General features: G+C 38.8%; 63 protein-coding genes, 14 tRNA genes and 1 rRNA gene (1 of these 78 only partly in view). 16 read left to right on the top strand and 62 right to left on the bottom strand.

The window, feature by feature from the left end:
- A protein-coding gene (locus KHA97_RS00395) for a DNA topoisomerase III (protein ID WP_213122828.1) crosses the window boundary here: on the top strand, positions 1-1,912 show its 3' portion. 182 nt of this gene lie to the left of the window's left edge; 1,912 of the gene's 2,094 nt are visible here — the last part of the coding sequence; its start codon lies off the left edge, out of view; the stop codon is at positions 1,910-1,912.
- Between the two features lie 37 nt (positions 1,913-1,949).
- Here the strand turns inward: KHA97_RS00395 and KHA97_RS00390 are convergent, their stop codons facing one another.
- Positions 1,950-2,876, bottom strand: coding sequence for a dipeptidase (locus KHA97_RS00390; RefSeq protein ID WP_213122827.1), 927 nt, complete (start codon positions 2,874-2,876; stop codon positions 1,950-1,952).
- Between the two features lie 231 nt (positions 2,877-3,107).
- On the opposite strand from KHA97_RS00390, the gene KHA97_RS00385 reads away from it, so the two are divergent.
- Positions 3,108-3,386, top strand: a complete 279-nt coding sequence (locus KHA97_RS00385) for a hypothetical protein (protein WP_213122826.1) — start codon at positions 3,108-3,110, stop codon at positions 3,384-3,386.
- Between the two features lie 34 nt (positions 3,387-3,420).
- Here KHA97_RS00385 and KHA97_RS00380 read toward each other — a convergent pair whose 3' ends face one another.
- A complete protein-coding gene (locus KHA97_RS00380; protein ID WP_213122825.1) occupies positions 3,421-4,713 on the bottom strand; it encodes a prolyl oligopeptidase family serine peptidase in 1,293 nt (430 codons plus the stop codon).
- Positions 4,714-4,980: 267 nt separating this feature from the next.
- Between KHA97_RS00380 and KHA97_RS00375 the strand changes: the two genes are divergently transcribed.
- Positions 4,981-5,073 carry a YjcZ family sporulation protein gene (locus KHA97_RS00375; RefSeq protein ID WP_213122824.1) on the top strand — a complete coding sequence of 31 codons (93 nt, stop codon included), beginning with the start codon at positions 4,981-4,983 and terminating at the stop codon, positions 5,071-5,073.
- A 227-nt stretch (positions 5,074-5,300) separates the two neighbouring features.
- A complete protein-coding gene (locus KHA97_RS00370) occupies positions 5,301-5,585 on the top strand; it encodes a hypothetical protein (protein ID WP_213122823.1) in 285 nt (94 codons plus the stop codon).
- A gap of 35 nt (positions 5,586-5,620) precedes the next feature.
- Here KHA97_RS00370 and KHA97_RS00365 read toward each other — a convergent pair whose 3' ends face one another.
- Positions 5,621-7,033, bottom strand: a complete 1,413-nt coding sequence (locus KHA97_RS00365) for a SpoVR family protein (protein ID WP_213122822.1) — start codon at positions 7,031-7,033, stop codon at positions 5,621-5,623.
- 122 nt (positions 7,034-7,155) lie between these two features.
- Here KHA97_RS00365 and KHA97_RS00360 point away from each other — a divergent pair, with 122 nt between their 5' ends.
- A complete protein-coding gene (locus tag KHA97_RS00360) occupies positions 7,156-7,407 on the top strand; it encodes a YhdB family protein (protein ID WP_213122821.1) in 252 nt (83 codons plus the stop codon).
- A gap of 29 nt (positions 7,408-7,436) precedes the next feature.
- Here KHA97_RS00360 and KHA97_RS00355 read toward each other — a convergent pair whose 3' ends face one another.
- From KHA97_RS00355 to KHA97_RS00340, 4 genes are all read right to left on the bottom strand, one after another.
- Positions 7,437-7,973 (bottom strand): NADPH-dependent FMN reductase, encoded by a 537-nt coding sequence (locus tag KHA97_RS00355; protein ID WP_213122820.1) that lies wholly within the window; start codon positions 7,971-7,973, stop codon positions 7,437-7,439.
- A gap of 28 nt (positions 7,974-8,001) precedes the next feature.
- The gene (locus tag KHA97_RS00350) at positions 8,002-8,643 is read right to left on the bottom strand and encodes a response regulator (protein WP_213122819.1); all 642 of its coding nucleotides are present in this window, start codon (positions 8,641-8,643) and stop codon (positions 8,002-8,004) included.
- A 13-nt stretch (positions 8,644-8,656) separates the two neighbouring features.
- A complete protein-coding gene (locus tag KHA97_RS00345; RefSeq protein WP_213122818.1) occupies positions 8,657-9,781 on the bottom strand; it encodes a GAF domain-containing sensor histidine kinase in 1,125 nt (374 codons plus the stop codon).
- A 351-nt stretch (positions 9,782-10,132) separates the two neighbouring features.
- Entirely contained in the window at positions 10,133-10,531 is a 399-nt protein-coding gene (locus KHA97_RS00340; protein ID WP_213122817.1) for a DUF5365 family protein, read from the bottom strand.
- Positions 10,532-10,638: 107 nt separating this feature from the next.
- Here KHA97_RS00340 and KHA97_RS00335 point away from each other — a divergent pair, with 107 nt between their 5' ends.
- The 5 genes from KHA97_RS00335 to KHA97_RS00315 all read left to right on the top strand — a co-directional run bounded on the left by KHA97_RS00335 (position 10,639) and on the right by KHA97_RS00315 (position 15,459).
- The gene (locus tag KHA97_RS00335; protein ID WP_213122816.1) at positions 10,639-11,499 is read left to right on the top strand and encodes an RluA family pseudouridine synthase; all 861 of its coding nucleotides are present in this window, start codon (positions 10,639-10,641) and stop codon (positions 11,497-11,499) included.
- 97 nt (positions 11,500-11,596) lie between these two features.
- Positions 11,597-12,217, top strand: a complete 621-nt coding sequence (locus tag KHA97_RS00330; protein ID WP_213122815.1) for a DUF47 domain-containing protein — start codon at positions 11,597-11,599, stop codon at positions 12,215-12,217.
- A 20-nt stretch (positions 12,218-12,237) separates the two neighbouring features.
- Complete coding sequence (locus KHA97_RS00325; protein WP_213124253.1) at positions 12,238-13,236, top strand: inorganic phosphate transporter; 999 nt, start codon at positions 12,238-12,240, stop codon at positions 13,234-13,236.
- Positions 13,237-13,325: 89 nt separating this feature from the next.
- Complete coding sequence (locus tag KHA97_RS00320) at positions 13,326-13,718, top strand: thiol-disulfide oxidoreductase DCC family protein (RefSeq protein WP_213122814.1); 393 nt, start codon at positions 13,326-13,328, stop codon at positions 13,716-13,718.
- Positions 13,719-14,160: 442 nt separating this feature from the next.
- The gene (locus KHA97_RS00315) at positions 14,161-15,459 is read left to right on the top strand and encodes an NCS2 family permease (RefSeq protein WP_213122813.1); all 1,299 of its coding nucleotides are present in this window, start codon (positions 14,161-14,163) and stop codon (positions 15,457-15,459) included.
- A 625-nt stretch (positions 15,460-16,084) separates the two neighbouring features.
- On the opposite strand, the gene KHA97_RS00310 is transcribed toward KHA97_RS00315, so the two are convergent.
- The 5 genes from KHA97_RS00310 to KHA97_RS00290 all read right to left on the bottom strand — a co-directional run bounded on the left by KHA97_RS00310 (position 16,085) and on the right by KHA97_RS00290 (position 23,070).
- Positions 16,085-16,882, bottom strand: coding sequence for an ABC transporter ATP-binding protein (locus KHA97_RS00310; RefSeq protein ID WP_213122812.1), 798 nt, complete (start codon positions 16,880-16,882; stop codon positions 16,085-16,087).
- Positions 16,860-17,909 (bottom strand): ABC transporter permease, encoded by a 1,050-nt coding sequence (locus KHA97_RS00305; protein WP_213122811.1) that lies wholly within the window; start codon positions 17,907-17,909, stop codon positions 16,860-16,862. Before KHA97_RS00305 ends, KHA97_RS00310 begins: the two co-directional genes overlap by 23 nt.
- Positions 17,910-17,927: 18 nt before the next feature.
- Positions 17,928-18,965: an ABC transporter substrate-binding protein gene (locus KHA97_RS00300; RefSeq protein ID WP_213122810.1), complete on the bottom strand. Its 1,038-nt coding sequence runs from the start codon at positions 18,963-18,965 to the stop codon at positions 17,928-17,930.
- A gap of 427 nt (positions 18,966-19,392) precedes the next feature.
- Positions 19,393-20,556 carry a sporulation protein YhbH gene (gene yhbH, locus KHA97_RS00295; RefSeq protein ID WP_213122809.1) on the bottom strand — a complete coding sequence of 388 codons (1,164 nt, stop codon included), beginning with the start codon at positions 20,554-20,556 and terminating at the stop codon, positions 19,393-19,395.
- 618 nt (positions 20,557-21,174) lie between these two features.
- Entirely contained in the window at positions 21,175-23,070 is a 1,896-nt protein-coding gene (locus tag KHA97_RS00290; RefSeq protein ID WP_213122808.1) for a PrkA family serine protein kinase, read from the bottom strand.
- A gap of 703 nt (positions 23,071-23,773) precedes the next feature.
- Between KHA97_RS00290 and KHA97_RS00285 the strand changes: the two genes are divergently transcribed.
- Complete coding sequence (locus tag KHA97_RS00285; RefSeq protein WP_213122807.1) at positions 23,774-24,292, top strand: type 1 glutamine amidotransferase domain-containing protein; 519 nt, start codon at positions 23,774-23,776, stop codon at positions 24,290-24,292.
- Positions 24,293-24,429: 137 nt separating this feature from the next.
- On the opposite strand, the gene KHA97_RS00280 is transcribed toward KHA97_RS00285, so the two are convergent.
- The gene (locus tag KHA97_RS00280) at positions 24,430-25,962 is read right to left on the bottom strand and encodes a DHA2 family efflux MFS transporter permease subunit (protein ID WP_213122806.1); all 1,533 of its coding nucleotides are present in this window, start codon (positions 25,960-25,962) and stop codon (positions 24,430-24,432) included.
- A gap of 172 nt (positions 25,963-26,134) precedes the next feature.
- Here KHA97_RS00280 and KHA97_RS00275 point away from each other — a divergent pair, with 172 nt between their 5' ends.
- Positions 26,135-27,034, top strand: a complete 900-nt coding sequence (locus KHA97_RS00275) for a TetR/AcrR family transcriptional regulator (protein WP_213122805.1) — start codon at positions 26,135-26,137, stop codon at positions 27,032-27,034.
- Positions 27,035-27,065: 31 nt separating this feature from the next.
- Here KHA97_RS00275 and trmL read toward each other — a convergent pair whose 3' ends face one another.
- The 3 genes from trmL to queG all read right to left on the bottom strand — a co-directional run bounded on the left by trmL (position 27,066) and on the right by queG (position 29,669).
- Positions 27,066-27,539 (bottom strand): tRNA (uridine(34)/cytosine(34)/5-carboxymethylaminomethyluridine(34)-2'-O)-methyltransferase TrmL, encoded by a 474-nt coding sequence (trmL, locus tag KHA97_RS00270; protein WP_213122804.1) that lies wholly within the window; start codon positions 27,537-27,539, stop codon positions 27,066-27,068.
- A gap of 46 nt (positions 27,540-27,585) precedes the next feature.
- A complete protein-coding gene (locus KHA97_RS00265; protein WP_213122803.1) occupies positions 27,586-28,452 on the bottom strand; it encodes an amidase domain-containing protein in 867 nt (288 codons plus the stop codon).
- 68 nt (positions 28,453-28,520) lie between these two features.
- On the bottom strand, positions 28,521-29,669 hold the full coding sequence (queG, locus tag KHA97_RS00260) for a tRNA epoxyqueuosine(34) reductase QueG (RefSeq protein WP_213122802.1): 1,149 nt from the start codon (positions 29,667-29,669) through the stop codon (positions 28,521-28,523).
- 103 nt (positions 29,670-29,772) lie between these two features.
- Between queG and KHA97_RS00255 the strand changes: the two genes are divergently transcribed.
- Positions 29,773-30,441: a B3/B4 domain-containing protein gene (locus KHA97_RS00255; protein WP_213122801.1), complete on the top strand. Its 669-nt coding sequence runs from the start codon at positions 29,773-29,775 to the stop codon at positions 30,439-30,441.
- 216 nt (positions 30,442-30,657) lie between these two features.
- Here KHA97_RS00255 and KHA97_RS00250 read toward each other — a convergent pair.
- The 24 genes from KHA97_RS00250 to KHA97_RS00135 form a co-directional block, all read right to left on the bottom strand.
- Positions 30,658-30,731: transfer RNA gene (locus KHA97_RS00250), tRNA-Gly, on the bottom strand.
- 405 nt (positions 30,732-31,136) lie between these two features.
- On the bottom strand, positions 31,137-31,679 hold the full coding sequence (locus KHA97_RS00245; protein WP_213122800.1) for a hypothetical protein: 543 nt from the start codon (positions 31,677-31,679) through the stop codon (positions 31,137-31,139).
- A 42-nt stretch (positions 31,680-31,721) separates the two neighbouring features.
- Positions 31,722-32,552: a sugar phosphate isomerase/epimerase family protein gene (locus KHA97_RS00240; RefSeq protein WP_213122799.1), complete on the bottom strand. Its 831-nt coding sequence runs from the start codon at positions 32,550-32,552 to the stop codon at positions 31,722-31,724.
- A 21-nt stretch (positions 32,553-32,573) separates the two neighbouring features.
- Positions 32,574-33,641 (bottom strand): oxidoreductase, encoded by a 1,068-nt coding sequence (locus KHA97_RS00235; RefSeq protein ID WP_325167423.1) that lies wholly within the window; start codon positions 33,639-33,641, stop codon positions 32,574-32,576.
- Positions 33,642-33,715: 74 nt separating this feature from the next.
- Complete coding sequence (locus tag KHA97_RS00230; RefSeq protein WP_213122797.1) at positions 33,716-34,438, bottom strand: SDR family NAD(P)-dependent oxidoreductase; 723 nt, start codon at positions 34,436-34,438, stop codon at positions 33,716-33,718.
- A 487-nt stretch (positions 34,439-34,925) separates the two neighbouring features.
- Positions 34,926-37,001 (bottom strand): tape measure protein, encoded by a 2,076-nt coding sequence (locus KHA97_RS00225; RefSeq protein WP_213122796.1) that lies wholly within the window; start codon positions 36,999-37,001, stop codon positions 34,926-34,928.
- Positions 36,994-37,311, bottom strand: a complete 318-nt coding sequence (locus KHA97_RS00220) for a hypothetical protein (protein ID WP_213122795.1) — start codon at positions 37,309-37,311, stop codon at positions 36,994-36,996. The genes KHA97_RS00225 and KHA97_RS00220 overlap by 8 nt, the downstream gene beginning before the upstream one ends.
- A gap of 68 nt (positions 37,312-37,379) precedes the next feature.
- On the bottom strand, positions 37,380-37,775 hold the full coding sequence (locus KHA97_RS00215; RefSeq protein ID WP_213122794.1) for a phBC6A51 family helix-turn-helix protein: 396 nt from the start codon (positions 37,773-37,775) through the stop codon (positions 37,380-37,382).
- Between the two features lie 151 nt (positions 37,776-37,926).
- Positions 37,927-38,736 carry a hypothetical protein gene (locus KHA97_RS00210; RefSeq protein WP_213122793.1) on the bottom strand — a complete coding sequence of 270 codons (810 nt, stop codon included), beginning with the start codon at positions 38,734-38,736 and terminating at the stop codon, positions 37,927-37,929.
- A gap of 72 nt (positions 38,737-38,808) precedes the next feature.
- Positions 38,809-39,462 carry a hypothetical protein gene (locus tag KHA97_RS00205; protein ID WP_213122792.1) on the bottom strand — a complete coding sequence of 218 codons (654 nt, stop codon included), beginning with the start codon at positions 39,460-39,462 and terminating at the stop codon, positions 38,809-38,811.
- Positions 39,463-39,818: 356 nt separating this feature from the next.
- Positions 39,819-40,373, bottom strand: coding sequence for an HNH endonuclease (locus KHA97_RS24545; protein WP_213122791.1), 555 nt, complete (start codon positions 40,371-40,373; stop codon positions 39,819-39,821).
- Positions 40,374-40,490: 117 nt separating this feature from the next.
- Positions 40,491-40,637 carry a hypothetical protein gene (locus KHA97_RS00195; RefSeq protein WP_213122790.1) on the bottom strand — a complete coding sequence of 49 codons (147 nt, stop codon included), beginning with the start codon at positions 40,635-40,637 and terminating at the stop codon, positions 40,491-40,493.
- 95 nt (positions 40,638-40,732) lie between these two features.
- A complete protein-coding gene (locus KHA97_RS00190; protein ID WP_213122789.1) occupies positions 40,733-40,954 on the bottom strand; it encodes a helix-turn-helix transcriptional regulator in 222 nt (73 codons plus the stop codon).
- A gap of 124 nt (positions 40,955-41,078) precedes the next feature.
- The gene (locus KHA97_RS00185) at positions 41,079-41,906 is read right to left on the bottom strand and encodes a hypothetical protein (RefSeq protein ID WP_213122788.1); all 828 of its coding nucleotides are present in this window, start codon (positions 41,904-41,906) and stop codon (positions 41,079-41,081) included.
- A 116-nt stretch (positions 41,907-42,022) separates the two neighbouring features.
- Positions 42,023-43,444 (bottom strand): TOTE conflict system archaeo-eukaryotic primase domain-containing protein, encoded by a 1,422-nt coding sequence (locus KHA97_RS00180; RefSeq protein ID WP_213122787.1) that lies wholly within the window; start codon positions 43,442-43,444, stop codon positions 42,023-42,025.
- Between the two features lie 3 nt (positions 43,445-43,447).
- A complete protein-coding gene (locus tag KHA97_RS00175) occupies positions 43,448-43,615 on the bottom strand; it encodes a DUF5659 domain-containing protein (RefSeq protein ID WP_213122786.1) in 168 nt (55 codons plus the stop codon).
- A 48-nt stretch (positions 43,616-43,663) separates the two neighbouring features.
- Positions 43,664-43,858: a hypothetical protein gene (locus tag KHA97_RS00170; RefSeq protein WP_213122785.1), complete on the bottom strand. Its 195-nt coding sequence runs from the start codon at positions 43,856-43,858 to the stop codon at positions 43,664-43,666.
- 578 nt (positions 43,859-44,436) lie between these two features.
- Entirely contained in the window at positions 44,437-44,664 is a 228-nt protein-coding gene (locus KHA97_RS00165) for a helix-turn-helix domain-containing protein (RefSeq protein WP_213122784.1), read from the bottom strand.
- A 150-nt stretch (positions 44,665-44,814) separates the two neighbouring features.
- Positions 44,815-45,075 carry a hypothetical protein gene (locus KHA97_RS00160; protein ID WP_213122783.1) on the bottom strand — a complete coding sequence of 87 codons (261 nt, stop codon included), beginning with the start codon at positions 45,073-45,075 and terminating at the stop codon, positions 44,815-44,817.
- Between the two features lie 58 nt (positions 45,076-45,133).
- Positions 45,134-45,382, bottom strand: coding sequence for a hypothetical protein (locus tag KHA97_RS00155; protein WP_213122782.1), 249 nt, complete (start codon positions 45,380-45,382; stop codon positions 45,134-45,136).
- 613 nt (positions 45,383-45,995) lie between these two features.
- Positions 45,996-46,376 carry a hypothetical protein gene (locus KHA97_RS00150; protein ID WP_213122781.1) on the bottom strand — a complete coding sequence of 127 codons (381 nt, stop codon included), beginning with the start codon at positions 46,374-46,376 and terminating at the stop codon, positions 45,996-45,998.
- Positions 46,364-46,585, bottom strand: a complete 222-nt coding sequence (locus KHA97_RS00145) for a hypothetical protein (protein ID WP_213122780.1) — start codon at positions 46,583-46,585, stop codon at positions 46,364-46,366. Before KHA97_RS00145 ends, KHA97_RS00150 begins: the two co-directional genes overlap by 13 nt.
- Before the next feature lie 28 nt (positions 46,586-46,613).
- Positions 46,614-46,898 (bottom strand): hypothetical protein, encoded by a 285-nt coding sequence (locus KHA97_RS00140; RefSeq protein ID WP_213122779.1) that lies wholly within the window; start codon positions 46,896-46,898, stop codon positions 46,614-46,616.
- Positions 46,895-47,131 carry a hypothetical protein gene (locus KHA97_RS00135; protein WP_213122778.1) on the bottom strand — a complete coding sequence of 79 codons (237 nt, stop codon included), beginning with the start codon at positions 47,129-47,131 and terminating at the stop codon, positions 46,895-46,897. Before KHA97_RS00135 ends, KHA97_RS00140 begins: the two co-directional genes overlap by 4 nt.
- Positions 47,132-47,459: 328 nt before the next feature.
- Here KHA97_RS00135 and KHA97_RS00130 point away from each other — a divergent pair, with 328 nt between their 5' ends.
- The gene (locus KHA97_RS00130; protein WP_213122777.1) at positions 47,460-47,687 is read left to right on the top strand and encodes a helix-turn-helix domain-containing protein; all 228 of its coding nucleotides are present in this window, start codon (positions 47,460-47,462) and stop codon (positions 47,685-47,687) included.
- A gap of 84 nt (positions 47,688-47,771) precedes the next feature.
- Here the strand turns inward: KHA97_RS00130 and KHA97_RS00125 are convergent, their stop codons facing one another.
- The 3 genes from KHA97_RS00125 to KHA97_RS00115 form a co-directional block, all read right to left on the bottom strand.
- Positions 47,772-48,197: a hypothetical protein gene (locus tag KHA97_RS00125; RefSeq protein ID WP_233713260.1), complete on the bottom strand. Its 426-nt coding sequence runs from the start codon at positions 48,195-48,197 to the stop codon at positions 47,772-47,774.
- A gap of 196 nt (positions 48,198-48,393) precedes the next feature.
- On the bottom strand, positions 48,394-49,518 hold the full coding sequence (locus KHA97_RS00120; RefSeq protein ID WP_213122775.1) for an FtsK/SpoIIIE domain-containing protein: 1,125 nt from the start codon (positions 49,516-49,518) through the stop codon (positions 48,394-48,396).
- Complete coding sequence (locus KHA97_RS00115; RefSeq protein WP_213122774.1) at positions 49,515-49,703, bottom strand: hypothetical protein; 189 nt, start codon at positions 49,701-49,703, stop codon at positions 49,515-49,517. Before KHA97_RS00115 ends, KHA97_RS00120 begins: the two co-directional genes overlap by 4 nt.
- Before the next feature lie 269 nt (positions 49,704-49,972).
- On the opposite strand from KHA97_RS00115, the gene KHA97_RS00110 reads away from it, so the two are divergent.
- Entirely contained in the window at positions 49,973-50,233 is a 261-nt protein-coding gene (locus KHA97_RS00110; protein ID WP_325167390.1) for a helix-turn-helix transcriptional regulator, read from the top strand.
- Positions 50,205-50,465 (top strand): hypothetical protein, encoded by a 261-nt coding sequence (locus KHA97_RS00105; protein WP_213122772.1) that lies wholly within the window; start codon positions 50,205-50,207, stop codon positions 50,463-50,465. The genes KHA97_RS00110 and KHA97_RS00105 overlap by 29 nt, the downstream gene beginning before the upstream one ends.
- A gap of 346 nt (positions 50,466-50,811) precedes the next feature.
- On the opposite strand, the gene KHA97_RS00100 is transcribed toward KHA97_RS00105, so the two are convergent.
- The 19 genes from KHA97_RS00100 to rrf all read right to left on the bottom strand — a co-directional run bounded on the left by KHA97_RS00100 (position 50,812) and on the right by rrf (position 56,516).
- Positions 50,812-51,402: a recombinase family protein gene (locus KHA97_RS00100; protein ID WP_213122771.1), complete on the bottom strand. Its 591-nt coding sequence runs from the start codon at positions 51,400-51,402 to the stop codon at positions 50,812-50,814.
- 755 nt (positions 51,403-52,157) lie between these two features.
- Positions 52,158-52,583, bottom strand: a complete 426-nt coding sequence (locus tag KHA97_RS00095; protein ID WP_213122770.1) for a hypothetical protein — start codon at positions 52,581-52,583, stop codon at positions 52,158-52,160.
- Between the two features lie 31 nt (positions 52,584-52,614).
- The gene (locus KHA97_RS00090) at positions 52,615-53,049 is read right to left on the bottom strand and encodes a hypothetical protein (protein WP_213124361.1); all 435 of its coding nucleotides are present in this window, start codon (positions 53,047-53,049) and stop codon (positions 52,615-52,617) included.
- 25 nt (positions 53,050-53,074) lie between these two features.
- Positions 53,075-53,824: a helix-turn-helix domain-containing protein gene (locus KHA97_RS00085; RefSeq protein WP_213122769.1), complete on the bottom strand. Its 750-nt coding sequence runs from the start codon at positions 53,822-53,824 to the stop codon at positions 53,075-53,077.
- Positions 53,825-54,011: 187 nt separating this feature from the next.
- Complete coding sequence (locus KHA97_RS00080) at positions 54,012-54,992, bottom strand: tyrosine-type recombinase/integrase (protein ID WP_213122768.1); 981 nt, start codon at positions 54,990-54,992, stop codon at positions 54,012-54,014.
- Between the two features lie 154 nt (positions 54,993-55,146).
- A tRNA-Leu gene (locus KHA97_RS00075) sits at positions 55,147-55,229 on the bottom strand.
- A gap of 8 nt (positions 55,230-55,237) precedes the next feature.
- Positions 55,238-55,311 (bottom strand) — tRNA-Cys (locus tag KHA97_RS00070).
- Positions 55,312-55,319: 8 nt separating this feature from the next.
- Positions 55,320-55,394, bottom strand: a tRNA-Gly gene (locus KHA97_RS00065).
- A gap of 5 nt (positions 55,395-55,399) precedes the next feature.
- Positions 55,400-55,471, bottom strand: a tRNA-Gln gene (locus tag KHA97_RS00060).
- Between the two features lie 33 nt (positions 55,472-55,504).
- Positions 55,505-55,579: transfer RNA gene (locus KHA97_RS00055), tRNA-His, on the bottom strand.
- Positions 55,580-55,587: 8 nt separating this feature from the next.
- A tRNA-Trp gene (locus tag KHA97_RS00050) sits at positions 55,588-55,661 on the bottom strand.
- A gap of 9 nt (positions 55,662-55,670) precedes the next feature.
- Positions 55,671-55,755, bottom strand: a tRNA-Tyr gene (locus tag KHA97_RS00045).
- 22 nt (positions 55,756-55,777) lie between these two features.
- Positions 55,778-55,853 (bottom strand) — tRNA-Phe (locus tag KHA97_RS00040).
- A gap of 15 nt (positions 55,854-55,868) precedes the next feature.
- Positions 55,869-55,945, bottom strand: a tRNA-Asp gene (locus tag KHA97_RS00035).
- 100 nt (positions 55,946-56,045) lie between these two features.
- Positions 56,046-56,119 (bottom strand) — tRNA-Met (locus KHA97_RS00030).
- 10 nt (positions 56,120-56,129) lie between these two features.
- Positions 56,130-56,204: transfer RNA gene (locus tag KHA97_RS00025), tRNA-Glu, on the bottom strand.
- A 14-nt stretch (positions 56,205-56,218) separates the two neighbouring features.
- Positions 56,219-56,310 (bottom strand) — tRNA-Ser (locus tag KHA97_RS00020).
- Positions 56,311-56,314: 4 nt separating this feature from the next.
- A tRNA-Asn gene (locus KHA97_RS00015) sits at positions 56,315-56,389 on the bottom strand.
- A gap of 11 nt (positions 56,390-56,400) precedes the next feature.
- Positions 56,401-56,516, bottom strand: a 5S ribosomal RNA gene (gene rrf, locus KHA97_RS00010).
- Positions 56,517-56,753: the final 237 nt, after the last annotated feature.

Below are 56,753 nucleotides of genomic sequence, written 5' to 3'. Positions count from 1 at the left end.
TATGAATGACTTGCCAATCATTCCGAATAAAATGCAATTAAAAATTATAAGGCAGACATCGTCACAATTTAAAGGAATTGAACAACTTGCGAAACGGAACGATGTAAATGAGCTAATTATTGCTACAGATGCAGGGCGTGAAGGCGAACTCGTTGCAAGATGGATACTTGAAAAAATCCGTTGGAAAAAACCTGTTAAAAGACTTTGGATATCATCGCAAACAGATAAGGCTATAAAAGACGGTTTTAAGCAATTGAAACCTGCTAAACAATATGATGCTCTTTATGAATCGGCCGTTTGCAGAGCTGAAGCCGATTGGCTCATCGGTTTAAATGTCACAAGAGCCCTGACGACAAAATACGATGACCCTTTATCTGCTGGTCGGGTTCAAACCCCTACCCTTTCCATGATTTTTGATAGAGAAAAAGAAATTCAAGCGTTTGTTCCGCATGAATATTATACAATTCAAGCAAAAATTGGTCTCATGACAGCATCATGGCACCATAATAATGAAAAAAGATTATTTGATGAAAAGCAAGCACATGAAATTTTGGAAAAAGTTACTGATCAACCAGCAATTATTACATCAGTTGATAAAAAAGAAAAAAGCGAACAGCAGCCACTCCCTTATGATTTAACGGAACTGCAAAGAGATGCGAATAGAAGATTCAGCTTTTCAGCAAAAAAGACTTTAAATGTTCTTCAATCCTTATATGAACAGCATAAACTTGTAACATACCCAAGAACCGATTCTCGTTATTTAACTACAGATATGGAAAGTACGATGCGAGATCGTATTAGCGCACTTCAACATTCTTATAAAGAAGAATGCAAAGTGGCCCTTCAAAATAATGGTAAGGTAATGGCTAGAAAGGTGTTTAATAACGATAAAGTGACGGACCATCATGCAATTATCCCAACAGATGAACGGCCTGCACTAGCAAATTTATCAGTGGATGAGCGTAAATTATATGACATTATCGTTCGAAGGTTTTTGGCTTTATTTTATCCTGTATATCGATATGAAACGATCAAGGTATCCTTTAAAGTTGGAGATGAATCTTTTTCAGCATCCGAATCTAGCATTATTGAATTAGGATTTAAAACAGTTACCGGAAAAGGTGATGAAGAAACTTATATTGAACATCGTCTTGATAACATACGTGCTGGCCAAACATTCACGGTTAATAATATTCAAATGGACAAAAAATGGACTGAACCTCCATTGCGATATTCGGAAGCGGATTTACTGGCGAAGATGGAAAAATTCGGACTTGGAACACCTGCTACGAGAGCAGATATTATTGAAAAACTTCTCACGTCAGAAACGATCGATCGTGTGAACAACCGGCTGCATCCGACACCTAAAGGAAAACAATTGATTGAGCTTGTAAATAATGAGTTAAAGTCCACAGAACTTACTGCCAAATGGGAAGCAGAGTTAGAAGCGATTGCTAGAGGAAAAGGCAAATCAGAGTCCTTTTTACAAAATATTCGAAAACAGACTAATCTACTTGTTACGGAAATAAAGAATAGTGATAAAAAATATAAAGCCCATAATTTAACGGGTTCTAAATGTCCTGAATGCGGATCATTTATGAAAGAAACAAAAGGCCGTGATGGTCGAATGCTTGTTTGCTCGAACAAAGAATGCAATTTCCGGAAGCGAAAGGATCCTAAGATATCAAATAGAAGATGTCCTCAATGCCATAAGAAAATGGAAATTCATTCAGGGAAAGCCGGAACTTACTTTCAGTGCCGCAAATGCAATCTTGTTGAAAAAGCTGAACAAAAGAAAAAAGCCGTCAGCAAAAAAGAAGAACGGCAATTGCTTAAAAAATATTCAGGCGATGAAACGTTCGGCAACAGCTTGGCCGATGCTTTAAAGTCTGCCATGGAAGATAAGAAATAAGGAAAATAGCCAGATTCAAATGAGAATCTGGCTGATTCTATTTTGGTAAATGCTGCAGAAAATTCTGCCCTGCAAACCCCCTTACTTGTTCTGCGGAATAATATTTTAATAATTCATTTATTAAATTCTGATGTTTGGATGCATTTTCCAAATCCACGATATGTGTTTCTATCCCGTCAAAATCAGATCCAATTCCAATCCGCTTTACTCCTCCTAATGAACAAAAATGATCAATATGAAGAATTAAATCAGAAATATGTGCCGTCTCTTTTTCTGTTACAAATGGCGGATGATACACAACATGAATAAGTCCGTTATTCTGAAATAAGGCCACTGCTTGTTCATCAGATAAATTACGCGGATGATTACAAATTGCCTTGGAGTTGGAGTGGCTGGCAATTGGAAAATCAGCAAGCTCCATTACATCCCAAAATCCTTTTTCACTTAAATGGGAAACATCTGTTAACACTTTATGTTTATTATTAAATTTCACGATGTCCTTCCCTAGTGAAGTAAGGCCTGCACCTCTAGGTTCCCAAACTCCATCTGCAGCTAGATTGGCAAAGTTCCACGTCAAGCCAACAGAACGAACTCCCAAATGAAATAATATGCTTAATTTATGCAAATCATTTCCAATACAATCTACTCCTTCAAGTGAAAGCATTGCTCCAATCTCATGTGGTTTTAAAGAAGCAAAATCTTCCCAATTACGAATATGTACCATATCCGGATTATTTTCTAATACATGTGAATGAAAATAATCAATTTGATCAAGGGCTGCCTGAAACTGCTCCTCACTTTTAAGTTCAGGTGGTATAAAAATGGCAAAGCATTGGACCTTTACTTGCCCTTTCAGTAAGCGGTTTTTATTCGCATCTAGCTCAGGAGAATCATTAAATCTTAAGACGCCCTTACTCTCCCAAATTTTATATAGTACATCACAATGTAAATCAATAATATCCAATTCTTCCACCAGCTTTTCAAAAAAAATTGACTTCCAACAATATTCTACATCAACATTTTATTTCCTTCTTTTAAAACATTATGATTGTGTATCAAAATTCAAGATATGAATTACAATAACTTCTCTTTCAATTTGGTTGTGAATTACTAATTCAATATAGCCGTGAATCTCTCATAGAATACGATGAAAATTCACGTAATAATGGTATGATATATGGTGGAGGTTGTGAGGATGAAAATTTTATTAATGACTTATTCGGTTATTTTAAATGGTCTACTCGGTTTTGTTTGGATTATTTTTATTTCCAAATTATTGGAAGTATTCAATGCATCTGGTAAATCTTTTTGGATGGGATTTTTTATTACGATTGCCACTTTGCTTTTTCTTGATATTACAACAAGAGTGTTTGAATCGTTTGATAAAGATAAAAGACATCCTGTTAGAGTTGCAGGCTATGTTTCTTTCGGAATCGTTGTTCTTGTATCCATCGTAATTATAAAAACTTCATGAAAAGCTACCCTGGGATTTCCAGAGTAGCTTTTTATTAATGTCCTCTTACATTTGTAAATAGCCAGTTTCTTAATACGTCATTTTCGTATGTTGGTACCCAAGCGAAATGTCCGTTAATAGGAGTTGTTCCTCTAACATATTCTGAGTACAATGTATGGCTTCCATTTGCAATTGCAGTATTAAGCAGTTGTTGAGCAGCCGCATTTGCAGCATCCTTACTTAAATTACCTGCATATTCAGCTCTCACAACTTTTCCTCCAGCCCCTTCAATTGCATTGACCATGTTTCTTGAACCACTTACAGGAACGGTTGTATCATCTGCTGAATGTGCCACCCAGAGCGGAAGGTTCACTAAATTTCGGGCTAAATTCACATTACCTGTACCACAAACAGGAATGGCAGCTGCAAAAAGATCAGGATTGCTCTGTATAAGCGACCAAGTCCCCATACCACCCATTGAAATTCCAGTAATATAAATTCGATCAGGATCAATTGGATATTCATTTTTTAATGTTTCTATAAGATTAAGTAGAAGTTTTGAATTCGTCTGGCTTGTCCAGCTAGCACCAATAGCCGCCTGTGGTGCAGCCACATATGCAGAATTCATCGCCTGCTGATCTGGGTGAGCCCAGCTTATTGCCCCTCTATTTGCTAATAGCTGAACATCATTACTTACGCCTCTTTCACCTGCTCCATGGAGAAATAAGACTAATGGCTGCTTTTCTCCTGTATTTTCAGGTTCAAAAAGACGATAGTTTAAAAAGTTTCCATTCTCGTCTGTAATGACTTTTTCAGAAAAATCATCTACAACCAAATTAATTTCACCTGAATTTACAAGTACATTAGGCGTTGTCGGAACATTATTTCCAATCGCCGTCTTAATATCTTTCACTTGAGTGACAGTATATTCAAGGGAGAGCCTCGTATTAATTCCTGTCCGAATATCATAAAATAAGGTCCCAGCTATCGGATCATTTTTATCCAACTCAATGATAACGAAATTTCCATTTTTTCCTTGATCACTTAATTCTGGTGAAGTGTTTGCATATACTTTTGTTATATTTCTCATCGCAGCATTCTCTCCATGAAGTGCATTCACTTCAAATGTAGAGTTAGATAAAGAGTGAGTATTGATTTCTTTCTTGTAATTAATAGCGAGGGCAACTACCTTTTCACCTTCAGGCAAAACATCCGTAATTACATCTACTCTTTCAATTTGTCCAAAATTTGTTTTTGGCATAGAAGTTGCTTCACTTGAAGTAGTGATGATAAAGTTCATCATTAGTGCAAAAGCAAACAACAATAATGCCTTTTTAAGAATTCTCACTTTACTCATCCCTCATTTCATTTTAATGGAAATGCTAAATGTGAAAATATTAACTTGATGTACTTTTCATACTATACTAATTTTTCTGAAATTAAATCAGCCTATTTTCCTGTTTTTAAGGTATTTACTAGTAAAAAGTAACTATAATTTATAAGATACAATGAAAATCATTACACTATAGCCATTTTTTCTAAAACTACACGTTGTCCTATACAGATTGTATATACTTTCCATAACATAAGTTAGAACCTTTAAGGAGGTGCCATTATGAGCCACGAACATCACCATGGAATGAACTTTGCGTTAATTGTTGTTTTATTCATTCTGCTTATCATCGTTGGAACGGCATTTGTATACTAAGGTTCGAACCGGGGAAGGAGTGTCTTACGATGCTCCTTCTTTTTTTATTCATCTTTTACTAGAAATAGGGAAATGCTAAGAACTAAACGTACGCGCCTATTCAGCGACCACAAACTCAGGGCCTTGTCGAGGTGCTTGCGCCAAAGGAAATTACCTTTTATCCACAAAGTTTCAATCTATAAGTTCCTTGTAAGTTAATTAAAAAGTATAAGGTGTGGTAGAGAGATATGGAGCATTTTCCAATTATTCATACGAATTTTTGGGACGCAGTTATAGCAGTCCCATTAGTTGTTGTTGTTACGCAAATAATAAAGATCTTCCTTCGTGTACCTCGTTTTTTAGTACCTACGATAGCTACGATTCTCGGTCTTATTTTTTCTATCTTTATCGCTCATAAATATAATTTTTGGGCAGCTGTTTTCATGGGATTTTTCTATGGGAATGCTGCTGTTGGAGTATATGCTGGGTTGAAGACTTCGTTTATCGCTTATCGAAATTCAAAAAAAAAATAATGCATACCCGAGAAAGGGATGCATTATAAATTATTTTATATAAACTTTCTTTGCATATTTCTTCCGTCAAAACTAAATAACATCGGTCTACTTTCCACTACACTTTCAAGATGAACCGATCTTCCCCATAATTGATGAATGTATGGTAATACCTTCTCCAAGTATTTTAAATCAAGCTCGATTCCCTCATACCCATGTTTCAAATACAGTTCACCATTTTTCATATAATCCCCGTCATTCACCGAAATATATGGGAAACCTCCATTCACTCTCATGTTTACTAGCTGGTCTCTAACCTCAGTCCATTCTTTGTCGATGATTTTATAATCACGCCCTTGCTTTTGGAAAAGATACATATCTTCTCTTAAAACAAGATCCTTTGTCAGGTAATTTCGCAAAAAGGAAATATCAGATTCAATTTCTCGAACTTCAAATATTTTTTCCCTGCCTGAATTTGGTTCTACTCCATCCTTAATCATGTCTTCATCAGGATTATTCCATCTTTCTTCAATATCCTCAAATATTTTTAGGCCTAGATAATACGGATTTATATTTGTTCTGGATGGTTGAACGACCCCTGCATTTAATTTTGCAAATTCAATTGACTCATCGCTAGATAAATCCATCTCACGTAATATTCTCTGATGCCAATAGGATGCCCAGCCTTCATTCATTATTTTCGTTTCGAGTTGCGGCCAAAAATACAACATTTCTTCACGGATCATCGTCATAATATCTCTTTGCCAATCAGTAAGCTCTCTACTATATTCTTGAATAAAGAGCATGATGTCCTTTTCAGGTCTTGGAGGAAATGGTTTCTTCTTCTTTTTACGTTCCTTTTTATTCTCTTTTTTATCATCAAGTAACCACAAATCATCATATTCGGATACCGTAGCATCATCATCTTCCCATTCATCATCGTCGTCCAACGACCAATCTAATGTTGGTCTTAATAAGGAAGGGTCGATATGCTCCTCAATAGCAAGTACTGCATCTAAAAAACTTTCCACTTCTTGTTTTCCATGTTCTATTTCATATTGTCTGACACGTTCAGCTGTCGCTGCCATACTTTCCACCATATCTCTTTTCGTATTACGAAAACGCACATTATTTTTAAAAAAGTCGCAATGAGCAAGCACATGAGCTACAATCAGTTTGTTTTGAATAAGGGAATTTGAATCGAGAAGAAAGGCATAACAAGGATTGGAATTTATGACTAATTCATAAATTTTACTTAAACCAAAATCATAATGAAGCTTCATTTTGAAAAATTGTTTACCAAAGCTCCAGTGTGAAAAACGGGTCGGCATTCCATAAGCTCCGAACGTATAAATAATATCAGCAGGGCATATTTCATAACGCATTGGATAAAAATCTAAACCCATTCCCCTTGCAATTTCGGTAATTTCACTAATGGCATATTCCAACGCTTTCGAATCGGAATTCATTTTCAATACCCCCTTTTATCCACAATGTATGTAAAAAAATCAATCAAAATGTCAACATTTACACTGCAAACAACTTCCCTTCAAGCAAATAATAATGATAACTCCCAAAAGGAGGGTTTAAAATGGACACATTAGACTATGATCGCGCTTTGTATTACACTCATCGTTCCGAATGGGATAACCTGATTGTTTTAATGGTAAGAACGAAAGATCATATGCTTTCTAAGAGGATTGAACGATTTTTACATGCTTATCAATTCTCAAGTGATTATACGGTGATTGAGCGTAATTTATATTCTTTGCTTCGTTACCTTGATCATGCGAATAATGTCACTGGAATTCAGCAAAATGAAAATCCAGTTCTGTCAATATAAAAACTCGGCATCCTTTATAGGATGCCGAGTTACGCTTTTGTTTCAATATTTGATGTCATCTTTACAAACATTTGTAATTCTTGAACCATATCACCCACTAGTTTTGCCGATTCCTCCCAAAGAGTGCCGTCGTCATAGTTAAAACATTCCGGATCAAGCACAATTTGCTTCGGTATAACATTTGCATAAAAGCCCCGCATAACTGTTCGCATATTATTTAAACAGTTGATGCCGCCTTTTCCTCCACCTGCAGTAGCGACCAATGCCACAGGTTTATATTCAAGTTCATCGCTTGTCAGGAAATCCAACGTATTTTTCAGTGCTCCCGTCATTCCCCCATGATATTCAGGCGAGATCAAAATAATTCCTTGTGATAAACGGACTTTATCTTTAAAATTGACCACTGACTGCAGCCGCCACTGCTCTTCTTCTCCTGTCAACAAAGGTAGGTTTGCTTCACTAATATCAATATAATGAAAGTTATATTTCCGTGCAATATAACGTGTTAATAGTTCAGTTCTTCCGCCTTTTGGCATTCCTCCATTAACCACTAGAATACGATCCATTCTGTTCGCTCCTTCATTATTGGCTGCTTCACTGTTCAACGAATCCATTTTTAACGGCAAAGAGAGCAGCTTGAGTCCGATCTGCAACTTGCAATTTCATAAAAATATTGGATACATGAGTCTTCACAGTTTTCTCTGTTATTTTTAACTGTGCCCCAATTTCCTTATTGCTCTTGCCTTTAGCAATCTCTGCCAGCACCTCTTTTTCCCTTTGCGTCAATGCAGCTATTCGATCATTAGCGGGGTTTTTACGGTTCATTCGAGTCATCAGTAAATTCGTTGCTTTTGGATGCAATGTATTTTCCCCATTCGCAAGCTTCCTAATGGCCGATGCAAGTTCATCAGGCTCTATATCCTTCAGTTGGTATCCGGAAGCTCCTGCCTCTATTGCTGGAATGACATGATCTTGATCTGCAAAGCTTGTTAATATCATAATTTCTATACTAGGGCATATTTCTTTAATTTTTCCTGTTGCTTCTATTCCGTCCATAATAGGCATAACGAGATCCATTAGGACTACATCTGGCTGCAATTGGAGAGCAAGATCTACCGCTTCTTTTCCATTTTTAGCTTCACCAACGATATGGATATCTTTTTGAGTTTGCAGGAAAAAAACAAGCCCCCGCCTAACGACATGATGATCATCCGCTATCAACACATGAACCGTCATTTCATTTCTCCCCCTAATATGGCAATGCAACAATTATCGTCGTTCCTATTCCTAATTCACTTATTAATTCAAATTGACCATTTAGAGCCTCTACGCGCTCCCTCATGCTTTCAATCCCAAAAGAAGGGAGTGTTTTGTCTTTTTCATAAATAAATCCGCACCCAGAATCACTAATAGTAAGCTTAACGTTAGATTTTGTTGCCTTAATCGATACAAACACATCTGCTTGCCCTGAATGTCGTTTACAATTATTAAGTGCCTCTTGACTAATTCTCCATAAAGCTTCTTCTATAAGGGAAGGTAACGCAAGCAATCCGGATAATTTTGTATCAACATGCAGACCTAACATTTCTCCATATCCTTTAATGGCTTGAATAAGACCTTTTTCTAAGCCACTTGGCCTAAGCTGCCATATTAATGCTCTCATTTCAGTCAATGCTTCTTGAGCAAGCTCCTGTATTTGTTGAAATGTATGCTTTGTATCAATGTCTTCCGTCATTTCTCCCCCTCCTCTTGCAGTTAAAGTGAGGGAAAATAATAATTGATTGACTGAGTCGTGCAAGTCACGGGCAAGGCGATTTCTTTCTTCAATGAGGGCGATTTCTTGTGCTTTTTTTGTTAATCGCACCCTTTTTATTGCAGAACCAATTTGTAAAGCAATCGATTCCAGTAACGCAAGCTCATCACGGCTAAATTCTTTTTTTTCTGGTGCTGCTACATTTAATAACCCAAAAACTTCATCGCCTGAAGTAAGTGGGATTGTTGCATGAAAGGCAATTCCCTCTGTTTCTTCTTTATTAATTTTCGCAGCTTTTTCAAGTCGTCTACATTCTATAATATTTGAAGCCTTCGTCAAGCTGCCATTGCGAAAACCTTCTATACACCAACAACCGCCACGCTTCAAAGGATCACAATTATTTTTTGAAAGAGCAACAGGTAAATGTTCTGCAGATGCAAGGGTTTGCCGCCCATCAGGTCCGATTAAAAATATCCATCCGGTTGTAACACCAGTTACTTCTAAAAGCTTTTTAAGAACATCTGATAATAAAGGCGAAATTTCAGTTCCTTCATTTAGTAATTCAGCAATTTCTTTAAGTACACGTAAATTGGAATTTTTTACATTTATATCCCGTGGCATCCAAAATCCCTCCTGCTACTCTCTTTATAGTATACAAAAAAACCGATTTAGACTTTATTCTCATTATGGCGTAAATTCTTCTACAACTTTAGTATGAATAGAATATAAAATAGAATAAGCAATGATGTACTGACTAAAGCGCAAGCGCCTTTCCAGCGACGTACTGGCCCACAGGACGTCGCAGTTTCAGTCGATGTTCTTTTATGCGTAGGAAGAAACCGAAAGTTTGATGTTCGATGGCTGTTGCGCTTGACGGGAACCATCTTCTTAAAAGTTACCACAAAGTTCCAATCTAACATTTCCTAAATATCGAAAAAGGCTGTCTAGTGTAAACTTTAGACAGCCTTTCTTTTACATCAAAAGTTGATTTGTTGAATTTGAAAACATGCTGAAGATCGTATTTACTTTTTTACTTTTTTGGGAAGTAAAATTACGATGGGTAAAAGGAAAAAACAATCCTGTTTCTTTTAAGATTTCAACATTTTTATTGAATAACTTTGTATATTTTTTATTCATATTAGACTCTAAAATAATCATGATGACCTCCATACTACAAATAGCACGAAAGGCACCGTCTAATGTAAATAATGGTTCATCCTCTTGATTAGGTAATTGTAGTATTTTCAGGTCTATAAACTCGGATATCTCGTTATCATCAAAATATTGCGGAAAGACAACAGAATAAAAGTGTTGAATAAGCTCCTCCAACCTCTCTCCCTGTTCTTCAGTCGATGCAACTACTACTTTCATACCTTGACCCTACCTTTTTTATTTCTTTATTTTCTATTAGAATAACATAGAATACATGCAGAAGAGATTGGGAATATCAAGAAACTTTTATTAAGGGGTTCATAAAGATGCGAGTTTTTATTCAAGAACAATGGAATGGAATGACTATAGAACATTTATTACGTACCGAATGGAAGGTTCCAAAAAAGCTAATACATCATTTAAGAATGGACAAAGCTATCACCGTAAATAGGGATTTCGTAAATTGGAGCACTCCTTTACACCACGGCGATGAACTTTTCATTTCATTATGTGAAGAAGATAACATGCTTGCTCCATTCGCCTATCCTTTGGAAATTCTGTACGAAGATGACTATTTATTAGTAGTAAATAAACCGACTGATATGGCAACTCATCCAAATGAAAGAGAGACGAACACTTTAGCAAACGCCGTGTCATATCATTTACAAGGGGAATATCCCAGACATATCCATCGCCTTGATAAAAATACAACGGGGGCAGTTTTATTCGCAAAAAATATTTTCAGTCAAGTGATACTTGACAGAATGCTTACCGATCGTGAAATTAAACGGACTTATTTGGCGCTTGCAGACGGAATGATAAGGAATAAAAATGGGAAGATTTCAGAACCAATTGGCAGAGATCGACATCATCCAACGCGCCGAAGGGTTTCGAAAACCGGACAACAGGCAATTACACATTATAAGGTAATAAATACCTTTAAGAAGGAAAATCTCTCATTAATTGAGTGTTCTTTGGACACAGGGAGAACCCATCAAATCCGCGTACACTTATCATTTATTGGGCACCCGCTAGCTGGGGATAAACTATACGGGGGAAGTCCAAAGTTCCCTAGACAAGCACTTCATGCACGAAAACTTGAATTCACACATCCATTTTTACTTAAAAAGATCCAAGTTACTGCCTCTTTTTTAGACAGCCCCTCTATTTTTGATAAGTTTCTTTAGAGGTGTTTTTCCGTATAATCGACAAAAACTTTTAACTTTTGATATTTTGCGATAAAATGGTATAGGTTTATTATATTGCCATTCAGGAGGGCTAAAAATGGTTTTCACAAGAAAAAAAGATAAATTTGCAATTTTACTTGAAAAAATTGCAGCCAACTTAAAAGAGAGTTCAATTTATTTTGCCGATTTTAAGCTGAATAATAAAGAAGATACTAAAATTTTTGCAGCAAAAATGAAAGAATATGAATCAATCGGTGACACTCACGTTCATGAGATCATCAAGGAATTACATAATTCATTTATTACTCCTATTGAACGTGAAGATTTACTTACACTATCCATGGTTATGGACGATGTGCTTGATGGAATGGAAAGTTGTGCAGCATTATTTGAAATGTATTCCATAACTGATGCAGATGAATATATGTACAAATTTGTTGATGCGATTAAAAAATGTGTGGATGAAATTGAAATTTGTATCGGTTTACTTTTTAGCAAAAAATTGCCAGAAGTCCGTCCACATGCTATCAAAATAAAAGATTATGAATCCAAATGCGATGATGTTCTAAGAGATTGCATTAAACATCTTTTCGCAGTAGAAACGGATCCGATTCGATTAATTAAATATAAAGAGATATACGAAAACCTGGAAAAAACAACAGACAGCTGCCAAGGAGTTGCGAATACCCTTGAAAGTATCGTCATGAAAAATGCTTAAGGGAGTCCTATCTTATGGGAATTGATTCAATACTAATTATTACAATTATTATAGTCATCGCAGCCCTTGCATTTGATTTCATTAACGGTTTTCACGATACAGCAAATGCCATAGCGACTTCTGTATCTACGAAAGCTTTGAAACCTCGCCATGCAATTATTTTGGCTGCAACTATGAACTTTGTTGGTGCTCTGACCTTTACAGGGGTTGCCAAGACGATCACGAAAGACATTGTCGATCCTTTTACATTAGGAAACGGCACAACAGTTATTTTAGCGGCATTAATCTCCGCCATCGCATGGAATTTAATTACATGGTATTACGGAATTCCTAGCAGTTCATCTCATGCCTTAATTGGATCGATTGCAGGAGCGGCAATTGCAGCCGCAGGTTTTGGTGTAATCAAATATGCTGGATTTTTAAAAATCATCCAAGCGCTTATTTTTTCACCACTCATTGCTTTTGGAGTAGGTTTTATCATCTATACTATATTTAAAATGGAATTTAAAAATTTGAGTTTAACAAAAACGAATAAAGGATTTCGTTATATTCAAATCGCTACAGCTGCTTTGCAGTCTTATACACACGGGACGAATGATGCTCAAAAATCTATGGGTATTATTACGATGGCTCTCATTGCAAGTAATTACCATACAACTACAGATATCCCTTTCTGGGTGCAATTTTCATGTGCTGCAGCGATGGGACTTGGTACGTCTGTAGGTGGTTGGAAAATTATTAAAACAGTCGGCGGAAAAATCATGAAAATTCGACCAGTAAATGGAGTGGCAGCAGACCTTAGCTCCGCACTCATTATTTTTGGCGCAACATATATTCATTTGCCGGTCAGTACTACACATGTCATTACTTCATCCATTTTAGGTGTAGGTTCAGCCCATAGAGTACGTGGGGTAAAATGGGATACCGCACAAAGAATGCTTATTACTTGGGTTATTACTCTTCCTATTACTGGATTGTTAGCAGGCATTACTTATTTCGTATTAAATTTATTTATGTAATAAAAGAAGCCTTCCTTTTTGAGGAGGTTTTTTATATTGATTTTATAGAATGATAAGTAAATAATGGAGGTAGTAAGGGAGGTATCGTAATGGGTGCAATCATATTATTTGATGGCGTTTGTAATTTTTGTAATTCAAGCGTTCAGTTTATTATTAAGCGTGATCCGAATGGATATTTCCACTATGCCTCTTTGCAAAGTGAGTTTGGACAATCGCTATTGAACAAATACAAAGTCCCATCAAATGTAAATAGCCTCGTTTTGATTGAAAAAAATGCAGCATATTTTAAAACAACTGCAGCACTGCGTATTTGCAAAAAATTGAATTCTCCCTTGAAATGGCTTTATTCTTTTATTGTAGTTCCGGCACCGGTCCGTAATGTATTTTATAATATTTTTGCAAAATATCGTTATAAATGGTTTGGAAAAAATGAAAGCTGCATGCTGCCTCCTCCTGAAATCCGAAAAAGGTTTTTGTCATAGAAATAAAGCATCCCAATAAGTGAACTGCCCCTTAATGATAGATTGATGACTACCATTTATGGGGCATTTTATAAGAGGGGGTGCTTTTTGTATTTAATGGGCAAAGTATTAATTATAGTTTTCAAAATAACAGTAAAGATTCAATTTTAGGGTGACAATTGTTTATAGAGGGCTTTCACTGATGATGTCAGCCATCGATACGCCCGTTAGCTAATACACATGCATACATACTTCAATACCTGCATTACAAGATTGTTGAAGATAATTACCACTTCATTTTTTAAGTGACCCATTTGATTGTAGATATCCAATGGTCCCACTTACTTTTAACTTTTATGAAGTTTTTTTATTTTAAGGGAATATTAATTTTACTTGCATATTTCACCAAAAACGAATATTATACTTAATGTGTTTAAAATTGTTCGTCTTTGGAGGTTCTTCAATGTTTAAACTAAAAGAAAATAATACTACAGTTTCAACCGAATTGATTGCTGGGCTTACTACTTTTTTAACAATGGCGTATATTATTGTAGTAAACCCGATTATCCTAAAGGATGCAGGAGTCCCTTTTGAACAAGTATTCACAGCCACCATCATCGCTACCGTAATCGGTACATTATGGATGGCTCTTGCGGCGAATTATCCAATCGCTATTGCTCCCGGAATGGGACTTAACGCTTATTTCGCCTACTCTGTCGTTGGCACCCATAATATTAGTTATCAAACTGCATTTGCAGCTGTTTTTATTGCTGGTATCATATTTATTATTTTATCTTTGACACCATTTCGTAAAATTCTTATTGAGGCAATTCCTGAAAATCTTAAACACGGAATTACAGCCGGAATAGGATTGTTTATTGCTTTTATCGGGATGCGAATGAGTGGAATGATTGTTGCCCATCCTTCGAATCTTGTTGCATTAGGTGATCTTCATTCTGCCGGTGTCGTATTGACTCTTATTGGTCTAGCTGTAACATTAATTCTAATGGCATTGAGAGTTCATGGTGCATTATTTTTAGGAATGATTGTTACAGGATTAATAGCTTATTTCACTGGACAGCTTTCCTTTGAAAATGGAATTGCTCAATTGCCATCGCTGCCAGAAGGATTATTAGTTGCAAATCCATTTTCAGCAATCGGTGATGTAATTCAGCATAGCCTATATGCAGTTGTCTTTTCTTTCTTGCTTGTAACTATTTTCGACACGACGGGTACAATGATCGGGGTAGCGGAACAAGCTGGATTAATGAAAGGAAATTCCATGCCACGAGTCCGTCAAGCTCTCCTAGCTGATTCTATTGCTACATCGGTGGGAGCTATGTTTGGAACAAGCCCAACAAGTGCTTATGTTGAATCAACAGCAGGTGTTGCGGCAGGCGGAAGAACGGGCCTAACTACAGTTACTGTATCTGTACTGTTTCTCATAGCAGCTTTATTCGGTCCTCTCGTCAGCGCGGTATCGGGAATAGCAGCTATAACTTCACCGGCACTTATTATTGTAGGTAGTTTGATGATCGGAGCAATTGCAAAAATTAATTGGGGAGAAATAGATGAAGCGTTCCCCGCATTTTTAATCATCCTAAGCATGCCTCTAACGTCTAGCATTGCGACTGGAATTGCATTAGGATTCATCTCTTACCCTATTTTAAAAATAGTGACTGGCAAATGGAAAGTTGTTCATCCTATCGTTTATATATTCGGGGTGTTATTCCTTTACCAACTCGTGTTCTTGCCACATTAATAAATATTGAATAATTGTTAATTTGAAGGACAGAGTCCCTGCTTATTATAAGGATTCTGTCCTTTTTAAAATTTCTTTTCTGAAATTTCAATTCTATTATCAGTCTCGATTGAGGATGGATCGAGACTGAAACTATGCCTTTTTCATGTTTCAGTCTCGATTAAGCATGCATCGAGACCGAAACCATGTAATTATCTAGTTTTAGTTAAGATTAAGTATGAATCGAGACTGAAACCATGCATTTATCTAGTTTCAGTCCCAATTAAGCTTGGTTCAAGACTGAAACCATGTATTTATCTAGTTTCAGTCAAGATTAAGTATGAATCGAGACTGAAACCATGCATTTATCTAGTTTCAGTCCCAATTAAGCTTGGATCGAGACTGAAACCATGTATTTATCTAGTTTCAGTCCCGATTAAGCTTGGATCGAGACTGAAACCATGTATTTATCTAGTTTCAGTCCCAATTGGCCATGGATGAAGACAGAAAATCTTACTCTTTCTGATTTCCATCGTTATTAGATATGCTCTAAATACCTGATTATCTATGTTCACTCATCTTTCGTTACATTAAATCAAAACATAAAAAGAGGTTATCCAATTGATATGAATAACCCGTCTTCTCGTTATATTGTTAGCAATGCTTTGTCATCTGTCATCTTTTCTCCGCGTATGCGTTGGAATTCTGCCATTAGTTTATCAATCGTCAGCTCATGCTTTTTATCGGAATCAACTTCTAAAATAATTTGGCCTTTATCCATCATAATCAACCGATTTCCAAGATCGAGTGCTTGTTGCATATTATGAGTGACCATTAAGGTTGTCAGTTTATCTTTTTCAACTAGTTGCTTTGTTAAGTTTGTGATTAATTCGGCTCTAGATGGATCTAGTGCCGCTGTATGCTCATCTAATAATAAAATAGAAGGATTAGTGAATGTGGCCATTAATAATGAGAGAGCCTGTCTTTCTCCGCCGGAAAGCAAACCAACTTTTGCATTAAGACGATTTTCCAAATTCAAATGAAGTGATTCTAGAGATTCACGGAAAAATTCCCGTCTCTTTTTATCTACACCTTTACGAAGCCCTCTTTTTTTATTGCGTGAATAAGCCATCGCAAGGTTTTCTTCTATTGTCATATTCGGAGCCGTACCTGCCATTGGGTCTTGAAATACTCTTCCTATAAACTGAGATCTTTTAAACTCTGGAAGCTTCGTTACATTCTTCCCATCAATTACTACATTTCCAAAATCCGGCATAAGCGCTCCAGAAATCATATTCATCAAAGTGGATTTCCCTGCACCATTGCTCCCGATAACTGTAACAAAGTCACCCGAATTTAGCTCAAGATTAATTTGATCAAGCGCTATTTTTTCATCAAGTGTTGCTTCATTAAAAATTTTATTAATCTGCTCTAGCTTCAGCAACGGGCTTCCCCTCCCCTTTTTCGGCTTTGGAAAGAGTAGCTAACCTCTCTGCATGACGCTTCGCTTTTCTCTTCTTTTCTCTGCTTTTTTCATATAATTGCGGTATAACTAACGCTAAAATAACAATAATAGCTGTAATCAGTTTCATATCTCCTGTATCAAGCAAATCGACACGCAGCGCGAGTCCTAATACGATGCGGTAAATAATAGCACCAGCAACGACTGCTAATGTGGTTCTCACTATCGTTTTCGTGCCAAAAATCGCTTCCCCAATAATGACAGAGGCAAGACCTATGATAATCATTCCTATTCCCATACCTATATCCGAAAACTTCGAATACTGAGCAATCAATGCTCCTGAAAATGCAACTAATGCATTGGAAATTCCCAATCCAAGAATAATCAAATTATCGGTATTAGCAGAAAAACTACGGATCATTCGTCTATTATCTCCGGTTGCACGAATGGCGAGTCCAACTTCCGTTTGTAAAAACCAGTCGGCTAAAAGTTTAATCAACAATGTCACAATAATCATGAGGAAAAAGATTCCCCAAGTTTTAGGTAAAAACTGTACTCCTAAGTTAGATAAGAAAGAATTTAAAAATGTATCAATTCCAAGCGACTCCCAAAATTGATGAAACTTTGTAAATATCGTATCCTCTTTCATCAACGAAATATTTGGACGTCCTACCGAATTTTCTGTCGTTAATCCCATTATTCTTAAATTGATGGAATATAAAGCAATCATCATTAAAATACCGGATAATAGTGAATTGATTTTCCCTTTTGTATGCAAAAGGCCTGTTATACATCCAGCAAAAAAGCCAACAAAAAGTGCTGAGACCGTTGCAATAACAGGATGATATCCAAAAAAGATCATTGTTGCTGCGGTACTCGCCCCCGTAACAAAGCTTCCATCAACAGTTAAATCCGGAAAATCAAGCACTCGGAATGTAAGATACACTCCAAGTGCCATAATTGCATAGATGATTCCTTGCTCAACGGAGCCAAACATAGCTGCAAACATTTAAGAATCATCTCCTATCTATTCTAATTCAGCGTTCCATTCATCCTTAATTTCTAATCCAATTGTTTCTGCAGTTTCTTTATTCATAACGAGTTTTAAATTTTGTGGTACTTGTGCAGGTATATCAGCTGGTTTTACTCCATCTTTTAAAATTTTCACTGCCATTTGCCCAGCCTCATAGCCAATATCGTAATATTCAAAACCATAAGCTCCTAAACCGCCATTTCTTACAGAATCAAATTCTCCAACCATTAACGGTAATTTATTGCTATTTGCTACATCTACAACGGAATCAAGTGCAGATACTACTGTATTGTCGGTAATAACGTAAAGTGAATCGACTTTACCAAGCAATGATTCAGTTGCTTGTTTTACTTCAGCCGAAGTAGAAACAGATGCTTCCACAATTTTTATTCCAAGCTCCTCGGCAGTCTTTTTAGCAATATCTATCTGAGCCCTCGAATTTTGCTCACCGGAGTTAAACACCATCCCAACGTTTTTAGCGTTGAGTTGTTCCTTTAAAAACTTAATCGTATTTGGAATTGCCTCTGGATGATTATCAATCGTTCCTGTTACATTTCCACCTGGCTTTTCCATCGATTCAACTAACTCCGCTCCGACAGCATCTGTTACGGATGTGAATACGATCGGAATATCTTGAGTTTCACTTGCAACGGATTGTGCACTAGGTGTCGAGTTCGCGAAGATTAAATCTACACCTGCATTTACAAGATTAGCTGCAATGGTAGGGTTATTGCTTGGTTCACCAAGAGCATTTTGGACATCCCACTCCACATCTAACCCTGCATCTTCTATTGCTTTCTTGAATCCATCAAAAGCTGCGTTTAATGAATCGTGTTCAACAATTTGTGTAACCCCAATTTTGAACTTTTGGGCAGGCTCTTCATTCTGATTTTCATTTTGATTCTCTTCCTGTTGGCTCCCGCCGCCTTGATTTTGCTCTTCTTCTTTTTGGGCTGAATTTGTTCCGCAAGCTGCAAGCATCAGCACGACTCCAAAAAGTAAAATTGCAAGCTTATTTAAGCTGACTTTCATTCTTTTTCCCCCTCAATAAAGTTTCTTGCCTTTAAGCAAAATAACCTCCCATATTCTTCATCGCCTATTTTCATAATATATTGGCAATAATTATCGTTATGTTACACTGCTTTTGACCCATAGTCAATAAGATTTCAAATATACAGAAAATTAAAATACATGCTTTAAAGCGTTAAATAAGAAAAGCGCAATCCGCTTGCCCATCCCGACGTACAGGCCCACAGGATGTGGGTCCGTCGACATCGCCACAGGACGTGGCGGTTTTTGTCGATTTTCCTTTTTCGGCCTTTGACTGAGATAAAGGAAACACGGTGAGTCCGATAGGACGAATCGATGTTGACTCACGCAAAGGAAGAGAAGTTTGTTAGTCGATATGCGCTGCAACTGGATATAGGAAAGTAAAAAAAAAACCGGAAAAAATCCGGTTTTAATGTTGAACCTCTTCTTCTTTCTTAAAGAAACTTTTCATTGCATGAAATACATCAGATTTCTGCTTTAGAATATAATAATAAAATTTTTCGTCCTTTATATTTTTATAGGCAGACATTAAAGTAGAATTTCGTTGATATTGATTTACTTCCCCATATCCAAACATATTCGTTATTTCCATAAGTTCATTAACAAGTTTAATGCACCTTGGATTATCTGATGTTAGATTGTCGCCATCTGAAAAATGAAATGGATAAATATTGTAGCGGGCAGGATCATATTTTTCTCCGATTACTTCAATCGCTTTTCTATATACGGATGAACAAATCGTCCCTCCGCTCTCTCCTTTTGAGAAAAATTCTTCCTCAGTCACAACTTTTGCCTCTGTATGATGGGCGATAAATTCAATGGTAACTGATTCATATTTTGTTCTTAAAAAACGTGTCATCCAGAAGAAGAAGCTGCGGGCCATATATTTTTCCCAAATCCCCATACTTCCACTCGTGTCCATCATGGCGAGTACAACCGCGCTTGATTCAGGCTTTCGTATGTCATTCCATGTTTTAAACTTTAAATCTTCTGGAAATATAGGATAAAATCCCGGGTCTCCTTTCATGGCATTTCGTTTAAAAGCTGACATCATCGTTCGTTTTTTATCAATATTTCCCATTAATCCAGTTTTTCGAATATCATTATATTCAATGTGTTCAATTTGATTGGTATCTAGTTCCTTCCGTTTTAAATTGGGCAATTCCAGCTCTTTAAAAAGAGCTTCCTCCAGCTCCATCATGGAGACTTCCGCTTCATAATAATCCTCACCAGCTTGGTCCCCTGCACCTTGACCTTTCCCAGGACCTTTTTGATCAGGGCCATCTCTCGCAACAACATCCCCAATCTGACTTTCACCGTCACCTTGGCCAACATGCTTATTTTTATCGTAGTTGTATCGAATTTTATACTCATCCAATGATCTGATTGGAATTTTCACAACATCCCGTCCATCGGACATAATAATGCTTTCTTCTGTGATTAAATCAGGCAAATTATTACGAATTGCCTCTTGGACTTTCTCTTGATGACGCTGTTGGTCATCATGGCCTTTCCGGTGGAGGGACCAATCTTCCTGGGATACTACGAACTGGTGATGCACTTGCTCTGTCATCTCTATACCCTCCCTTTTAAAATATCTTTTTTAAAAAAGGCGCTATTTATTAGTCACCAAAAATGTTTTTTAACATATATTATCTCGACTGCCATCTTCTTTCGTCCTTATCTTAGTAGTCCTGGTTGTAATTACTCTATCATATGCAAAAAAATGAAATTATTTACAACCTGTTTTAAAAGGACAAGCCTGTTAGATAAGCGGAAGCGACTTGTTCATCGACGTACAAACTTCAGAGCCTCTGGCAAGATAAAGGAAACACGATGAGGCCGGTAGGCGAATCGATGTTGACTTATCTTAGGGAAGAGGTCAGGAAGTTTGCTAGTCGATAGGCGCTGAAGCTGGACAGTAGAAAAGCGGAAGCGACTGGTTCATCGACGTACAGGCCCACAGGAAGTGGGTCCGTCGACATTGCCACAGGACGTGGCTGGATTTTGTCGACGTTCCTATTTAGCCTCTTACTGAGATATAGGAAACACGATGAGTCAGTTAGGACGAATCAATGTTGACTTATCGTAGGGAAGAGGACAAGAAGTCTGCTAACCGATAGCTATTTGTGCTAGACAATATTGAAAATAAAAACCTTCTTATGGTGATAAGAAGGTTAGTTTTGTATTTTCAACGATTTAATAAGCTTCCTACATAACGAAGTAAATCATTGGCCGAAGTGGAATTATACCCATGTTCATCTATCAATCTGGCAACTACTTCATTAATTTTCTTTAGTTGCTGCTCATCCGGTGTTTTGGCGGATGTAGTGATTTTGACTACATCCTTCAAATCGGCAAATAATTTTTTCTGTATCGCTTCACGAAGTCTGTCATGTGATCTATAATCAAATTTCTTCCCTTTTCTTGCCAATGCAGAGATTCTTATTAATATTTCTTCCCTGAATGCTTTCTTTGCATTTTCTGAAATGCCTATTTGTTCTTCGATGGATCTCATTAACTTTTCGTCTGGATTGATTTCTTCTCCAGTTAACGGATCCCGTAACTTTGTCTTATTACAGAAGGACTCCACATTATCAAGATAATTATCCATAAGTGTTTTAGCGGATTCCTCATACGAATAGACAAATGCTTTTTGAACTTCCTTTTTAGCAATTTCATCGTATTCTTTACGTGCTAAAGATATAAAGTTCAAATATTTCTCTCTCAATTCTTGTGTAATAGATGGATGCTGATCTAGCCCTTCTTTTAATGATCTAAGCACATCCAATGCATTGATGCTAGTTATCCCTTTTCGGATAATGGTGGACGATATGCGATTGATGACATAGCGCGGATCGATTCCGCTCATACCTTCCTCTTGAAATTCTTTTTTCATTTCATTCACATCAGCAAGATTATAACCTTCAACATTTTCTCCATCGTAAAGGCGCATTTTCTTTAATAAGTCAACATCGCCCCTTTTTGAATCTTTTAACCTTGTTAAAATTGTAAACATTGCCGCTACTTTAAGAGTATGGGGAGCTATATGAACATCTGCTACATCACTTTCTTTAATCATTTTTTCATAAATTCGTTCTTCCTGTGAGACTTTTAAGTTATATGGAACGGGCATGACAATAATCCTTGAGTGTAAAGCTTCATTCTTTTTATTGGAAATAAAAGAGCGGTATTCTGTTTCATTTGTATGGGCAACGATAAGCTCATCAGCACTTATGAGCGCAAATCTTCCAGCTTTAAAATTCCCTTCTTGTGTCAAGGATAGCAAATGCCATAAAAATTTCTCATCACATTTTAACATTTCTTGGAATTCCATTAATCCACGATTGGCTTTATTCAATTCACCGTCAAATCGATAGGCTCTAGGGTCAGATTCAGAACCATATTCCGCGATTGTTGAAAAATCAATACTACCTGTCAAGTCTGCAATATCTTGTGATTTTGGATCCGATGGACTAAATGTTCCGATTCCAACACGCTTATCCTCGGAAAAGAAAATCCGCTCTACAAGTACATCCTCCAGTCGGCCGCCATATTCTTCTGCAAGCCTCATTGTATTTAGTGGTGAAAGATTTCCTTCAATTCTTATGCCATACTCTTCATAAAAATCATCTCGTAAATGAAGTGGAATCAAATGTAGAGGATCTTCATGCATTGGGCAGCCTTTTATCGCATAAACTGCTCCCTTATCTGTCCTCGTATAGGCCTCCAACCCTCTTTTTAACATCGTAACAAGTGTTGATTTCCCCCCGCTAACTGGTCCCATTAATAGCAAGATTCTTTTTCGGACATCAAGCCGTTTTGCAGATGGATGAAAATACTCCTCTACAAGTTTTTCTAATGCTTCCTCTAGCCCAAATAATTGATGGCTAAAAAATTGATATACTTTTCTATCGTTTTCGGTTTCGACTCCTGCGTCCTTAATCATATTATATATACGGGAATGGGCGGACTGCGCTACCCAAGGTTTTTCTTTAAGCAAATGCAAATAGTCGGCAAATGTTCCTTCCCATTTCAAGCTATCCTCTTGAAATCGGTATTGTTCAATCTTTTTTAAAATATCCATAAGGCGCCTCCCTTTTAATGAGAGATGATTATTTCATTGTATGCTCATGGACAACTAAAGATGATTAATTCCCTGCCAGCGTCGAATGTTCCTTCACGAACTCGCCATATTTCCAATAATAAAAAACTCGTTTCGTTCACATTATAATAAAAATAGGCTATAATAATTTCATAATCCGTTAGAATTATGAGGAGGCTTACATATACTATGAAAACAATTATGATTCTTGGAGTTATCATTGCGTTTTTATCTGCTATCTTTACAGCTGGTTACGAAGATAAGCCTGGAGTGAATAAGAAATAAGATTGGCGTCTAACGATAAAGGAATTCCAATCTAGAATATCAGTAAACGGGCAAGAAATTTTTCAAATATTGGCCGTGGAGCAAAACTTGATTTTACAATATCTGATACCAGTTTCAGATTGTGACGAAAAGACGATTCGAATGATTGTGATTCGAATCGTCTTTTCGCTATTTTTTTACTCCCCCTCCACAATTACGTTTTACTAAACGTCTATCACATCTTAAGAAGTTTGAAGTTTTTTCGCAAAAAAATATCAACCCCTTTAGAGTTATTAATTTGAAGCGAAAGTATTAGCTGTTGCATTTTCGTAACTCAAGACTCAACTCAATAAATCATAAAGTTTAGTTAAACTCTAAAGTGGAATAGTAAAAGTGGATGACATTTAAGGAGTGAATAGTTATGGCAAAAATCGCAACACTTATTACAAACATGTTCGAGGATTCCGAATACACTGAACCGGCAAAAGCCTTTCAAGATGCCGGACATGAAGTTGTGACGATTGAAAAGGAATCTGGTAAGGAAGTAAAAGGGAAGCAGGAGAAAGCAAAGGTACGTATCGATAAAGGGATCGATGAAGTGAGGGCGGAAGATTTTGATGCCCTTTTCATTCCTGGTGGATTTTCACCAGACCAATTGAGGGCAGATGAACGATTTGTTCAATTCGCCAAATCCTTCATGGATGCGAAAAAACCTGTATTTGCCATTTGCCATGGACCTCAATTGTTAATTACATCAAAAACGCTTGAAGGCCGTGATGCAACCGGGTATAAATCTATCCGTGTGGACATGGAATATGCAGGAGCTAATTATGCTGACAAGGAAGTCGTCGTCTGTCAGAACCAATTGGTGACAAGCCGCCAGCCTGATGATATCCCCGCATTCAACCGTGAGTCGTTGAAGTTACTTGAACAGTTGTAATTAAAAGAAGATACCGCTCATAGAATTGACTGTACGATTTATTAGCTTACTTTAGTTCTATTAATCATGGAGGAAAATTAAATATAAATCTATACGAAAATTGCCATCAGATTCGGATGGCAATTTTCGTTTTTGATTTATTCAGTTGCGATTCTTTTTGACTTTATGACTGATTTATTTCCTTGCTCTGATTGCACAGGTGGTTTTACTCTTCTAATAAAGACCGCTAATATTAATGCCAATACTGCAATGAAAGTTGAAATAAGGAAGGCATGTGTAATTCCATCTAACATCGCTTCGTGCATAATGTGCAGCTTCATTTCAGCAGCAGCTTCGGCTGAAGGTGGAGCGGCATTGGCATCCATTTTAGACATTGCATCTGCTGCTAATTCCTTCGCTGAACTTTCAGTTCGTTTATTCATAATCGTAATCATAAACGCAGTTCCAATCGCACCAGAAACTTGCTGAAGTGTATTATTCATTGCAGTACCATGTGGATTCATTTGCATTGGCAGCTGGTTCATTCCATTTGTCATGACCGGCATCATCACCATTGACATTCCGAACATACGGAAAGTGTATAACAAGATGAGATGCAAATAAGAAGTTTCCAATGTCAGACCTGTAAATAAGTACGTGGTAACGATCATAATTGTCAGACCGACTAATGCAAGAGCACGGGCACCATACTTATCAAATAGTCTTCCTGTGATTGGCGACATAATTCCCATCATTAACGCACCAGGTAACATTAAAAGCCCTGAGTCCATTGGTGAAATTCCTCTTACTGTCTGCACATACATTGGCGTTAAGATCATTCCTGAGAACATTGAAATAGAAATGACGATCGATATAGCTGAAGACAATGCAAACATTGGATGTTTATAAATTCTAAATTCGAGCATTGGTTCATCCATAAACAACTGGCGAATAATGAAGAGGATTAAAGCTACTGTTCCAAGTACAATTGTTCCGTATACAATCGGATCTCCCCACCCTTTATCTCCAGCTGAGCTAAATCCGTATAATAGACCACCAAAAGCAATACTTGATAGTATCAACGATAATACATCTAGACGAACATTCTTTAATGGCGTTATGTTTTTCATTTTAAAGATAGCAAAAATCAAACAAATTAAAGCGAATGGGAGAATAACATCAAACAACGTTCTCCAGCTGTAATGCTCAATAATATAGCCAGAAAGTGTAGGTCCCGTAGCAGGAGCTACAATCATGACCAGACCGAAAAATCCCATTGCCGTTCCTCTTTTTTCAACTGGAAAAGCTGTTAACATGACATTCATTAATAATGGCATCATGATGGCAGATCCGGAAGCCTGAATCATTCTTCCAGCCAATAAAACACCAAATGATGGTGAAACGCTTGCCAATAATGTTCCTATTGTAAATAAAGAAAGGGCTAGTATTAATAATATTCGGTTAGAAATCCTTTGAATAAAAAAGGCACTTGCAGGGATGAGAATCCCATTTATAAGCATATAGCCGGTTGCTAGCCACTGAACGGTTGACATACTTATATCAAATTCTTCTTTAATGGATGGAAGGGCAATATTAATTAACGTATTCGTTAAAAATGATACGAAAGCTGCAAAAAATAAAATGGCAATCGCACCATATGGTGGCTTTTTCTGAATGGATTCGATATCCAAGTTGTATTCCTCCTGTCATACAAATAAAATCTTTTTTCTTTATTCTCACCTTACACATTCTATACCCACAGTCTATAAAAATCAATAAAAAATTGTTTTCTTTTAAAAAAGTTGATTTAAGGTTGATTTAAAGCTATTATAAAAATAGACCAACGGTACAAAAGGTGAGAATATGAATCCTAGAAAAAAGCAAATACTTGATGTGGCACATCGTTTATTTATTGAAAAAGGATTTCAATCAACATCCATTCAAGATATATTAGACGGTGCACAAATAGCTAAGGGTACTTTTTATAATCATTTTGCCTCTAAGAATGCATGTTTAATGGCCATTCTTGATCAAGTAAAAGAAGAGGCAAGCTTTTTACGTCAACAACTATCTCTTGGCAAGCCTAAAAATGATCCAGAGATTTTTATTCAACAAGTGTTATTGCGTTTGAAAATGAACAGGGAGCAAAGTTTAATTGCCCTTTACGAATCAGTGTTTTTTTCTAAAGATGAAGAACTAAAATCTTATATGCGTCTTCAACATATCGATGAACTCAATTGGACTGCACGTAGGATTGTAGAATTATTTGGAAAAGATGCAAAACGATATTCAATAGATTATGCAGTGATATTCTTTGGAATTATCCAACAGAGCATGCACATACGGATGTTACGTTTTAAAAAAGACTTCGATTTAGAAGAAACGGTTCGATTTGCTCTTAAACAATTACAAGTCCTTAGTGATCACCAAAACGAAAAAGTTCCATTTTTTCCTTCTAATTGGCTCAATGAAATAGAGAAAAATAACATTTCCTATTCAAAAGATGATCTTAAAGAAAAAATTATAAATCAATTAGACATAATAGTTTCCTATTTTAAAACTGAAAATAAATCCGAAGGAAAAATAAATTATCTTGATTTTCTCCTTTCAGAATTTCAATCAGAGTCTCCGCGAGAGTTTTTAATCGAAAGCGTTCTTCATTCGACAGAAAATATTTTTACTGACTCTGTTTATGAAGAAGATATAAATAAAATTTGTGATTTAGTAAAGGAATTCCTCGAATTTGAAGATAGGTCTTATTGAAATGAAAAGCCCCCACTTAGTGGGGACTTTTTTAATGGAGATTTGGATATTCTTGTTGGCGAAGTGCTTCATACACAAGAATTGCAGCCGTATTGGATAAATTTAAAGAACGAACATGATCATTCATCGGAATCCGCAAACACGTGTCTTTGTGCTCTTCAATCAACTCTTTTGGCAACCCTTTCGTTTCTCGCCCAAAAATAAAATAATAATTCGTCTTTACATCACTATAATCAAAGCTGGTATGTGGCTTTGTACCAAATTTGGTTAACAAATAATGTTCACCTTCATGATTCTTTTCAAAAAATTCATCTAAGGAATCGTAATATGTAATATCTACGAACTCCCAGTAATCAAGACCAGCTCTTTTTAACATTTTATCATCAGTGGAAAAACCAAGTGGTCTAATTAAATGAAGCTTCGTTCCTGTAGCGGCACAAGTTCTTGCAATATTTCCTGTATTCGCGGGGATTTCTGGTTGAAATAATACAACATGAATTGGCACTTCTCTTCACCTCTTTTTACTCTAAGTGCCATTATACAATAAAATCTCAAGAGTCATCTACAATTGTAAACATCTTGTATTTAATATTTGGTGTATAGGCTGAAGAATCTTCATATGCCCAGTACCTCATCCTGCTGTTATACGTATGGGCATTGACGAGCGGCATTCCAGCCGCATCCTTGCCTGTGACTATCGTATTATGATCGAAGCGCCCATCTCCTTGAAAATCATAGCAAATGACATCCCCTAACTTAAGCTGCATTGGATCTCGTACCTCCCTTGCTCTAAGACCAATAGTAGACGTCTGGAGATAATTCTTTAAAGAATTGGCAACTGCCCAGCTATAGCTCCAGCTTCTATATCGGTGCCACCATCCTTTTGAGGGATTAGGCATTCCTCGCATAGGAGAACCACCTTGATGAAGACATTGGGAAATAAAATTTGTACAATCTACATCGAATTTTTTATAAGCGGGATTGTAGTCATTCCACCATCGCTCTGCATAACGAACTGCTTTCAAGCGATCATAATAAAAAGGAGCACGTTGTTCATTACGGCTTTCTTTTATTAATGGGTCTTCTTCTGATTCCTTTGGATAAATGACCGGAAGCTCAACATCTTCAAAAACGGCTCCTTTAAAAAACGATGCTTTTCGATTTTCTATCTCCTCTTCAAGATAAAAATGCCCTCCTTGGCGAATGAAATATTTTAAATGCACATTATAATAAATTTGCTCTTGATCATCGGTTTGTTCTCTCGATACAATTTTGCCCGTGGCTATTACTTTCACAATTTCAGCTTTTCTCTTTTCCATTGATTGTTGCTTTTTTATTATTTTTTCTTCCTCTATCTTTCTTCTTTGAACAAATTGTTCGGACCTTGCCTCTAGTTTTGCAGCCAATTGTTTTTTCACGAGACATCCCTCCTCATCGATATATATGCGAGAGATGTAACTTATAAAAGCATAAAAAAAGACGAAGGTTAATATGCTTCGTCTTGAACGGCAAAGAACTCTAGACCTTTTTTGATCTCTAATAATACTTCTTCTTCCTGTTCTTCTTTTTCAGCTTGCAACAGTGCTTCTTCCGCTTCTGGCCCGCCGATTTTTCCTAAAGCCCAAGCAGCAGTTCCCCTCATAACAGGACGAACATCGTCTCTCATGACAACAATTAAATCTTTTACAGCAGACTTTTCTTTAAAATGTGCCAATGCAACAATGGCATTTCGTTGAATGGGTTTCTTTCCACGCCATGAACCGGAGATGGTTCCAAACTTTTCTTTAAAATCCCGATTCGATATTGCGAGAAGGGGCTGTAAAAGCGGCTTCGCAATTTCAGGGTCCGGTTCCATATTAGGATGAACATGAAAATCCATTCCTTTATTTTTCGGACAAACCGTTTGACATGTATCACATCCGTATATTCGATTTCCGAGCTTTCCTCTAAATTCATCTCCTAAAAAGCCCTTTGTCTGAGTTTGAAATGCGATACATTTCTGCGCATTTAGCTGCCCACCCTGTACAAGAGCCCCTGTTGGACATACGTCTAAACATAGTCTACAATCTCCGCATTGATCGTGCAAAGGTTCATCCGGTTCAAAAGGAAGATTCGTAATCATTTCACCTAAATAAACATAGGAGCCAAATTCGGGAGTAATAATGGAACAATTTTTACCGCTCCAGCCAATTCCAGCCCGCTCTGCCACCGCTCGATCCACTAGCTCCCCTGTATCCACCATCAACTTAAATCTTGAATTCGGAACCTTGCTGTCTATATAGGAAGCCAGTTGGTCAAGCTTCTCACGAACTAACACGTGGTAATCAATCCCCCATGAAGCACGGCAAAAGATTCCCCTCCGCTCCCCTTTCTTACCCTTAGGAGCATCTTTCATTCTTGACGGATAAGCAAGTGCTATCGCAATAATAGAACGTGGACCATCGAAAATAAGACTTGGATCCGTCCGTTTATCTATATCTTTTTCTTCAAAGCCTGATTGATATCCAAGCTCTTGTTGACGAATGAGTAAATTTTTCATTTCAATAAAAGGATCTGAACTAGCAAATCCAATTTTGTCGATTCCGATGCTTTTACTATATGAAATAATGTCTTTTTTGAGTTCGCTATAATTCACTGGATTTGCTCCTTTCATTATTATATTAACGGCAACTTGCCAATTAGTTTTTACGTATAATTCTATGGTAAACTATTTTCAATGGTTTTTGGAGGTGGAAAGGTTGGAAATTCATTTGGATTCACAATTATGCACTGCTTTGCCAGAATTAAAAATCGGCATCATTCATTACGAGAACATTATAGTAGAAGAGTCTCCCCAAATGTTAAAAGGAAGACTGCAATTATTTCAAGAATCTCTATTTTTTGATTTAGAAGATATGAATATCAACGAGTTTGAAGAAATAAAAGAATGGCGTATGATATTCAAACGTCTAGGAAAAGATCCAAATCGTTATAGACACTCGGCGGAAGCACTGTATAGACGAGTAAAAAAACAGCAATTTCTTCCTAGTATGAACTCAGCCGCCGACATCAATAACTTTTTTTCATTAAAATATAGAATTCCAATCGGCATTTACGACAAGGATAAAATCATAGGGGATATCACGCTCCGTATTGGACGGAAAGATGAGAAATATGAAGGACTCAATGGGAGAGAAAATCAGATTGAAAATATAATTGTTTCAGCTGATCAAGAGGGACCCTTTGGTAGTCCTTTCGTTGATTCCACCCGAACTGCTGTAACAAACAATACAAAAAATGCTCTTCAAATCGTTTACCTATCGCCCTCTATTAATGAGGAATCGGCGGAAAAGCTTATATCTTCTTTATCTTTGATGTTCACCCAAATTAACGGAGGCGAACCAAGAATTTCATTAATAAGAGCTTAGCCCTCTGGTCAGAGAAATAAGCGCCCACAGGATGTAGGACCGTCGATATATCGTCACGTAAATGTAGCGGCTTTATGGACGTTTAGGATTCTCGTGATACTGATGAAACAAGGTAAGCGTTTGATTATGCCACAAGTTTCCATATTAAATTAATCTTTAATCATAAAAACGCAGCACCCCATTCATGTTAGAACAAGACACTGCGCTTGGTATGTATGGAGCGGGTGATGGGAATCGAACCCACGACAACAGCTTGGAAGGCTGTAGTTTTACCACTAAACTACACCCGCATCTTTTAGGAACTTTATTATTATATAAAAATAATGACAGAAATGCAACTTTTGTAACAAAAGGTTCAAAACTTTGTCAAATCTCGCGTTTTTTATAAATCTTCAAGGACTCATACAATATTTCAAGATATATTTTATACAAATTTTAACGTCTCGAATCCTAGTCGATCTAGACGGATCCTTGAAAAAAAGAGGGAGTTCTGTCCCTATTCACATTCAATTGAGACTGAATTCTAAATAAAGCCGGGCTTCAGTCTCGATTACTAGTCAATCGAGACTGATTTATGAAAAAAGCGGGAGTTCCGTCCCAATTCATGTTTTATCGAGACTGGATTTAGAATAAAGCTTTGCATCTGTCCGGATACATATTCAATCAAGATTCAACTGTAATATCTTAATAATCATTTATTTAATATATTTTAACGCCTTCTTCGCATTTCCACTTACGGTCTCTGTGTATCCCCACACTTTTCCGTCCAAAGGATCATCATTTAAATATCCATCTAAGTCGTGAACAATGCGATGAACGACTATTAAGCCATTTACATCCTCCGATTTCATCGCTTTTTCAAGTGCCTCCAGAGCATTTTCCATATCAGCTTTCACCGTATCCTTTTTTGCATATAAAATGATTAATTCAATATCATTATGTAAAGAGTCTAACTTCGTCAGATTAGACTTAAAGTTAAATTTATCTGCTTTTCCCCAACCAATAAGAGCGTTTATCGTATCATGTGTTTCCTTGATTGCTTCATTTGTTAATGCCAAATGTTCCTTTTCATTCACTTCAACATCAACTTCAACGACTGGCTGTTGCTCTGTACGTGTTTCCTGCTCTTCTTTTACAACATTAACATCTTTTCCTGGATTACTTTTTGCAAAATAAATTCCGGTAGCTGTCAGGACTAAAATGAGAGGAATTCCAATCATTAATATCCATTTCTTCAATCCGGCTACTCCTCCCTATTAGAAATTTGAGTATAATGTACATTATTTCATAATTGAATATGAATTTCTAACAGAACGAAGACCATAATCAGCAACTTCGGCAGCTGTTTTTCCTTTAAAGTCTCCAATAAATAACTCTAAAGATAAATAACCATCATAATGTATTCCATGGAGTATTTCCGCTATTTCACTAGTAGGACAAACTCCTTCCCCTGGGAAAACGCGGTCTTGATCTGTTAGACCCTCTACTTCAGGATAACTTGGATAATCATTTACATGAAAAACGCCGATTTGTTCTCCTTTTAAGTTTTTCAATCCAGCAAAATCACTGCCGCCAATATACATATGGAATGGATCTAATAACATTTTACCATTCGTAATATTACTTTTATCTAGTACGTAACACGCTTCATCCAATCTTGAAAGTTTTTTCGATTTGCCCCAGAACTCTAAAATCGGTTCTACTCCAATTTGTCGTCCAATACGAACTAGATGTTCAAAATAAATTGCCATTTCATCTAGGTTAGTCCCCTTTACATCTCCAAAAGGAGGCGCAGCAATATATTTACATCCGAGCGATTCTAACAATCGCATTTCTTTTTCCGCTTGTTCAAAAGCAGCTTTTCGTGTATCTTCATCCACATCAGCCCATTTAAAAAATGCAATCGCATTAATAAGCTCTAAATTTACTTCCTTTAATGAAGTTTGGATATCCTGAACTGTTCCACCACCGTCAATAAAAGCCTCGATGTCTTGCATCCAAAGCTCAATTCCATCGAAACCAGCTTCTCTAGCCACCTCAATTTGCTCGATGACATTAAGTTTAAAAGGGAATAATGTTGATGTATTAAGTGATATTTTAAATGGAAACATCTCTCTCATCTCTCTTTCTATTTATATACTAACTGGCAGCACTTTACCTAATTTGTGGCTTTCGATTGCAAGCTCAATTAGTCGTATATTCATTCTCGCTTCCTCAGGTTTAACAGCAAGATCTGCTGTCCCTGTAATATGATCATAAATATTTTGATAGTAATCCTGATATGCACCAGGGATTGTTTCTATCGCCCCTTTTACATTTAGTCCTCCCGCTGTCGTTTCAAAAGAACCCCATAGCTCTTCAGGCTCTCTCCCCCAATTTTTACTATTTGCTGGTGAGCGCCCATCTATCAATGCTTGTTCTTGCGGGTCTAAACCGAATTTGATAAAAGAACCTTTATCACCATGCAATATATAGCGAGGTCCTTTCGTACGTACTATCCTCGAAGATTTTAACGTTACTTTTAAATGATGATCATAGCCAAGAGTTAAATCGAAATAATCATGGGCCTTAGCACCTTCACGTTGAATTTGAACATCAGCAGAAATCGTGTTTGGAACTCCGAAAAGACATAAAGCTTGATCAAATAAATGCACTCCCAAATCGTATAATACGCCTGTTCCGATACCGGATTTTTCCCTCCAATTAGTAGATAATGCAATTGGATTAAAACTATCCCAATGGACTTCGCATTCCTTCACTTTACCAATTAAACCATTTTTAATAATTTCACGTATCGTCATAAAGTCTCCATCCCAGCGACGATTATGAAATACACTTAGGACTCTATTTCTTTCTTTCGCAAGTTCAATTAGTTCATCCGCTTCTTCTGTGGTAGCGGTAAAAGGTTTCTCAACAACAACATGTTTTCCATTGCTAAGAGCATCACGTACAAACTCTACATGATTTGTACTGGGAGTCGTTATAACGATTACATCAATTTCCGGATCTATGTATAGATCATTTGCAGAGCGGACTACCTCCACCCATGGATATCTTTCTTTAGAATAATCACTGCGTCGTTCCACTACCTTCTTTAGATTCAAGCCAGGTATTGAAGTGATAACAGGTGCGTGGAGAACCCTTCCTGCAAACCCATACCCAATTAAACCGACGTTCAGTTGTTTTTCCAAATAAATCACTCCATTTTTCATCTTATCTTCTATTAATTCTGAATATATAATGTAGTTTACTATACTTTACTATATATTTCTCCTTACCAAGGCCAAGCATCACCTTCTAGGTCAATAAATGCTGGCTCCTCCGCCAAGAATCGCTTATGATCATGAACAAGGTTCATGATTTTATCGGCGGCTACTTCAGGTGGATAAGTAGCTTGCTTGTAAAAAAATCCTTCCATATATGTTTGCATCCAACCAGGATGGAATACTAATACCTGTCCACCTAAAGACGTTAAATGCTTATGCAAAATAGCAGACTGCATATTCAACGCTGCCTTGGACATGCAATAACCATACCAGTTTGTCCGATGGTTCCTCTCTATACTTCCCGCTTCAGATGAAATATTTACTACTAGTTTTGTGTCCCCTTTTAACAATAATCCGACTAGATGATTCGTAATTCGTAAGGCACCAAGTGAATTCACATTAAATAATTGTTTCATTACCTCAAAATCTTGTTTCTCTAAGATTGTTGCATCTTTCGCCTGATCAATAATCCCGGCATTATTAATAATTACATCAATATAGGATGTTTTTGATTCGATGAAACTAGCAGCAGTCTTCACACTTTCATCACTACCGACGTCCAATTGAACCAACTGAAGCTTTTCTACATATTCCGATTTCAATTCATCTAAAAATCGCCATTCATCATTATAACGTCCAGCAAAAACCCTGTAACCATTCTCCAACAGCCAGCGTGTTAATGATAAGCCTAATCCACGATCTGCCCCAGTTACGAAAGCAACTTTTACCATAACGTTCCTCCTAGTAAGCGTCTTCAACTTATATTGTTCTTGATACATTTTCTCTTTAATAGGTGGAAAATCCTTTTTTATCAGCAGTTTCTCTGATAAATTATTAATATAATAATTCTACTAAAATAGAGCAAAAAAAAAATCTTCAACTCTTAAGTTGAAGATTTTTTTATCTGTATACCCGAGGCCGGACTTGAACCGGCACGCCCGCGAAGGCAGTGGATTTTGAGTCCCGTAATAAGGCTCGTCCACTCTCGAAACTATGCTACGTTAATGTTTACGTACGTTCTTACGGAAAATGTGCGATAGTTAGTAACATGACCCGTTTCCCTTTGTTGTATAGCATATCGCATATATCCGAATAGTACAAGCGATTATTTCGCATTTAGCGGACAATCCCTCGCGAAATTAAAACTAATTCGCTTAAAATGCGATTCTCTGCAAAAAAAGAGCGAGCCAGCCGAAGCCAACCCGCTTAATCCGTTTGTTAACGCATCCTAACTTCCATCGCCATTCGTTGCGACATCTGTTTTATTTTCCTCGAGGTTTCGAAAGGCGTCGATTCTGCTGGCGTAAAGTAGTTATTAAACGTCGGACTATATCCGCCATTAGTTGCGTTACCTACTTCGATATTGCCTATCGCTTTATTAATCGAAGTATAAGAACCCTGCGGCGTCGCATAACTTAGTGTCACTTGCTGTTTGTCCGGTATTGCCGCGGCTGCCAACAAATCAGCGGCTTTCTTTACTTTCCCTCTCATATTCTCGATACCTATGGCAAAACCTTCACCAGTATGTTTACCGATTTTAATAAGTTCGCGCGCAGGCGAATGAACACCGAGAAACGACATTATCGCTTCTTTAACGTTTCTAGCGATGTTCTCTGCTGCCGTCCATACCGCCTTACCCATTGAGCCGATTCCGTTTATTAATCCTTGGATGATGTCTTTACCGATTTGGTGAAGGTCTACTTCCTCGAAGAATTTAACAATATTTTTCCAAATTTTATCCGCGGTTTCTTTTATCGTATTCCAAGCGCCTTCCCAATCTCCGCGGATTAACGCCATGACCGTTTTGATTATTCCAAGTATTAAATCTATACCATTACGAACATACGTTTTTATTAATCCCCAAGCAATTTGTACTATTCCGGAAATAATAGGCCACACCATTTCGAAAATACCTTTTATAAGTCCCATGACCATCTTGATATTTTCCCAAATATTTTTAAAATTAAGTGTAACCAACGCTAAAATTTGCGCGCCGTTTTCATCCCAAAACTTTTTGAATTTATCAAGCAATTCTTTTCCAAAATTAACCATATCTGAAATTGATTTGGTTACTAAGTTTTTTATGAATTCAAACGCGGGAGCTGTGACTTTCTTCAACCAAGCCCAAGCCGCATCTACCATATCACGGAACCACTCAACCTTTTTATATGCCATAACAAGTCCGGTAGCAATAAGTAATAATCCCGCCACTATCAATACGTAAGGATTGGCGGCTAAGACGAAATTAAACGCAGTCCAAACGCCTTCTGCGATTTTGACGACTGTATTAAGTCCGGCAATATAACCGATAAAAATACCGAATGCCGCCGCAATTGGCGTAATTATCGGAAGCCACGGCACAAGTGCGTCTTTAAATTCTTTAATCTTTTGGATTAATGGTGGAATTGATTCAGCGCCTTTCTTTAGCACTTCCTCGAACTTCGCGCCAAATTCCGCAACCATCGTCCTCATATCCGGCAATCCGTTGGACTTTAACATGTTGTCAATACTCGTAATTATCTCCGCCATACCGCGCGCCACTGCCGTCTGCATGTTGCCGAAAGTACTGGCCCAAGAAGCACCGGCTTTTTTTGCTGCGCCTGAAATGTTAGTCACTCCGTTAGTACCTTCCATCATTCCGGTTGTTACGGTGTCAATAAATTCCTCGGCGCTTATTTTCCCTTTAGACAACGCTTCCTGTACATCGCCCGCATTTTTACCGGTTGCCATTGCATAAATACCTACCGCGTCGATACCAGCGTCAAATAGTCTGTTAAGTTGATCCATTCCGACGGTGCCTTTTGTCACCATCTTCGAGAGTGCATCGTTAACATTATCGAATTGAGCTTGCGAACCGTCTCCGTAGAATGCTACCGCATCACCGAACGCCTCAACGTATTTAGTTGCCTTGTCGACGGTCATGCCTCGAGTAACGAAGTTTTGTACGCTTGCTGCCGCACCATCTAGCGTGAAAGCAGTTCCCTTTACAATATCGTTAGTTCTATCAAGCGCCTTCTTTGTTTCTGTTGCGCTTCCGGTTATCGTTGTCATAACACGTTCGAATCGTTCGAAAGTATCGATACGGTTAAACGCTTTATTTACCGAGCTTTTAGCTATACTTAACGCCTTTGTACCAACGGCTACTAACCCAACAGCCGCCGCAAGTTTACCTAAGGTTAATTCGTTTGTCTTAGTTGCCTTACCGAATGACGAAAGTTTTTCCGTTGAATCCTTCATACCTCTAGCGAAATCAGATATATCTGCGCCAACCTTTACAAGTATGTCGTTAGCCATTGGATTTCACCTTTCTAGCATAACGAAACGCTGATTTCGCCAACTGTTCTGATAATAATTCAGCCTTATCAAATTGACCTTTTTGTAACGCTTGCGCTGATTTAATCGCCAATTTAAAAGAATCCTGCAAAAACCGGAAGTTTCGACGTTCAGAACGTGATAGCTTTAGCGCATCTAGCTTCGATAGACCTTCTTGCCATAGTTGCTCGGCTTCATTGGCTGCGGATAGCTCCCGTGCATTCCCGAGTATTTGACCGCCTTTTAAATAGTAGTTTTCGACGATTTCTTTTACGTCGTTTAGATTGTTCATTCGTTTCCCCTCTTTCTTTTGACTTTGATTAAATTTGACCTTTATAAAAAATAATAAAGCACCCGAGATTATTCGAGTGCCTTACGTTCATTTCTCATGCGCGCAATTTCAGCTTTCATCGCGTCTAAATCGCTTGTGCTTTCCGTGCTTGCCTTGTTATCAATTTCAAGCTTGTCCGAAAGTAAATCGTGCATTTGCAGATAAGTTCGCAGCATTGCCGCGTTACCATCTTTAATGATGTGATCGGGCACACTTTCAAGAACCTCCGGCAAACGGTCGAGCGTATTACGGACTACTTCCCGTTTCAGTGCTTCGTTAAATAGGTCGGACTTTTTCCACTCGTAAAGCGTCGACCTTGCTACGCCTACCTGTTCGGCAACTTCTTCGTAAGTAAGTCCGCCACGTTTAGGCTGTGCAAGTATCGTAATAGCTGCGATTTGCTTTTCGTTTAATCTTTTTGTCATTTTTCCCCTTCCTTTCTAATAAAAAAGACACCCGCTTAAAACGAGTGCCAAAATGTAGCGCAGACAGACACTAAAGAGTGACCGTCCGCTTCGGTTCCTCTCCGGCCCATCCGCAAGCCTTCATCGAGGTTTTAAAATTTATTTTAATATATCATTCAATTCCGTATGCTCTTTTGATTGCAGTAACTTTCATACTGTAATCGAATCTAATGTCATTTCGTTGCTGTTCTAATGCGGACAACAATTTGTACTTATTTGCGGATTGTGCTTGTCCAGGTCCGTACATAGCATCCTTTAACAACTCATATATTTTGTTAATCTCACCCTTATGCACCATTCTGGAGTATGCGTTAGCAGTATCGCTATAAACGCTCGATCTTTCTTGTTTTTCCTCTAGTTCTTTTTTAATCTCGATAAATTGCGCGAACAGTTCCCTAATTACATTTTTATCAAGGACATCTATTCTCGTTTTAATGAACTCTACTGATTCATCAAAATTATCTATCATAGATAACTCACTTCGGAACATTCCGGCCTGTGTACGAGCTTCATCGACACTTAACTTCGCGTCAGTCGGAACTTGTTGGAGCTTCTCTAATTCTTTCTTCTTTAAATCAGCTATCTTCTGCGTATATGTTTCCTGAATCTGATCGGCTTCAAGTTGGTGTTTCTTTAAGATTTCTTCTGCATCCTCTTTTTTACCTTCAGGAGAAAGACGATGATTATCTCGTACCTTATCTATATCATCTTGTAATTTACCTGCTAATGTATTAATTTTTTGTTTTAAGGTGTCGATTTCAGGAACGCTTATAACGATTCCCGAGCCTTCCTTCTCTAAACTTTCTGCTTTATACTGTTCTATCTGATAAATATTTCCTTTGTATTTATAACTTCCTCCCTCGTTTGAATCGTCAACCATAAATACTTCAACTAACTCTAATGCCGGATTTTTTTCAATCATTATTCATTTCCCCTTTTTGATAGTATTTTGATAGTTTTTTCATTTAATAGTTCCGAAATTTTGAAGCCTCGCTTATTTGGCTTGCGCCTGCTCTTTGGCTTCCGTTTCATTTGTATCTGTTTCATATAGTACCCTCCGTTTTAAACTAGATGCCCTAGAACGAACTGCGGTAAAATCCAATTGTCCAGCGTCGATATTTCCGCCTTTTAAATCGTCCAGTTCTTTAATATCTCGCCATGCATATCGGATTGCCGTATTACCCGGCTCTCCCATTTCCTCAACTACTTCGCGGATTTCCCGGGCAACTTCGCTCTCATGTCCGATAAATTGCCAACTTCCGAGATGTAGGCGACCTTTTTTGCCGTCCATGCCTACGGATAGAACGCCATTGCTCGTATTAATCGAATAGGCAACGAGGAATACGGTCGGCGCGGTTTTTTGTTTGAATTGGGCGGATGTATACCTTGTGCCGTCCTTTAATATTTCGATAGATGCGGTAGGCTCTGCATACTTAATCCGTTTGATAGCATCGTCGTAACCTTGTCCGATAAATACCACTTCATCCGCAATTGTACGAACTTTATAACGCTCGGTGTCGTCTATTTCTACGATTGCCCGATTATCCCGAAACATTGGCGATTGGCTACCGTCCCGATCTTCCTTGAATTGCCTAACGTGGCTTTCACTGTGTAAGAAGATAGCTTTCTCGGCATAAACGCAGTACATTCGCTCACTCCCTATTTTCGTAGTTTGTTGGAATATATCTCGCGCGGCGGACGATCGGACTCAATCAATATGCCGTTACGATTGTACTGCTTTTTTCTTTTTACTTGCTTGCGTCTATGTTTCCGCATTCATCAGTCTCCTTTAGTGTCGGCTTGAATAGCCTTACTTGGTTCTTATCAACGCTACCCTCGACCGCAATGATTCGTCCCGTGTCATCGGTTGTTTTTCGATGTATCTGCCCGCGTTCGAGTAGCTGCCTTATATGTGGCGGATAGGTAGATGACACTCGCCAATGGCCCGCGACTGCATCATAAAGATAAAGCGTTTCTTGTTCTTCGCGTGAGTAATAAGCCAATTTAACTAATCGACCGCCTTTCCGCATAATATCGCTTATACTGCGCTTGTAGCTCGTCCATGACATCGAAAATATGCCGCCCCGAAAAGTACGCAATCATCTTTATTACAGACCGAAGATTAGACTCAGAAAATTCCGGTGTATCTTCAAAAAATACAAATAAAGACTTGTCCCTTTTTCGAGAATTACAAGAATCGCATACTAGCTGTAGATTACTGATATGATGACGCGAGCCTTCCATACTCAACGGCGTTATATGGTCAATTGTCGGCGTGCTGTCAAATGGCTCCGAACAATAAGCGCAATGATCACTACATATATCGAATAAGACCTCTATTTCCTGTAAATCAGTTTCAACCGGTATCGGATATTTGTTCTGTTTCTCGTAAAACCGCCGAAAAGCCTTCGCCGGCTTAGTGTTTGATTGAAACTTGCACAACTTACACCGGTTGGAATAACCGCCTTTATAACGCTTGTCTACTTCGAATAATTCAAGCCGTTTTTCCTCGTCACATATCCGACATGTACGTGTTTCTTCTTTTGCAGTGATGGTCATAAGCGCTCACTCGCTTTTACTGCGTCAATGTTACGCTCGATTCGGCTTAGTCTCCGATATATTTCGATTAAGTTTTTTATCCTTTCCATTCCGTTCCTCTCCGTTCCATTCCGTTTTTTATTTCGATTTTAGTCCGAGTTCTTTTTCAATCTCCTGCATAACCTTCGTTATCTCGCGGTGTACAATAGTCTTATCCGTTTGCTGTAAAATCGCTAGTGCCTGCAAGTAGGCAGCGAGCGCTTGCGCCTTTCCATTCCCATCCATTCCGTTCCTCCTTCCGAAAAATATCGATTATCCTCCGGCTTCGTGCCTTCATCGGATAAAATAACGCTTGACACCGTTATGGTTTTTTGATATATTTAAGATGGGATATTCTGATTAAATTTATCAGAGAACAAATAAAAATCATCGGAGAACTCCATTTCAATGCGCGCAAGTCTCGCCGCTAAATGTCCGCTCATGCCGCGTTTTCCTTGCTCAACTAGGCAGATCGTAGCCGGAGATACACTTAAACGCTTCGCGAAGTCCTCCTGCGTTAAGCCTAGATAATGGCGGATCGTCCTCATTTTATTAGCCTGCATTATTCAAAACCCTCCTTTATTTACTTTCCAAGTTAAAATTATTCGGGTTTATCACCCGTCTTACTATATAAGGGACACAGCCCACGGCTATTTTTATAATTTATTGAATATTTACTCAATTCTTTCAATTTATTTTTATTCGTCCCGCTCGGTCACTATCTGCATATGCCTTTTCCGCTTCCTCAATCGATTTATACGTAATAACAGCGCCGTGTTTAGGTTTAACCTCTTTTATAACGGCACGCCTTACCGGTCTATTTGCGTTGATATTCCGCTGAATCGTCTTTGCTTCCGCTGCATATTCATATTTGCGTATGTCGTCGCCCACCGATTCGGTTAAACGCGGCACGTAGTAGCTTTCCGGCAAATATGAGCCGGTTTCTTTATAACGTCGGTCGGCGTCGCGCGCTGCCGTCCTGCATTCGTCACAACAGAAACGACTGTCATTGCGCTTGGCCGGCATATCTTTAAAGTTCGTCTTGTCGATTGGATAAACATTGAGACAAAACATATACTTGCAACTACGCCATTTCTTGCGTTCTACTCGGTAATCATCCCACGTAACTAACTGATCGAGCGTATTCCACGCTTCAACGCCGAAAATTTGCAACCGTAACATAAACAGCAAAGTAGAATCTTCAATCTTGTCCTTATAATCGGAGTACAGTGACGTAATCGAATAGTCCGCACGCTCTACATATCCTTTACAAAATACCGGAGGATTGGCGCGAATTGCTTCCTGTTCCGCGCGTTCTGCGTCGGTTATTAATCTATTAGCGAATCCTTCTAACGTATTAGCTGGTGCGCGTTTTATGGTTACGTCGTCCACGTTTGCGTAAATGTCGAGTATATTCGGCTTACGATTCGGAAAATCCTTACTATACTTTACAGCGTGTCTCGCTTTTAGCTTCGTTAGTAGTGCCACGTTTTCGGTTGTTTTAGTTGTCTTCATTGATATTTCCCCCTTGATTTTTGGTAGTTTTGGTAGTATTATATAGTTGGAGATGTACGTTTTCGGTACTAAGAACTTATATATACTAATTAATCCGTGAGTAACGGAGGTGACTCTTACGATACCTTAAAACGATTGGTAAACTCTCGGCGGTTAACATGTTGCTTAATTTCATTTTCATCCAGCAATAGCCGCGCTACCTCTACTAATGAATGTTTTGCTGTTACCTCTACACTTTGCTCACCTTCGGCCGGTTCACTTACTAGCAATCTATATTTATTAGGTTTATAGAATTTGTGGCCGACTTCCCTACTTCTTGCGATGTCAACTTCATTTTTCCGCGTGTACTCAATAAAGCCTTTTTCGATTAACTTCTTGATTCCGCTCTGTATTGTTTCGTTCGATTTTATGCCTAACATCTTTTTAGCACTCTTAATCGTCAAATAGAATACCTTACCATACCTTTTAGACGTGATAAGCATTGCATAGGCAAGCTGTTTCTGTCGAAATGTACCCACATTCAATACCTCGATAATTTCCGACCTGTATATCGTAATAGGCCTATCCATGTTTCCTAACTTATAATCACGGTCAAAAGCAAGATTTACAATACGTTCGGCTTCCTTACGCCAAAATTCCGGCTTACTTCCTTTACTGAAGTATTCGCGCGGTGTATTAAGAAGTACATCCATAATCGCCTCGACCGCTTCATCTTGTTCAAATCCCTGCGAATTAAAGAATATAGCGAGCTTGACCGTTGTACTATGGCGCGTATTCGAAGCAACTAAGCGGCCAGCCTTTAATATTTCGGCTGATCTTTGTAATGCGTCCGAAGCATCGACGGCGGTTATAGTCGTGTCCGTGCGCGCTTCAATCTCCCGAAACTCCGCTTCCTGCTCGTCAGTAAGTTCGACAGCACCGTCTTTAATTAGCGCGGCTGGCAACGGTTTAACTTCGTTTAGATAGTAAAATGACTTTATCGGCTCGAGCGTTCGCGGATTAACGAACCAGCAACGGCTCCCCGTACGTTGGTGTATGCCTAGCGGTAATTTAACGCCTTGCGTCCACGTCGGGCGAAACTCCACCTTATCGGACGAATAGCCCGCGTCTTTGATGACGTTGTTATAAAACTTTTCGACTTTTTCGACCGGTAATGCTTCATCGAAAAATAAGTCGATATGATAGCCTTTGCTCCCGCTAACACTTACGTGAATATCTTCGATAGTGATGTTATACCGCATAATTAACGTGGCGATAATTTCCATAGTCGCGCGTTTGGCAGCTTGCGTATCGTCCTCGAAGTCGACATCGAAGGTAATAAACTTGTTAGTACCGTTCGCATTGAATACTCCGTATGTGTTAAGCCCCTCTAAATGCCTTGCGAGCATACCGTCATTTAACGTCCATACATTCGCGGACTTGTTTCGACTGTTTGTAAAATACGTGCTTTCCGTTTGAACGAGATACTTGCGGCGCGTAGTGACATATAATTCATTTAGTTTTTCGATAGTTTGGCTGTTATTTTTCGGTGGTTTCAATATTCATTCACCCTTTCTTGTTATTTTCTCTAACTCGTAATTTAATGCTTCCGACTGCTCAAACACAAAGACAATATTGCCTGGAATTTTGCGTGAGGTGTCGATGTCCACAATCTTAAAACCTTTCGAAAGTAAATGCTTGGCGACGCGGTAACTTAAAATACACTTCATCTTTCATCCTCCTTTGTGTTGGTTTTCGGTGGTAATAACTTATATATACTAATCCAAGTACGTAGAGGACGGATATGACGCCAATTCCTCTGACAATTCGGGACTATCACGAAATACATAGAGATACTTGCCGGGCCGCAACTCGCTTTCTGTTTTGCCGAGATAGTCTTTTTTAAAGCCAGCTTCGATCATATCCATTGCCGTAAATATGTCCGTAATAATTTTTAAGTCCGGTAGATTCATATTGTTTATAACCTCCTATTAATAATGTGGTGACCAGAACGGATAATTCCGCTTGACAGGTAGGTATTTTTTCGATATGATATTAATGAAGAATTATGTTTAAATCTGTACTAATGAAAAACATAAAAAACACCTCCTCTGTTATAGTGAAATGGCTACCGCTTATTTAAAGCGTGATATAGCCGTTTTAAGGGTTGTCCGCTATGTTGACCCTATTTCGACGTTAAAACGCCTGTACGGGCTTTTAAAAGCGTTTAAAACGGCATGCTCGGAAAAATCATCCGAAAACAAGCCGACAAGCAGACTACTCCTAAAAAATAATAGTCTCCCTACTTGTAGTAAATTGGGAATCCCTTTTTCTGTAAGTAATTTACATATTTTAGGTAAAATTTTACCTTTAGTCCTAGTGTCTGTGTCTAAATTGTGAACAACCCACTTCAAAAATGAGTCTAAAGTCCTATAAAAACTTTAAAAAGTATACTCGTTGGTAAATTTTAACTACTGCCGAAATTGGTAAATATGGAAGTAAATACCATGATACAGTCAATCTACCTTCGACTATAACAGGACGACCGCGTTTAATCCGCCTTTGTATAAACCACTTTTAAAACTCGTTTTATTTCCGCCAGTTCCTCGTCTGTTAAATCGAAAGCTAGACGGACTTTTTCGGCTGTTCTCGATGTAAGCGGCTTAAATCCCGCCTCGATCTGCGCTACTAGACCGTGACTAACCACGAGCATTTTCGCATATTCCCGCTGCGTCAATCGCCTTGATACTCGGATAAATCGAAATAATTCGCTGTTCATTCGGACAATCTCCTCTCATTGGTATAAATTGCTTACTATATCGGAAAAAAAATCGACACCGCGCAGGAGTTGTGAGTAATACGCGGCATCGTCATACCTATACATTAAGCGACGACTGGAACGGATAATATACTAATCTATCGAAATTTTTCAATACATTCTTTTTTCTTTTAGAAATGCGTCTCGATATTCTTTGTTATTTGCGAACTTAATACAGAAGTTGCGAAAATGACTTTTACTGTAATTTGTTTTGAAATATCTTCTAGCCTGAATGCTTCCGTCATAGTAAAGTAGGGACTCATCTCCTTGGTAAATCCAAACGCAATATGAATATTCGGGATTACCTCCGCTATCAAATTCCATTTGAAATGTAAAATCATTGATTTCTGTACCGTCAATCATCGTCCTCATTAGTTCTCTCTCCTTTTTCATTATTTATAGATAGCGAACCGACCTAAAGCAAGATCCTTTATTCCTCGTCCATATCCCCGCATAACTCATATACGTAAAGGTCTAAGACAATATCGAGCAGTTCTTCTACGGATAGTGTATGAGGCTTTACGTAATATTCACCTTTTATACCTGACTGAAATTCCGCAGCTATCTCCGGTGTTTCAAATCGCATAACATCAACGATATTTCCATCGCTGTCATGTACCTCGTAAATGTGACTCGTTAGTTTATTTCTTCCGCCTTCAAGTACAGTTAAATTGGTCATTTTTCATCGTCTCCTTTTAGTTGTTTTTATTTGTTGTCGGGAAAAATTCCTTCCTACCGTCTTATATACAAAATTCACTCTTTCCGCAATTTCGGAGTAGAAAATTTTACCCTATACTATTTATAACCAATGCATAAAGAAAAAGTGGTACATCCTAATTTTTTCCAATTAATATAAAAAGCCAATAATACCAATGGATTAACAGTTAAAATATATTTTTTCTTCTTACTTATGTAGGATACGTGCAGACCAATTTTTGGCATGTGTTTCGTAATAATTTGTGAACATTCTGTGACAATATGTCTTTTTATATGAAGAAGGACGACCGGCTGCCATTTTCCGACCCTGACTTTCTTCGCTAATATAGGGAAAAACAATGTCGAATAGTTTTCGTTTACAAACAAACGTTCGCTGTGTTAATCTAATAAAGACGATCCCCGCCAAAGGATCGCCTCTATGTAACCGCAGCTTATACGTGTTGCCGCACGTTAGCCGCTTATATTCGAAGCAATGTCGCCAAAAGGAGTGCCGCTCCTACATTGCCCTTGCCCTCCGCGTGCCTTTCCTAACGTTCGCCAAATCGTTAGGCCGCATCATCGGGCTATTACCTTGCTTATACGTTTAAAAATTCAGCGATCCTTAACTGTACATTAAGCGACGCTCTTATTTCCTCGCTCTTTTCCCGATTTCGACCGATACGTTCCTTTAAGCTCTCTATCGACTCGGACAAGCTCTGGAACATTATATCGATAGGGATAAACTCGTCCTTAATGACGCGTCGCCTGCGGAGTAAATTCTGCAATGCTATCGAATATTGATAGCCTATATCCTCGTTTAAATCGACCTTTTCTAATTCGTGATAAAGTTCGCTTATCTGCTTATCAGTCCTAGACATTTCCGCCTTTAACTTATAATAAGTACGTTTCACTTCCGCATGTGTACTGCGTAAACTCTCGAAAGGCTTTTCATATAAACGATCGCTTAACTCGCCCATTTATGTCCCTCCGGTAGTTTAATAAAACGAGATGCCGCGGTTAGTGTCTGTAATTCATCTTCGGTTAGTTCTACGCATCCCATGACCGCCCGCTTACTTACGCCCGTTATTTCTCGAAATGTCTCCGGATTAACGTTATATGTCTCGCCTGCCTCATTATCGAAATTATACCATCCTACGACCGTCTTGCGATAAGATATTCGTTTCATTTCGATTCCCCCTCGATAATATTGATATTTACCGTAAATACTCTGCCAAGTCTGCGATAGTCATAGTCGCCAATTCCATAACATTTATCGCAGGAAAGTTATTTCTATCCGCCAATAATTCAAAACGCTTAGTTTCGCTATATTCCAGTACTTCCTCGTCCTCGCCAATAGAACGATTGAAGTAATAAAACGTTATGCCAAGCTCGTCGACTGATACTGCCGTTTTATCCGATAGTATGCAGGCATCAGTATCGATAATCTGATCGTCAGGCGCTTCGTTTAAATCCCACATACGGATGATTACCGGTCTCACATGCACGCCCTCACTATTTCGAATAAATCTACAGCCTTTAATTCGTCCAGCTTGCCGAACATGTCTTGCGTCTTTTCCGTCCACTTAAACGGTATATCTATTTTTTCGACGACCAGCTCCGCGTCCTGTTGATCGTAGACTTTTAGAGTTACGCCCGGCAATAGTTTCGCTGTCTCGATTACAACTCCGCGCCCTTCTTCAATTTCGACTAATTCGATGTGGTTAAACCTCATTTCGCAATCCCTCCGATAATATTTTCGTATTTCGTAACTTATTAACCTTTAACCTAACTACTTTTCGACCTCCTTACCTTGGCCCATGTTTCCGATGAAATAACCAATGAAAAGCGTACATAGATTCGCAAATATGAAAGCCGATATTTCCATTTTGATAACCTCCTTTTTCGCTTTTGTAAACACCATAGTGTTCAACTTAATTTTTATTTTACACACCTTAGTGTGCATAGTCAACACTTTTTATAAAATAATTATTAAAAATGAAACACACCTTAGTGTATATTAGTTATAATTGATAAATACTATTATTCCGGAGGGATTTATTATGATTATTAATGGAATTAGAATTAATTTAGAGAAAGTCATGAAGGAAAAAGGTTATAACATCGGAACACTTGCGGAGAAGGCTGAAATGCACCGAAACGGAATATCGAAGATTATTAACGGAAAAAATAACGGGATAGAGTTCGATACATTAGATAAATTATGTACTGCGTTAGATTGTAACGTAGGAGACATTATCGAACATGTAAAAAACGACAACCCAAAGTGAAAATTTTTATTGCGAAATTTTTTTGAGCAGGAACACTAAAAAAGCGACCCCGTTTTCGAAATGAGGTCGCCTTTTTGCTTTCTATTATCCGATTTTCACCTTAATTCCAGCGTTTCCCTTTTCTATCGGACGTTGATCCTTATTCAACGAGCCAATAAATCCGCTAAATGTTTGCGCCTGAAAAACTTTCATCGGATATTTAGCATCGATTGCATATCGCTGCTCCGACAAAATAAGAACGCGCGGAAACGGTTTTAATATGCCATCGTTATATAATGCGATATACCTCGCCATTTTATCGGACATTTGCCGTTCTGAATATACGGTCTTTTGCACCTCGATAAAGAAAGGCGTCTTGCGGTACTCGCAGTAAATGTCGGGTTCCACTTTTCCTTTGTCGCCGTACTTAGGCTCAACGAGAAATGTGTCAAGCTGCCCCAGCCGACGTATCTCCTTATATACTTCGACTATTGCGAGGAAATGTCCGATCTTTGCGCTATTCTTCTTCATATTAACGTCCGGTCCGAAATAAACGTAAGGCACAAACGCAGTCGACCGTTGAATATGTCCGTCACGTAAGAGCCGGAGCAAGACGTTATTCGCTGCATAGTTCGGATTTTTTAAGCCTGCGAAGTGTAATTCGGCTATCGAATCGCGGTCCATTACGCGGAACTTGTTTAAATCGCTTATAATCGCTTTATCTCTCTTAGTCAATCGCATCGAGAAACACGTCCTTTTCCGTTAATATTTCCGTAGCTGGCTCGACTTTCTTCGGCTGGCGCTTCGATACCATGAACGGATTAAGCAACTCTTTCGCCTTCTCCATCCGTAAATATGGCGCCTGCAGTCCGTAAACTTTATTGCTATTCATAATGAAGTATCCACTATGTTCGATCATGTGCGCGTTTGGCGTATTGACTATTTTAGATTCTGTAATATCGCGCAATTTAAAACCCATTGACACGGTTAAATTCGCCCGGATAGTAGTATCGAGGACCTTTGCGCTTGGTCGCTGCATCGATAATATTGCAAATACTCCGAGCGTGCGTCCGATTGCTACTATTTCCGTTAAAATATCCATGATGTCCTCGTCTTTGCGTAACATTACGAACTCGTCGATACATACCACGATATAAGGTCGCCTATGCTCCGCGGGCAAGTCGTCGATATGTCCCACTTCGAATAGTTCCGTTAAATCGCTGCGTTCATCCAGTTCGCGCTTAACTTGGTCAAGCATCGACCTAATATCGGACGAACTGCTATAAACGCATTTCACATGCTCTACCTTTCGAAATAAATGAAACTCGGATTTTTTGCAATCACCTAAGTAAAGCTCCAATTCCGACGGCTTTTTCGTCTTAATCAGCGTCGTCAATATCGAGCGTAATTGCGTTGATTTGCCCGAGCCTGTTTCGCCTGCAATCAATATATGAGGCTGTATAGTTAAATCAAACGCTACATAATGACCCTTACGGTCTATTCCGCAGACAATTCCGAGTTTATAGTCGTCAATGAACGGCTTAATTTCCTCGAAGTCATACGGTAATTCTGCGGGCGCCTTGCTCCGTACTGATAATGTATATCGCTTGTATTCACCGTCCAGTTCGATTGATTTGCCGAAATGCTGGACGAATGCGAAATAGTTCTTTTTTATTAGCGCGGGATCGAGTCCGTTAGGTAACGTGAATACATATTCCGTAGCCCGTTCGGTAGATTTTACCGAATGAATTTTCGGATACACTCTATTTTCTCCGAAAGTAAGGTACAAGCCCGCAGACTTAAACGTATCAATCAACTTCTTACGTGCGCTCAAATTCCGCCATATGTTCATCGAAAGAACACCTCCGCCAGTATATCGAGAAAATATAAGCCCGTTCCGTAAGCCGCGACGGTTAAGCCGATTTTTAATAACGTGCCAATCCATCGAAATCCATATTCGCCGGCAAGCCGTTCAATAAGCGCCATGCCGACGATGCTGGATGCGCCAGCTACGAATAACCAGTCAATCGCAATCATCGTCTTTACCTCCTTTTTTCTTTTACCTCTCTTAACAGATTTACGAAATCCGTATCCTATTGACTTTAGGCTCGATTAAATGCACTTACTATAAACAGATAGAAATGTTACAAAACAGAAAATAAAAATAGACGCTTTCCTTTTGTAAAATATTTTCTACTGTTTTGGTTACGTGTTATATGCCTATGCTGTCTTAGAACGATAATTGCCTGTCTTTCCAAATTTAATTGTGCAAAATATCAAAATTAAAACGTGAAAGGATAAATGCTATGACTTGTAGAAATTTAGTTAAGGTGATTAAAATGAGATTAAAAAGTAATATTGGGGAACTAATAGATAAGTCTCCATACAAGCGAGAATATTTTAGAGAGAAATTTAATAAATCGAGGAATACTATTTCGAATTGGTGTACCGGAAAGAGTTACCCGTCAATACCCGAAATGTATGAACTAGCCGAAATATTGAAAGTAGATCCTGGGGATTTATACGAGAGGATAAACGATGAAAATAATAGTGGAAATGATTTTTAAACATAAAGACGGAGCATCAATGAGATTTTCCGAAACTTACGGACCTAACGGCTTTAATCCGGTAAGAATTGCCTATCCACTTGTTAGGGGAAAAATGAGGGAATTTTATGACGCGGTGGAAATTTTCGAAGTAAAGGTAAACGGTGAAGATGTAACGGAACGAATCCTAAAGGTACATAAAGTTTACGACCGGAAATTATTTGATAAATACGAGGATCAGCTTCCTTTTTGACGTTATATTAAAAACCATAGGCACGCTACCTTTTTTCGAAAATATAAACGATTCCCTACCGAATACACCCGTTAATGATTCCGATATTGAAAAAGGCAAGAGTACGCCCTATATTTTACGTATAGAAACGATAATAGGAGGATTGATTCGGAGAAAGTCAAAGTGATTTTTTGTTTTCCGCGAGTAAGAGTCGGAAGGGGAACGGCTCAATTTTCGGAGGCCCCGCGGGGGGTATTCGTCGACCTTAAACCCCTCGAGGCTACGATTTTGTAAGAAATAGTCCGAACTCTGGACGGAAGCTGACGCTGACCCTACCCCGCCGGGCATAAAAAAGACAGCCGGTTTATTAATCGACTGCCTTCTCCTTCATTCTTGCGTACAATGTCGCACGCTTTACGCCTGTTAACTTGCATATGTCCGTGACACTTAGCGCATTGTTCTCGCGGTCGTTCATTAGTTCGATAGCTTTCCGTAAGTCTCGTTCGCTACTGCTTGCCGGTCGGCCCATGTGCTTGCCTTGCGCCTTTGCTCGTTCCCTTCCTTCGGTTGTTCTTTCAACGATAAGGTCACGTTCAAACTGCGCAAAGCTACCGAGTATATTGAACATTAACGAGTTCATTCCGCTAGACTTCTCGCCTGCTTTAAACGTCATCATGCCGTCCTGAATAAAGACTACACTTACGCCTTTGTCGTTAAGCTCCGATACAATCTTATTAAGGTCGATGATTGAGCGAGCCAATCGGTCTATCTTCGTTACATATACCGTATCGCCAGGCCGTACATGGTCGATCATGTTAGCGAGTTCCTTACGTGGGGCGGTCGATGTACCGGTCACCTTCTCGACATATAGACGCTCGCAGCCCTCCGCCTTTAATATCGCCTCTTGCGTTTCTAAGTCCTGACCTACCGTCGATACACGCGCATAACCTATCTTCATAATCGAACACCCTCCGTCTATAAGTTTGCTAACTTCTATACGTTTAATTATAGACTAACTTTAAGACAGTATCAAGCGTTAATTACGAATAATTTCCGGCATATTTTCGGAATGTCTATAAGTTAATACTTTTAGACGGTATTTCGAAATTGAACATCATATGTTTATCGTTATTGATTTTATTATCTATCGAATATGCGCATGTACATTTTCGGTACTAAGAACTTATATAATACCTATAACGTAAATATCGGATATAAGCGATGTACATTTTCGGTACTAAGAACTTATATATAACGATAATAACGTAATAGTGCGCACCTATGCGATAAAGGCGGAATAGGTTCGGATTAAGCACTCGATCGCGCGGTCAACTTTACATACTCGAATTTACTCCGATACTTTTTCCGGATTCCTACTATATAATCGTCGTTTTTCGAAATATGCCCGAATTGCAAAGCGTTGGAGGGGTCGCGCGGAAATGCCCTTCGCCTTATAAAAACGGCTTTCATGTCCGATATTGTCCGCTATACCTTTCGTATTCCTTCAATATAAGCGCTCTTTTTCCGATAATCGGACGCTTGACCCCGTGAGTTTTCGGAGGCTTCGAGCCTTGAACGCTTCGCCGGACTACCTGACGACGATTTTACGTTGCATCACGGGGCATGTTTTCGTCCTACCTTCGAAATAATTCCTTCTATATATGCGTCAAGTCTAGCGCCTTTACAGACGTATGCAACATTCGGCGGGGTCTTTTAAATTCCTTCTATCGACTTTTTATATTTCTCGTAATCTTCCTCGTCCATATCTCCGTTTAATTGTACGAGTATGTTATCGTGTTCAATCGTCCACGAGAAGAACATTGCGCTTTCTTTGCCGAGTTTATCGTAATACTCTTTCGTCTGTTTTAAATCGTCATTCTTATCGAAAGACATTACGCGGACATTGCAATCGTCACATACGAAAGGAACCGTAAATATTTTCCCTTCCTTTGCTTTCATCGGTGCTAGTCCGTAATCATCTTTAGTCATTTTGCGCACATCTTCCACAACCAAGCCGTCATCCTCGAATGCTTTTATCGCATCATCTACGGATAGCGACTTCGATCCACCGGTACCGGATGAACAGGCGGATAACAATACGATTAAAATTAATAATACCCAAGACATACAATTTCTCATGAAATCCCTCTTTTCTATAAATAGTATATACTTATTTTTCCAACCCAATATTTACCGGGTTCGCTACTCTGAAATTCTTAATCGCGCTGACATGACCTTTACCTTGCTTCACTTGAACGGAAAATTCTTGCTTCGTTTCATAATCGGCAAAATCCATCCAAAATGACGAGTCATCTTTCCTTCTGCCTCCGATAGCTGCGCCTGCAATTGCGCCTAGTCCTCCGGTAAGTACTCCGCCTATTATTGCTCCTGCCGCTGCTTTGCCTGCGCTTCTCGTATGCCTTTCTTCCTTATGAGCGCCGAGGAAATAGTAAAGTTTTCCCTTCACCTTTACAACTCCTTCACCGTACTCCTTTTCCTCGGACACCATCTTATAAATATTCGCCATTGCCTTATTAAAAAGATTTTGCCCGCCAATTACTTCAAAAGATGTTTGCTTTTTCATTGCGTCTTTAAAAAAACCCATAGAAACCCCTCCGATTTTTAATTAATTATACTAAAAATTCCAAGATTTTGCCAAGTCCTTCCATTTCCTCGAAGTATAGACGGTCAAGCATACGATCCAGTACGCCCGAATAATAGCCAGCTATATTTCGAATATTCTTCGATTTAGTCGCCATAACTGCAGCCTTTAACGCTTGCCAGCCCGCTTGTTCTACCGATTGCTTATCGAAGGCTTGTCCACGTAATAAAGGTGTAGAATGCGCCTTATACACTCCGAATAAGCGACTAATTAACGGCTGATTGCCTTCGCCTATGGTCGATTGAATAAACGCCTTAAAGCGTGCGTAATACGTATTATTTATAAGGTCTTTTTGATTAAAAGAAGAAATAGGTTCGTTTCCATTTTCGGACGGCTCTACGCTTGTCTCCGTAGGCTCTACGGCATCCTTGCGACTGGACAACTCCGACTGGACATCGTAAGGTAAAATACGATAAATATTCGCACCGAATCCGCCGGATACTTCACGCATAAACGGTAATTTTTCGATAATGCCTAACTCGATTAATCTCGCAATGGCACGTCGAATAGTTCGGCCAGTCTTACGGATAACTTCCGCGATAGTAGCCGTTTTTAAGTGAGCAACGCCCGGATATTTGACGGCATAACGAGCCAGCATTAATAAGACATCGCGAGCCGTGTCGTTTAAATCGTATGTATGGGCGCTAATATGGGCGCTAATTGCTTCGTTTAGTTCGGACTTATTCGAGAACGTCTGATAGTCGGATAGATAGTTCATTTTTCGGACTCCTTTACGGAAGTCCCTCGTTTACAGAAACGTATGTTCGATTAATGACACGCACTTAAATAAACGTTGCATACCTGTCTTTTTTTCGGTATACTAACGGTAACTGATAAATATTGCTAACCCATTGGCGTGGGTGTGCGCTGTCCTTCGTTTCTATCGCGGAGGGCTTTTTTTATTTTTATAAGTCTTTTAAAGGTGAAAAGTCTTTGTGTTTCTCGTAAACGTCGCTAGAGTATAAATTGACGTAGACCCGAACCATTTCCATAGTGGAATGTCCGAGTATTTTCTGTAATTCAAATACTCCGGCTCCATTCATAACGGACATTTTTGCGAATGTATGTCTTAAAGTATGTGGCGAACAACGAACGCCCTTAATGCCTGCTTTCCGACCGTACTTCGCTACTAGCCTTTGCATGGTCGCCCTTTGCATCGCTTCGCCGTCTATGGTTACGAATAAATGATCCGTTTCACAAGTTCCTCTTAGTTTTAAATAGCGCCGTAACTGCTCTTTCATCTTCGCTTGAATCGGTACATACCTATGGAAATTATTTTTCGTATGTCGGACAAAGATAACGCCCTCTGATAGTTTTACATCTTCGACAAGGATAGCTGCAGATTCCGATAACCTTAGTCCAGTTTCGAGTAGCAATAACATATATGTATAGTCGCGGACTCCTGTAAACGTCCGTTTGTCCGTTGCATTCAGTAGCTGGCGAACTTGCTTCATGTTAAACGCTTCAATATTTCCCGAGCGTATCTTTAATAACGGATAGCCTTTCATCGGATTGTTACGAATAAACTTAGACTCTTTTAAAAATCCGAATAAAGCGCGTATTGCTCGAAGGGTCGTATTGATTGCGCCATTACTTAAAACTCGCTCATTTTGTAAATACTCTACGTAATTATCGATGTCGTGCCGCATGACCCTACTAATAAAATCCGTTTTTTCCTGCGTAACTAGCCATCTGCGGAACAAACCGGTCCGCATTTTATAGTAAGAAATGGTATCCGGACGTAATCCGCGCCGTTCTGCGTCTGCCATAAATCGCTTTACTGCTTCGTCATAGGACAACGTTTCTAACTCGATCGGCTCCGTTGCTATATCGATTTCTCGCGGAGTTAAATCGTTTTTTCTCCGCTTACCTGTGTTTTTTGCCATGAAAATAGCGCTCCCTCCGTTTAATTCAAAGGGAAACGCTCGTTCGCAAGTATGCACTGGACTAATGTTCGCACGTTCTCCGTAAAATGAACGCAAAAAGACGACGCCCAAGCGGATTAATTCCGTTCGAACGCCGTCCTATCAACGTTTAGTATACCCGAGGCCGGACTTGAACCGGCACGCCCGCGAAGGCAGTGGATTTTGAGTCCACCGTGTCTGCCATTCCACCACTCGGGCAAAGCTTATGGAGGCGGCAACCGGATTTGAACCGGTGATAAGGGTGTTGCAGACCCGTGCCTTACCACTTGGCTATGCCGCCAATTTAATTGGAGCGGAAGACGGGATTCGAACCCGCGACCCCCACCTTGGCAAGGTGGTGTTCTACCACTGAACTACTTCCGCAAATACTGGGCTAGCTGGATTCGAACCAACGAATGACGGAGTCAAAGTCCGTTGCCTTACCGCTTGGCTATAGCCCATCAATTAAAAGGAATTAACTTTTATAAATAAAATGGGGCGACTAGTGGGAATCGAACCCACGATGTCGGAGCCACAATCCGATGCGTTGACCATTTCGCCATAGCCGCCATAATATTGGCAGGGGTAGTAGGAATCGAACCCACATCAAAGGTTTTGGAGACCTTCGTTTTACCATTAAACTATACCCCTGTATTAAAATGGTGGTGGGGGACGGATTCGAACCGCCGAACCCGGAGGGAGCGGATTTACAGTCCGCCGCGTTTAGCCACTTCGCTACCCCACCAGTATATAATTAATTGAATAAATGGTGGCTCAGGACGGAATCGAACCGCCGACACAAGGATTTTCAGTCCTTTGCTCTACCGACTGAGCTACTGAGCCTATGTATATAAAATATGGCGGTCCGGACGGGACTCGAACCCGCGACCTCCTGCGTGACAGGCAGGCATTCTAACCAACTGAACTACCGGACCAAGTTTTTTTCAAGTTTACTTGAAAATAAACTACATTACTCTTCGAGTTTACTCGAAAATAACTTACATTACTATTCAAGTTTACTTGATAGTAACTTAATTGCGGGGGCAGGATTTGAACCTGCGACCTTCGGGTTATGAGCCCGACGAGCTACCGGACTGCTCCACCCCGCGATAATAATAATGGTGACCCCTACGGGATTCGAACCCGTGTTACCGCCGTGAAAGGGCGGTGTCTTAACCGCTTGACCAAGGGGCCATATAGTATATGAATGGCGGAGAGCAAGGGATTTGAACCCTTGAGACAGCGTTAGCCGCCTACACGATTTCCAATCGTGCTCCTTCGGCCACTCGGACAGCTCTCCAATATGGCTCCGCAGGTAGGATTCGAACCTACGACCGATCGGTTAACAGCCGATAGCTCTACCACTGAGCTACTGCGGAATAATAGGATCGCCTGGCAACGTCCTGCTCTTGCAAGGGGAGGCCCCTTACTACCATCGGCGCTGAAGAGCTTAACTTCCGTGTTCGGTATGGGAACGGGTGTGACCTCTTCGCCATCGTCACCAGACATTTCATAATCGACATATACTATTATAATATGTTTTATGTATTTTTCAAGAGAAATTTTTCATTCCCTCAAAACCAAATAATAGAGAAGGCAAACCGTATTTGATTAAGTCCTCGATCGATTAGTATCCGTCAGCTCCATGTGTCGCCACACTTCCACACCGGACCTATCAACCTGATCATCTTTCAGGGATCTTACTCGCTTGCGCGATGGGAAATCTCATCTTGAGGGGGGCTT

It is taken from the genome of Lederbergia citri, assembly GCF_018343625.1.
Classification (GTDB): Bacteria; Bacillota; Bacilli; order Bacillales; family Bacillaceae_C; genus Lederbergia; species Lederbergia citri.
Note: the sequence above shows the minus strand (reverse complement) of the source record. Positions and strands in the feature narration are given on the sequence as shown.

Bases quoted from the DNA above. Each gene is read 5' to 3' on its own strand.
- KHA97_RS00315 (WP_213122813.1), top strand. From the start codon at position 14,161: ATGTTTAAACTAAAAGAAAATAATACTACAGTTTCAACCGAATTGATT.
- KHA97_RS00190 (WP_213122789.1), bottom strand. From the start codon at position 40,954: ATGCAGGCTAATAAAATGAGGACGATCCGCCATTATCTAGGCTTAACG.
- KHA97_RS00240 (WP_213122799.1), bottom strand. From the start codon at position 32,552: ATGTTTCCATTTAAAATATCACTTAATACATCAACATTATTCCCTTTT.
- KHA97_RS00215 (WP_213122794.1), bottom strand. From the start codon at position 37,775: ATGACAAAAAGATTAAACGAAAAGCAAATCGCAGCTATTACGATACTT.
- KHA97_RS00100 (WP_213122771.1), bottom strand. From the start codon at position 51,402: ATGAAGATAGGTTATGCGCGTGTATCGACGGTAGGTCAGGACTTAGAA.
- KHA97_RS00095 (WP_213122770.1), bottom strand. From the start codon at position 52,583: ATGAGAAATTGTATGTCTTGGGTATTATTAATTTTAATCGTATTGTTA.
- KHA97_RS00375 (WP_213122824.1), top strand. From the start codon at position 4,981: ATGAGCCACGAACATCACCATGGAATGAACTTTGCGTTAATTGTTGTT.
- KHA97_RS00335 (WP_213122816.1), top strand. From the start codon at position 10,639: ATGCGAGTTTTTATTCAAGAACAATGGAATGGAATGACTATAGAACAT.
- KHA97_RS00135 (WP_213122778.1), bottom strand. From the start codon at position 47,131: ATGAGGTTTAACCACATCGAATTAGTCGAAATTGAAGAAGGGCGCGGA.
- KHA97_RS00155 (WP_213122782.1), bottom strand. From the start codon at position 45,382: ATGACCAATTTAACTGTACTTGAAGGCGGAAGAAATAAACTAACGAGT.
- KHA97_RS00210 (WP_213122793.1), bottom strand. From the start codon at position 38,736: ATGATTGAAAAAAATCCGGCATTAGAGTTAGTTGAAGTATTTATGGTT.
- KHA97_RS00110 (WP_325167390.1), top strand. From the start codon at position 49,973: ATGACTTGTAGAAATTTAGTTAAGGTGATTAAAATGAGATTAAAAAGT.
- KHA97_RS00275 (WP_213122805.1), top strand. From the start codon at position 26,135: ATGAATCCTAGAAAAAAGCAAATACTTGATGTGGCACATCGTTTATTT.
- KHA97_RS00185 (WP_213122788.1), bottom strand. From the start codon at position 41,906: ATGAAGACAACTAAAACAACCGAAAACGTGGCACTACTAACGAAGCTA.
- KHA97_RS00230 (WP_213122797.1), bottom strand. From the start codon at position 34,438: ATGGTAAAAGTTGCTTTCGTAACTGGGGCAGATCGTGGATTAGGCTTA.
- KHA97_RS00355 (WP_213122820.1), bottom strand. From the start codon at position 7,973: ATGGATCGTATTCTAGTGGTTAATGGAGGAATGCCAAAAGGCGGAAGA.
- yhbH (WP_213122809.1), bottom strand. From the start codon at position 20,556: ATGACAGAGCAAGTGCATCACCAGTTCGTAGTATCCCAGGAAGATTGG.
- KHA97_RS00105 (WP_213122772.1), top strand. From the start codon at position 50,205: ATGAAAATAATAGTGGAAATGATTTTTAAACATAAAGACGGAGCATCA.
- KHA97_RS00115 (WP_213122774.1), bottom strand. From the start codon at position 49,703: ATGATTGCGATTGACTGGTTATTCGTAGCTGGCGCATCCAGCATCGTC.
- KHA97_RS00160 (WP_213122783.1), bottom strand. From the start codon at position 45,075: ATGAGGACGATGATTGACGGTACAGAAATCAATGATTTTACATTTCAA.
- KHA97_RS00085 (WP_213122769.1), bottom strand. From the start codon at position 53,824: ATGAACTATCTATCCGACTATCAGACGTTCTCGAATAAGTCCGAACTA.
- KHA97_RS00175 (WP_213122786.1), bottom strand. From the start codon at position 43,615: ATGAAGTGTATTTTAAGTTACCGCGTCGCCAAGCATTTACTTTCGAAA.
- KHA97_RS00125 (WP_233713260.1), bottom strand. From the start codon at position 48,197: ATGAAGAAGAATAGCGCAAAGATCGGACATTTCCTCGCAATAGTCGAA.
- KHA97_RS00120 (WP_213122775.1), bottom strand. From the start codon at position 49,518: ATGAACATATGGCGGAATTTGAGCGCACGTAAGAAGTTGATTGATACG.
- KHA97_RS00285 (WP_213122807.1), top strand. From the start codon at position 23,774: ATGGCAAAAATCGCAACACTTATTACAAACATGTTCGAGGATTCCGAA.
- KHA97_RS00220 (WP_213122795.1), bottom strand. From the start codon at position 37,311: ATGAACAATCTAAACGACGTAAAAGAAATCGTCGAAAACTACTATTTA.
- KHA97_RS00290 (WP_213122808.1), bottom strand. From the start codon at position 23,070: ATGGATATTTTAAAAAAGATTGAACAATACCGATTTCAAGAGGATAGC.
- KHA97_RS00340 (WP_213122817.1), bottom strand. From the start codon at position 10,531: ATGAAAGTAGTAGTTGCATCGACTGAAGAACAGGGAGAGAGGTTGGAG.
- KHA97_RS00130 (WP_213122777.1), top strand. From the start codon at position 47,460: ATGATTATTAATGGAATTAGAATTAATTTAGAGAAAGTCATGAAGGAA.
- KHA97_RS00205 (WP_213122792.1), bottom strand. From the start codon at position 39,462: ATGTACTGCGTTTATGCCGAGAAAGCTATCTTCTTACACAGTGAAAGC.
- KHA97_RS00360 (WP_213122821.1), top strand. From the start codon at position 7,156: ATGGACACATTAGACTATGATCGCGCTTTGTATTACACTCATCGTTCC.
- KHA97_RS24545 (WP_213122791.1), bottom strand. From the start codon at position 40,373: ATGACCATCACTGCAAAAGAAGAAACACGTACATGTCGGATATGTGAC.
- KHA97_RS00305 (WP_213122811.1), bottom strand. From the start codon at position 17,909: ATGTTTGCAGCTATGTTTGGCTCCGTTGAGCAAGGAATCATCTATGCA.
- KHA97_RS00170 (WP_213122785.1), bottom strand. From the start codon at position 43,858: ATGAATCTACCGGACTTAAAAATTATTACGGACATATTTACGGCAATG.
- KHA97_RS00365 (WP_213122822.1), bottom strand. From the start codon at position 7,033: ATGAATTCCGATTCGAAAGCGTTGGAATATGCCATTAGTGAAATTACC.
- KHA97_RS00195 (WP_213122790.1), bottom strand. From the start codon at position 40,637: ATGGATGGGAATGGAAAGGCGCAAGCGCTCGCTGCCTACTTGCAGGCA.
- KHA97_RS00090 (WP_213124361.1), bottom strand. From the start codon at position 53,049: ATGGGTTTTTTTAAAGACGCAATGAAAAAGCAAACATCTTTTGAAGTA.
- KHA97_RS00080 (WP_213122768.1), bottom strand. From the start codon at position 54,992: ATGGCAAAAAACACAGGTAAGCGGAGAAAAAACGATTTAACTCCGCGA.
- KHA97_RS00320 (WP_213122814.1), top strand. From the start codon at position 13,326: ATGGGTGCAATCATATTATTTGATGGCGTTTGTAATTTTTGTAATTCA.
- KHA97_RS00330 (WP_213122815.1), top strand. From the start codon at position 11,597: ATGGTTTTCACAAGAAAAAAAGATAAATTTGCAATTTTACTTGAAAAA.
- KHA97_RS00345 (WP_213122818.1), bottom strand. From the start codon at position 9,781: ATGCCACGGGATATAAATGTAAAAAATTCCAATTTACGTGTACTTAAA.
- KHA97_RS00385 (WP_213122826.1), top strand. From the start codon at position 3,108: ATGAAAATTTTATTAATGACTTATTCGGTTATTTTAAATGGTCTACTC.
- KHA97_RS00225 (WP_213122796.1), bottom strand. From the start codon at position 37,001: ATGGCTAACGACATACTTGTAAAGGTTGGCGCAGATATATCTGATTTC.
- KHA97_RS00370 (WP_213122823.1), top strand. From the start codon at position 5,301: ATGGAGCATTTTCCAATTATTCATACGAATTTTTGGGACGCAGTTATA.
- KHA97_RS00350 (WP_213122819.1), bottom strand. From the start codon at position 8,643: ATGACGGTTCATGTGTTGATAGCGGATGATCATCATGTCGTTAGGCGG.
- KHA97_RS00150 (WP_213122781.1), bottom strand. From the start codon at position 46,376: ATGGGCGAGTTAAGCGATCGTTTATATGAAAAGCCTTTCGAGAGTTTA.
- KHA97_RS00145 (WP_213122780.1), bottom strand. From the start codon at position 46,585: ATGAAACGAATATCTTATCGCAAGACGGTCGTAGGATGGTATAATTTC.
- KHA97_RS00300 (WP_213122810.1), bottom strand. From the start codon at position 18,965: ATGAAAGTCAGCTTAAATAAGCTTGCAATTTTACTTTTTGGAGTCGTG.
- KHA97_RS00165 (WP_213122784.1), bottom strand. From the start codon at position 44,664: ATGAACAGCGAATTATTTCGATTTATCCGAGTATCAAGGCGATTGACG.